This window comes from Ensifer sp. ZNC0028 (genome assembly GCF_000799055.1).
Lineage (GTDB): Bacteria > Pseudomonadota > Alphaproteobacteria > Rhizobiales > Rhizobiaceae > Ensifer.
Map to the genome: position 1 here is coordinate 1 of NZ_JTLA01000091.1, position 47,693 is coordinate 47,693.

Here is a 47,693-nt window from a genome sequence, read left to right on the forward strand (position 1 = left end):
TCGGCGATCTCCGTCACAGCACCGCTCTGCACACCCGAGGTGATGAGTGGTGCGTCGTTGGTGCCGGTGACCGTAATCGTCACCGTCGTCGACGATTTGTCACCGTCTCCATCGGTGATCTCGTAGGTGAACGTATCCGTCACCATCTGGCCAGCGGCAAGGCTCTGCACACCGGCGGTCGCGTTGTTGAGCGTGTAGGTGTAGCTGCCGTCGGCGTTGAGCACCAACGTGCCGTACTGACCCGCCGTCGAACCACCGACCAGGCCCGCCGTGCCGCCAAATGAAACGGAAGTCACCGATACGCCGTCGGCGCCCGCCACATCCTTGGCGCCGTCCGTGCCGTTCGTATCCGAACCACCCGAACCGGTCAGCACGTTGCCATCGGCCACAAGGGCGCCGTCTTCGGATACGCTGTCCGCATCCGCGACAGCGAGAGGCATGTCGTCCGAGACCGTGACGGTCACCGTGCCCTCAGCCCTGTCGCCGTCGGTATCGGTCGCAATCACCTTGACCTGGCCGAGGTTTGCAAGGTCATCGGGCGTGATGCCGGAATGGCTGGCGTAGTTGCTGTTCAACGTCGCCGTTACCGTCGCGCTATCGCCTGCGCGAACCAGGCCGAGCGTGACGACAGCCGTACCACCGGCCCGACCGACGATCTGGGTATCGGAAACACGGTCCCAAACCAGCACACCGGTCAGCCCGCTGATGTCACCGAACGCAATTGCCGCGATCGCATCCGAACCCGCGACAAAGCCGATCGTGCCACTGCTCGTCTCGGCACCACCGACCGGCGCCGAGCCGTTCACGAGGTTCTGCTCATCGAGCGTCAGCGCTGCGGCGGCGGCAAGCGGATCGACCGACGGACCGGCACCATCGATCACCTTGATCGTCTGGCTGTCGCTCGTCGTGTCGTTGTCGCCGTCCTTGGCCGACAGCGAGAACGTCACGTCGAGACCGCCGGCATTGTTGAGATTGCTTGCTGCCGTAAACGACCAGGTCTTATCCGCATTGACCGTCAGCGTGCCCTCGGCGAGCGCGAATTCGACCTTCTGGCCTGCGGTCAACGCCAGCGTCTGCGTGGTGTTGCCGACCGTCACGTCCACCGTGCTGACACCGTCGGCACCGGCCGTCAGCGTCCAGCCGCCATTCAGCGTCTGCCCCTCAGCAACCTGTGCGGTCTCCGGGTTCGTGATGCCGATCACGGGAATGTCGTCAACGACGTCGACGCGCAGCGTGGCGGTGCCGGTCGCGCCGTCACCATCGGTGACCGTCAGGGTGAAAGTATCGCGATCCTGTTCGACATTGGCGCCCGGGTCGACGCCCGAGCTGGTGACCGGGCTCGTCAATTCATAGGTATACTGAGCGACACCTGTCGCGGGATCATAGGCAGTGATGGTCAGCACGCCGAACTGGCCGGCAACCGATTGCCCGACGAGGCCGCCAATGGGAAAAGTCCGGCCGTTAATCGTCAGGCTGGCGATATCGCCGGCACCATCCGGATCGGATATGGTGAAGATGCCCTTGACCGACGCGCTCCCGTCACCGGCGCGCGAACCGCTGGCAAGGCCGGCTTCATCGACCTGTCGGTCGCTGACGAAGATGCCGCCGGGGCCGCTGCTGCCGTCGGGGATGATCGACGGCGCGTCGTTGGGGTCGAGCGTCGGCGCCAACAGCTCGGTCGTCTCGAGCGTCGGAAACTGCAGCGCTGTCGCCGCCAGCAAGTTGATGACCGGCCCGGCCTCGCCGATATCGACATTCGCCCCTGCGAAATCGCCGCCACTGCTCTGGTTCGAAACGACGCTGATGCTGCCGTCCGGGCCGGCCGCGACGTTGATGCCGTTTTCCCCAAGCACCGCCACGAGCGTTTCGCGCGGGATTTCGGCGTCCCCGATCAGGAAGGTCGGGACCTTCAAAGCCGCGTTGTGAATGGTGATCGTGGAACCGTCAGGCTGCTCCAAAACGATATCGCTGCCGACGACCTTGATCTTTTCGATCGACGCGCCCTCAGGCAAATGCACGACATTCGAAGCATCGGCGCTGACTTCCGCCGGCATGGGCGCTGTCTGAGGCGCCGTTTCGACGCCTTTCACGGGAGCGCCTGTCGCGGGGTCGATGAGTTCCGGCTCTCCTGCGGGAGAAGCCTGCGCAACCAGGCGGCCAGCCTTGCCGTCCGGCGCGTTGCGAAACTCGATCGCCTCTGCCGACAGAGCGGCGGCCTCGTTGGAAATTGCGGTGCCTTCGGTTGCCATGAAAATACCCCTCGACCTTTGCGGGGGACGAAAACATCAACCTTCCGGGAGCGCAATCGGCGCTGACGCCGCCGATCCAAAACGGCATACTATGTTATGCTAATACCCAAAATTGGTGACGTTAGTACAAATTTAGTATTTCTGGTCATCGCTTGGAAACCAACATCGCTTGCGGACCAGCGCCGCGATGCGGCAACCGTAAAATGCGCCTCATTTCAGCGAAGGGCACCACTGGATCTCCAGGCGACAGCGCAAGCCTTCATTAGAGATGAGCGGGTGTGTCCGGCGGCGGATGTCATCGGCAATGATCACCAGGCCCGCCATGTCTCTTCAAGAAAGAAGAGGCCTGACACGAAAGAATACACAAGTATAAAATTTGAATAAAATTTTAGATAAAACGTATTTTTTCGAAACACTCTAAATAATACATACGGCTTTACCGGCATTTTTCTTTTCATTCGTACAGTGCTCTCAAGAAACCGAGAGACACGGCGATGAACAGGACGCGTTTGAAGCACGGCGGGAAATACCTGAAGACTTCGGTCTTGGCGATCGGCCTTGCGTCGCTTTTCGCAACGACACCCGCGCAGGCTGGCCAGCCGGCCGTGCTCAGCCCCGGCCTGCTGCACCAGATGGTGAGCCTGGCAAGCCCGCTCGCTGCCGTTGCGGCCCAGACCATCGACAACTGGTCGAAGCGGGCTTCCGAAGCCCTTAAGCGTCAGAACGTGCAACAAGTGGCGCTGGCGACCCGCCCGGATCTGCGGCCCCAGTCGTCCGCACAGCCGGAGCCATCTGCCGTTTTCCACTCGGTTGCGTTCCGCGTTTCATCGATCCCGGTCGCCCGCAAATGGAAGACGGTCTACCCGGCGGTCGTGGCAGCGGACTTCAGCCATTGCGCACAACAGAGCGGTTGCGCCGCCCGTGACATTCTCGGCAAGGCGATCGAAAACGCTGATGGTCTCGCCTTTCGCCAGAAAATCAACGGCATCAACCGGACTGTGAACAGGATCGTTCGCTACCAGCCGGACGCGGAAAACTACGGGTCCAAGGACTATTGGGCGACGCCGGACGAAATTCTTGCCCGCGGCAAGGGTGACTGCGAAGACTATGCCATCCTGAAGATGGCTGCCCTGAAGGCGGCAGGACTGCCGTCGGAGGCGATGTCGATCGTCGTACTGCGCGACGTCAGGCGCAACCTCTATCACGCGGTTCTCGCGATCACGACGAGCCAGGGCCACTTCATCCTCGACAACCTCAGCGACGAGGTGAAGCTCGATAGCGCCTTGCCGAGCTATCAGCCGCTGTTTTCGGTCAGCGCCGATCGTTCGTGGATCCACGGCATCAAGACCACCGGCGACCAGGTCGCCGCCGCCGCACCGCTTGCCGACGTCATGCCCGGCGAAGGCATCGCCGTTCGCTGACCGTGCCCGCCAGGCTCGACCTGCCCGACGGCGCTGCCGTCAGCCGAGAATGAAGCCGATGATCACATCCTGGTCGACGAGCGGGGCGAGTGCGGCGCTGAGTTTGCCGCGCGTAACCTGCCCCTGCAGGCCGATGGTGAAGCCCGCCGGCTGCGGTTCACCCGGAGCCGCTTTCAAGCGCTGGACCAGATCGACGAACTGAACATCGAACGAAAGTCTCAGCCCACGCGCCGCCTGCGGCTGCTGCGAGCGCAGAACGCGCGTCTGGACGAAGGCGAGAAAGGCCGCGTTGTAGGCGACGATGTGCTTGCTGCCCGTGAGCGCGAAAGCTGGAGACGGGCTGGCGCGCACCTGGCTGGCGACGGCCGCCAGGCTGCCGCGTTTCCTCGCCGATTCAAGCTGATCGTGAAGGTGGCGGGTCGCGACATAGCGCAGACGTGCCGTCAGGTTGCCTTCGCCGTCGAGTTCTCTTTCGCAGGCCGCGACGATATCGGCAAGTCGGCAGCCTTGCCGGGTGGCAAGCTCGCCCAGGCTGTGCCAGTAGATTTCCTCGAGCTTGATGCCGCGGCGTTGACCGCCGACGGTAACGACGCGGAACCGCAGCGCGCTCATGTCCTCTTCATGTGCCAGAGGCGGCGTCTCGTTCATCGATCAGCGCTCCCGCAGCGCTTCCTCGCGGGCCTTGTTGATCGGCTTCATCAGATAGGCAAGAATCGTTTTCTTGCCGGTCATGATGTCGACCGATGCGATCATGCCCGGCATGATCGCATATTCGCGCCCATCCTTCACGAGGGCGGCCATGTCGGTTTTGACGCGCACGAGATAATAGGTCTCGCCGCTGTTCTGGTCGACGAGACTGTCGGCGCTGACGGTCTCAACAATTCCGCCGAGCCCCCCATAGATCGAGAAATCATAGGCCGAGATCTTGATCAGCGCCGGCTGTCCGGTGCGAACGAATGCGACGTCCCGTGGCGAAAGCCGCGCCTCGACGAGCAGCGTCTCCGACGTCGGCACGACGCCGCCGATCACCGCTCCGGGCGTCACATAGGCGCCGACCGTGTTGACATCGAGCGTATTGATGATGCCATCGACCGGCGAGCGAATGTCGGTATTGGCAACCCGGCTGGTGGCGCCGCGAATGGTCTCCTCGATCACTGAAAGCTGCGAAAGCGCCTCGGTTTTTTCCGCCAGGGCCTCCTGCTTCAGTTGCAGCGAGAGTTCAGTCACCTGCAGCGAAGCTTCCTTCAGCGCCGCCTCGAGCTTGCCGACCGATTCCTTCCAGAGCGCAAGCTGCCCCCTGGTGTCGGTCAGCTCCTTCTCGACCCGCAGCAGCTCCGTCTGCGCAACGAGCTTGCGCTTGGCCATCGGCTCGAGCAGTCCCTGCTCGCGCTCGGTGAGCTGCAGGCTTTCGCTCAGGCGGGTGATATTGGCCTGAGCCTCCGCCAGCTCCTTCTGACGCTGGCCCTCGCGGGCCTGCATGACCGACAGCTTGTTGTTGAAATTGCCGGCCTTGGCCTGAAGCAGTTGCTCCTCGTTGGCGCAGATGGCGGGCGCAACCTTGTTGACATCCTCCGGGCAGCTGTACGGGGTGTCGTAGGCCCCCGTCTCTTCCAGCGCCAGCCGTGCGATCTGTGCGCGCAGCGAGCGGGCCTTGGCTTCGAGTTCGCCGAGCGACGAGCCGCTTGCCGTATCGTCGAGCCGCAGGATCAGGTCACCACGGCGCACGACCTGGCCGGGCTGTACAGCGATCTCGCGCACGATACCGGGCTCGCTCGATTGAATGATCTGCGTTTTCGAGACGGGAATGACCTTGCCTTCGCCGCGGGCGATCTCGTCGACCTCGGCGATCGCCGCCCAGGCGACGAAGGAGCTGATCAACAGCCCGATCACCAATAGTCCGGCGCGCGCGGCCAGCGGCGGTTTCTCAGTCATCTCGGCGCCCTCCGAAACGCGGGGACCGGCATTGCTTCATCGTCATTTAGATAAGGGTGGATCATAGCCCCGCCCCTTCCGCCGGTCCGGCGGGACCGGGACGCCGCTGCAGCTGCTCGATGACCGCAGCCTTCGGCCCGTCGGCGACGATGCGCCCCCGGTCGAGTACCAGCAGCCGATCGACAAGGCTCAGCATGCTGTGGCGGTGCGTCGAGATCAAAAGGGTGACATCGCCGCTGAAGACGTTGGAAAGCTTGTTGATCAATTCGCGCTCGCTGGCGAGGTCCATCGCGCCGGACGGCTCGTCCAGAAACACCACCTTCGGCTTGCGCAACAGTAGCCGGGCGATGGCGACCGCCTGACGCTGTCCGCCGGACAACTGGGAGCCGCGTTCGCCGACCGGCATGTCGTAGCCCCGCGGATGATGCGAGACGAACTCATCGACGCCGGCCAGCCTTGCAGCCGCAACCACCTCTTCGTCGCTGGCGGTCGGGTTCGCCATCAGCAGGTTTTCCTTGATGGTGCCGGAAAACAGGTCGGAATTCTGCGAGACGAACGAGACGGCCGAACGGACGACGGAGGGGTGCAGCTGCCGGATATCCACGCCGTCGAGCAGGATGCGCCCGGCGCTCGGCGCATAGAGACCCGCCAAAAGTCGGCCGATCGTCGTCTTGCCCGAACCGATCCGGCCGATGATGCCGACACGCTCGCCGGCCTTGATGGTGACGTTCATGCCGCTGACCACCTTGTGGTCCGTTTGCGGGTAGGCGAAATCGAGATTTGTAAAGGTGATGCTGCCGTTGCGGATCTCGCGGTTGACGAAGCCGATCGTGTCCGGCCGGTCTTCCGGCTGCTCCATCACGGCATTGAGGATCCGCAGCGACAGAATGGCCTGCCGCAGCCGCGCCAGCGTCATGGCGATCTGGCCGAGCGGCGCGACGGCGCGGCCGGAAAGCATGCTTGCCGCAATAATCGCACCGGATGAAATCTTGCCCTCGGTAAATTGGTAAGCGCCAGCCACCACGATGCAGACCGTGACCAACTGCTGCACGAACTGCGTCGCATGCGAAGCCCAGGAGGAAATCTCCTTGATCTGCTCGGACGTGTTGGAGGAATGCTTGGCGAGCTCGTTCCAGCGGCGAAGCAGCTGTTTTTCCGAATGCAACGTCTTCACCGTCTCGATCGCGCTGATCGTTTCGACCAAAAGCGCCTGACGCTGGGCGGATTCATTCGACGCGGCGGCAACACGGTTGCCGATCTTGTACTGCGCGACATAGCCGATCAGGAGGCTGAAGATGAAGGCGACCGCCGGGATGATGGCGATCCATCCCGCCACCGCGTAGACGGCTGCGATGAAGACGAAGACGAAAAGACTGTCGATGATCGTGCTGAGCGTGTTCGACGTGAAGAACTCCCGAACGAATTCGTACTGCATCGCCCGGTTGGCATATTCGCCGGTCGAAGGCGGCCGCGACGCCATGGTCGCGTGCAGGATCTTCTCGAACAGCATATAGGAGAGCTTCAGGTCCGCCTTGCGGCCGGCATAGTCGATCAGCGCCGCGCGCACCGTCTTCAAAAGGAAATCGAAGAGAATGGCGGTGCTGATGCCGAGCGCCAGCACCCAGAGCGTTGCGATCGCCTTGTTCGGCAGGATGCGGTCGTAGACGTTCATCGTGAAGAGCGGGGCTGCGAGCGCCAGCACGTTGATGAAAAAAGCGGCGATGGCCACCTGCACATAGGCCTGCCAGAACGGCTTGACCGTGGCGGTCAGCCAGTGGCGGCGATCGATGTTGCGCGCCTCGCCGACGCCACGCCCAGACGCGGTATTGAGATAGGTAGCCGAGAAGGACAAGGCATAGGCAAGCCCGCCGACGTCGAGGTCGGACAGCCTTATCGGCATCTCGCTGGGCGCAGCCAGCCTGTTGGAAAGGCTCAAAGTACCGTCGGGCGCCTCTTCCAGAAGCGCCATGGCACGGCCATCCCGAAAGACGAGCAGCAACGGATAGACGAAATCCCGATTGCCGATCGCGCGCGCCGAAACGGGCTCCGTTTCCAGGCCGACCCGCTCGGCAATACGGGACACGTCCTCGGCGCTCGGCAACCGAGGGTCGAAGGGCACGTCTGAATAGAGCACGCTGTCTGACGAGGGGCGGTTCAAGAAGATGCAAATCTCCTTGAACGCCTCGGAAAAGCCGGTCAGAGACGGGCCAATCTGCACATGCCTGTCAATGCCTTGCATCACCACCGGTTGTGTCCACCCTGACGAGGACTATTCATTTCTGCCGGATCGGCGCCAAAAGGTCGAGCGGCAGATCGTTCGTCTGGCGCGACGGGACACGGCGATAGGTTTCTGTGGCCGGCGCATCCGGGACATTGAACTCATTGCGCGCATAGGCTTCCGCCTGCGCCGGCGCCTTGATCTTCATGGTCGGCAATAGCTGGCCTGTTGCCGCCAGCAGCCGGTACTCGGCAAACAGCGCTGCATACTGCGCGGTCTTCGCGAGAACGCTGACGTTGAAACGCGAATTCTGCGCACCGAGCACGTCGAGCAGCGAACGCTGACCGACCTTGAGCTGCTCGCGATAGGATTCGACGAGCTGCACGTTCATCTGCGCCTGCTGGTTCAGCGTGCGGGCGATGTCGTACTGGCTGCCGCGGCGCTCCCATGAGATGCGCACGGCTTCCTCGACCTCGCGATGCGCCTGGTGGAAGACCAGGCGCTGCTCGCTTGCGCGGCGCATCTGCTCCTGCTCGTTGGCGACATCGATGCCGCCACGATAGAGGTTCCACTTCGCGACGATCCGGCCCTGGGCGTCCCAGGTATTGCCGGTCGAACCGTCGATATCGTTGCCCGTGCGTACGCGACCCTCGGCGAAGACTTCAGGCAGCATGTTCGAACGCGCCGCCTTGACCTGCGAGTCCGCGACGTTGATGTCGGAATCGGCGGCCTTGATCCGCGGATTGTTGGTGCGGGCAATCCCGATCGCTGTCTCCAGCGTCTTCGGCAGCGCGCCGGCGACCGACTTCGGCATGGATGGATTGGTGAGCGGCTGTCCGACCAGGCGGTTGAAGCTGATCTTGACCGTATCGAAGGCTTCTTCCGCCTCCTGCAGGCGCGCCTTGGCCGCAAGCAACCGTTCGCTTGCCTGCTGGCGGTCCGCGTCGGTGAGGGCGCCGCCCGAAATCAGCGAGCTGATATCCGACAGGATCGACTGGTGCACACCGACGTTCTTGCGCGCTTCGGCAACGATCTGCTGCTGGAGAATATATTCGAAATACTCGCGCACGATCTGCAAACCGATCGTCTCGGAGCGCTCCAGCACGCGGAAGGAGGCGCTGTCGACGCGCGCTGCCTGACGCTCGAGTTCAGCCCGACGGCCACCGCCATCGAAGAGCTTCTGCGTGATGGTCAGCCCAACATCGGAAGGATAGAGCGGATCGTTCTCGATCGAACCAAGGCGACGGCTGCTGTCTTCGAGATGGCGCACGCCAGTCGAGGCTTCGACGTCGACACTTGGCAGATAGAGGCCACGTGCCTGCCGCAGTTCGAATTCGATCGCCTCACGGTTCTCGATCGACTGACCGATTTCCGGATTCGATTCCATCGCGATCTGAAGCGCTTCCCTCAGCGTCATCGCTTCCGCAGCACCACCCGCAAATACCGTCGACGCGAGCAGAATGGAAAGCAGCCCGCCCCCAATAAATTTCCCCACTTTCAAGTCTATCCCCCTCAGTACGCCATGCTGGTTAATCCAAGCCTACGCCGCAACTGCCTTATTTATCGACAGATAATACAGAGGTAATATAAAGCGGGGACCAATTTTGGGGTGGTCCCGAAAAGCCTCAAGCTTTCGCACGGCTATGTTGCAAAAATGGAACAACGGTGTTGCGCCGAAAGATTTCAGTAACCTATTGAAATGAAATAGGCCTCGCGACCGCACCGCTGATCACAGAAACCCCGTTGCAACAATGGGGTCAAGTGTACCACAACCCTAACGCGACCAAAAAGACCTAACCTCAGCCGCCGCGAGCGATCGTTGCCTATCATCCCGACGCAAGCAACGTCACGACCTGTCCTTCAGGCCGATGGCAAGCGTACGAAGTCAACACGCTGGGTCCCCTCGCCGGCGACCATCACCGTCTCGGAGGCTGCAGCCCGGCGCAGGCGTTCCAGATCGACTCCGCCATCGAACAAGGCACCGCCAACGCTGAGTTCGAGGTCGACCTTGCTGCCATCGGCAGAGAAATGGGCGGACGACAGCGCCTTCGTCAGGCGGTTGGAGACATGTTCCGCATCGGTCTCCGTTGCGCCCACGAGCAGCACGTCGAAACTGGCGGGACCGGTTCGGGCGACGATATCGTCGCGACGCACGGACGTGCTGATCGTCGAGGCGACGAATTGCAGCAGTTCTTCGCTCCAGGCCGGACCGAAAGCGTTTCCGACGTCATCGAGATTGTTGATGCGCAAATGGATGAGCGCGCCATGCAGTTCCTCGCCGGCATGCTGGCGGCGGCGTTCGAGGCCATTGACCTGCTGAACGAGCCCGCGACCGGTCACGCAGCCTGTCGTGGCGTCATGGGCGACGACGTGATTGATCTGGTTGCGCAGGCGTTGCGCCCGCCGAAACTGTGTCGCTGCCACAACGATCAGCGGCACGCCCATCAAAAGGGAGATCAGCGCGGCACCGACCACGGCGGCCGCATAGGGCTGGTCGACCAGGGCGACCAGGCTGAGATAGACCAGGAGCTGGGCAAGCACGGCAAATCCAACAATGCCACCGACGGCATATCGCGCGATCCGCCAATCTTTCTGCCCGTTGAACTGCACGTCTCTCTGCATGCCTCGCTCCCGATTCACGAATGACGATCGGTCTAGCGCGAGTTTATGGATTTTCCATTTCGATGGTACCTACAACTTTATGCAGTGCGCCGGTTCTGAACAAAAATGCATCAAAATGGGAATCGTTTTTCCGCCGCTGTGCCCGATGGGGCGCGCTCCGGCCGTCTGAGGCGAGGCACCTCACCCCGCATACAACACCGCGCCGGGGACGGAAAATAGTCCCCAGCGCGGCGCGACGTTGATTTGCTTATCGCGAATTGACGATCCAGAAGTCCTGCCAATCCTGCAGCTTGGCGAAATCGGCCTCCGAGGTCTCGGAATGCGGGACGTGCAGTTCATGCACGACGTCGATGACGCCGGAGGCTTCTTCCTTCGGAATTTTCGCTTCCTGGTTGGAGGAGATCTTGCCGTCGGCGAGCTGCGGCGCCATGCCCTCTTCGGTCATCATGAAGTGAACGAAGAGCTTGGCCGCGTTCGGATGCTTCGAGCCCGAGGCGATGACGGCCACGCGCGGGGTCAGCTGACCGACCCAGGGCTTCAGGCCGGCGCAGATGCCCATGCCGTAGCCATTCTTCTTCGCGTCACGGAAGATGGCGGAGCTCAGGAAGCCCATGAACGGCTTTTCCTGTCCGGCCGCACCGATGATCGGGCCGACATCGGTATCGCTGCGCGTCGCGCTCGGCTTGTTCTTGGCCAGACGCTTGACCCATTCGGCCGTTGCGCTTGCCTCTTCCGTTTCGAGCGGCTTGCCGAAGAAGGCCTCGTAGGCCTTGCGCATCGCCTCGTCGTCATGGGTTTCGATCTGGTTGAACCAGAACATGGTCTCGTTGCGCAGCAGCGGATCGGGAATGGCGACGCGGCCCTTCCAGTCTTCCGTCGTCAGCGCCCAGACGTTGTCGATCGGGCATTTGTCGCCATGCACGTCCGTGTTGTAGGCCCAGACCCAGGGGTTGAGGCTGGTGATCGCGGGCGTCTGGTACTGGACCGGCACGACCTCCTTCAGGTCCGGTGGCATCCAGCTGACGCCGGCGCCCTGTGCAATGATTTCCGTGGTGACCGAGGGAAGATTGCTCATGTTGAAGACGTCGGAGCGAACGCTGCCCGCAACCGCTTCACGCAGGATGACCTGCTGCTGGTCCTGGCCGCTGAGCTTCACGCCGGTCGCCTGAATGCCGTACTTCGCCGTGAAGTTCTCGGCCATGGAAACGATCTTGCCGGTCGCATCGACGACGGTGATCGGTCCTTCCTTCTTGGCCGCCTCGATCAGCGCTTCCAGCGTATAGTCAGCATCGGAAATCCCGAGCTCGGCTGCGTCCTGCGCTGCCGCGGGTGCGGCGAGCGCCACCAGCGACACGCCGGCCAGAATGGCGCGGCGAACGGACTTTGGCAGTCTACCTTCTTGTATTGACAGCATTTTATCCTCCTTACGGTCAATTGCTCTGTCGGTACGGGATTGCTTCGTCTCAGGCGGCGATGCGCCGGCCCTCGGTATCGAAGATGTGCAGGTGATGGGGTTCGGCGTGGAAGAACACGGTGTCGCCGCGGGCAGCCGCCGGCAGCTCGCCGGCGATCGCGAAGAACTGTTCGCCGTCGACCGAAAGCTCGACGATCCAGCTTCCGCCGGTTGGCACCACTTCGACGACCCTGGCCTCCTTTGCGCCTTCCACCTTGGTGCGCGCCAGTCGCACGGATTCCGGGCGGATGCCGACGGAGCCAGCCGGCTGCGGCAATGTCCTTGAAGCCAGTTGGCCCCGCATCCAGGCGACCAGGGCGCCGGATCGCTCGCTGCCAAGCTCGATGATGTTGATCGGCAGGTTGCCGACGAATTCGGCGACGAAGCGGTTGGCCGGGCGCTCATAGATGTCGTCGGGCGTGCCGAGCTGCTGCAGCTCGCCCTCGCTCATGACGGCAATGGTGGTCGCAAGCGTCATCGCCTCCCACTGGTCGTGGGTCACGAAGACGATGGTGGAACCGAGCTCCTGATGGATCCGCTTGAGCTCCGCCCGCATCTCCAGGCGCAGCTTGGCGTCGAGGTTCGACAGCGGTTCGTCGAGCAGGATGATGTCGGGCTTGAGTGCCAGCATGCGGGCGAGTGCCACGCGTTGCTGCTGGCCGCCGGAGAGCTGCGACGGCAGGCGCGTGCGGTAGCGGTCGATCGCGAGTTTTTCGAGGACCTCGGCGATGATCGCGTCGCGCTCGGGCTTGGCGACTTTGCGCAGCTTCAGCCCGAACTCGATGTTCTGTTCCACCGTCATGTGCGGCCAGAGCGCATAGTTCTGGAAGACCAGGCCGAGGCCGCGTTTTTCCGCCGGCACGTAGATGCCGTCTTCAACCGACACGATGGTGCGGTCACCCAGGTGAATCTGGCCGGCCGTCGGATGCTCGAGGCCGGCGATCATGCGCAGCGTCGTCGTCTTGCCGCAGCCGGACGGGCCGAGGAGGCAGAGGAAATCGGATTTCGGAATCTCGATGCTCAACCGCTCGACAGCCGCCTGCGCCGTGTTGCCGTAGCTCTTTCTGACATCGCGGATGCTGATGCTTGACATTACTTGCCTCCCAAACCGTCGGACAATTTGCTTTTTGTGAGTTTCTGGACGATCAGCGTGCCGCCGAAGGCGATGATGCAGATCATCAGCACCACGGCGTTGGCCGCCTGGCCGTAGCCGTAGTCGACCAGCCTGAGCGCATAGGTCGTCAGCACGTCGGTCCCGGGGACGGCGAGCACGACGACGAGGCTCAATCCCTTGATGCCGGAAATGAAGGGCAGCAGGATCCCGGTGACGAGCGCGCCCTTCTGGATCGGCACGACGACCGATGCCAGCCGCCGGAACCAGCCGGCGCCGGCAATCCGGGCCGCCTCTTCCGGATCACGCCCGAGCTGCATCATCGCCGAGATGCCGGCCCGCGAGGCAAAGGGCATCTGGTCGGCAAGGATCGCCAGCACCAGAATGATCGGCGTACCGTAGAGTGCGGGAACGGGTCCGCGCTGAACCGCGAACATCGAGAGATACGCGGCGGCAAAGGCTATTCCCGGCACCAGATACGGCAGGAACGTCACTTGCCGCAGGAACGTGGCAATCATCGTCGAGGACGTGCGGGTAACGGCATAGCCGACGAGGAGCCCGAGGAAGCCTGCGCCGGCAGCAGCCGACCCAACGATCCAGAGCGTATTCCACGTCGCCTGCCAGAATTCCGGCGTCAGGAGGATGCCCTGCTTGAGCGCCGTGGTGCCGAGATCGGAACCGATCCAGTAGGCGAGCGTGAAGTTGTCGAGCGCAAAGACGCCGGGGACCTTCATGACGGTGGTCATGGCGAGCGCCAGCAACGGAACGACGGCGCTGACCAGGAAGACCAGCGTGGCGAGCCCCGCTGCAGGCAGCCGGTAGCCCCGCAGCGACGTCGTGCGGTTCATCGACCCCTTCGAGCCGATGACCACGAAACGACGTGCTTCCTTCAGCAGGTACATGTCGAGCGTGATCGAGATGGTGCCGAGCACGACGATGGTCAACGCGAGGATCGCCCCCATGCCGGTCTGGCTGGTGGAGATGGCGCGAAACAGCGAGGTCGCCAATACGTCGTAGCCGACGGGAACGCCGAGGATATAGGCAACGCCGAAGTCACCGAGACATTTGGCGAAGATCAGCGTGCAGGCCGAAACCAGCGACGGCAGCATCAGCGGCAGGATGATCTTGCGGGCGATCACGCCGTTGCCGGCGCCGATGACACGGGCGGAATCCTCGAGCGTCGAATCGAACTGCCGCAACGCATTGCCGAACAGCAGGATGACGAAGGGCGTATAGTGCAAGGCCAGGATGAGCGTGATCGGCAAGGCGCCGTAGGCTAGCCAGTCAGGCGGGGCGAAGCCGAGCGCTTCCATCCAGCTCGGCTGTCCACCGGTGGTTCGGTTCTTGAAAAGCGTCTGCCACGCAAGAGCAAAGGTCCAGGACGGCAGCATGTAGGGGATGATCAGAACGGTGGCGAACCACTTCTTGCCGGGCACGTCGGTTCGGCTGATCAGCCAGGCCATCGGGATGCCGACCACCAGCGCGACCGCGATCGCACCGAGGGCGATGGTCCCGGTGTGGAAAAGCGGCTGCCAGAAGACGTCGGTGGCGATCTTCGACAGGAAGACGCGGTTGAAATAGTAAAGCGTCAGCTCGCCCATCGATTGCCCGGAGCGGGCCTGGTCGGCGAACTGCACGAAGAATGCGTCCGAAAGCAGAAGCAGGATGGGCGCGGCAATCAGATAGGCGAACAGCACGACCAGACCGACGCCCACCATCGTGGTGGGGTCCTGGTTGTGGACCCTGTAATTGTAAATGGCTTTGCCAAAGTTTCGCATAGCAATCCCGTGGGTTGGAAGCCGCACAGCAGCCTCGGGCGGGTTGGCCCGGCCTGTGGTGACGTTTGTGGTAGGCGCGCGACAGGGCCTGCGCACGCGGCGCATCGGTCTCCTGTCGGGCTGTTGGATGAGGTCAGAAAGTGGAAGCGCCGGCCTTGTCGATGACCTCGCGCACGCTTGCCCAATCCCGATCGTAGCGGATCGGCAGGAAGCGCTCGTCGCCGTGAAACTCGCTCTTCATTTCCGCGGTGAACTCGAAGTCGAAGAAACACCGCTTCATCGCCGCGACCAGCGGCGGGGCGAGATCATGCGCATAGGCAAAGGACGACGTCGGAAAGATGCCGCTGGTGAAGATGACGCGGAGGTCTTCGCGCTTGACCATTCGCCGCTCGATCAAACGTTCCAACACGTCGGACGCGACGGCCGCCATGTCGTAGTCACCCGAGATCACGCCGAGAATGGACTTGTCATGACCGCCGGACATGATCGGCGCATAGTCCTCCCCCGGACTCAGGCCTTCGCCCGGGAAAAGCGCGCGCGGCGCCAGGTGCCCCGAGTTCGAGAACGCGGACGCGTGCGCCACGCGCCGCCCCTTGAGATCGGAGAGGGTCTTGAACGGGGAGTCCGCGCGAACGATGGCAATCAGATTGTAGCCGCGCACCGCATTGCCGATGCCTTTTGCGGCAAAGGGAACGGCGCCGGCGCGGTTGACCGCCTCGACCGTCGGTCCGGTCGAAAAGCCGGCGAAGTGGAGCCGCCCGGAGCGCATGGCTTCGATCTCCGCCTTGCTCGACTGCACCGGGTAATAGACGATCTGGCGGCCGAGACAGGCGCCGAGATGGGTGGTGAAATCCTTGAACAGGCTGGCATAGATGGCCGGCTCCTCGATCGGAGCATAGGCCCAGACGAGCGTCTGCGGATCCCGCCATTTCGAAGGGTCTGTCGGCGCATCGGCAACGAAGTCCTTGTCGGCGTCGCAGTAGCGCTCGTCGAGATCGGGGCTTGCGCCGCAACCGGCTTTCGCCGTTGTCGACACGGGCAACAGCAGCACGCACGCCAATGCGAGGCCGGCCAAAAACAGCCTGTGCGCGTTCATGTCTACCCCTCCCCGAAGCTCCGCTCTCCCGGCGAAAGCTTCATAGTTCTCATCTGCTTTTGATCTGTGTATGGGAGTATCACTGTCACAATCCTGTCACCTGGAAACGCGATGCGCATTCTCCTGATCGAAGACACCCCCGACATCGCCTTTGCCATTTCCATGCGCCTGGAAAAGGAAGGCTACGAGGTCACGACCGCGTTCGACGGCGCGGAAGGAGAGCGGCTCGCCCTCAACGCCTCGCACGATCTGGTGATCCTCGACATCAACCTGCCGAAGCGGGACGGCTTCGCCATCCTGAGTGCCATGCGCCAGGGTGGGCTGACGCGTCCCGTCATCGTCATCACCGCCCGCAACCAGGTTGCCGACAAGGTCGACCTGCTCGAATTAGGCGCTGACGACTATCTGGTCAAACCCTTCGACCTGCACGAGCTTGTTGCGCGCATTCGGGCCGTCTCCCGCCGGCACCTGGGGGCGGCGCAATCGGTTCTGCGCTTGGGCTCGATCTCCATCGACCTTTCGGCCCGCGCGGTGATGCTCGAAGGCCGCCCGCTCGACCTCGGCCGCCGCGAATTCGACGTGCTGGAGGCCTTGGCGACCCGCGCCGGCACGACGGTCAACAAGGAGCAGCTGGTCGTAAAGCTCTTCGGCTATGAGGACACGGGCACGCCGAATGCCGTCGAGTTGCTGGTTTCCCGGGTGCGCCGGAAGCTCGAGGACTGCGACATCGAGATCGTCACGCATCGCGGCGTGGGCTACATGCTGCGCCAGCGCACCGGGAGCGGCGCAAGCGGTGCGGTCTGACTATTCGATCGAGCGCCGCATCCTGTTCAGCGGCGCTGCCCTGCTCATCATCATCGGGCTTTTCCTGTTCTGGATGGTGCGCTGGAATGCGCACAACGCAGCCGAAGAAGCCTTCGACCGCGTGCTCGGCGCGGCCGCACTTTCGATTGCCGACACGGTCTCGATCGAGGACGGCACCGCAAGCGTCGACCTGCCGCATTCCGCCTTCGCCATCCTCGGCACATCCCGGCTCAATCGCATCTTCTATCGGGTGGCAGCCCCCGACGGCACGATCATCACCGGCTCGCCGATCCTCGGTCTGGAGATCCCGCACGGGACGGGACCGCAGTTGCGGCTGGCCGACAGCACCTACAGGGGCGAGCGGATCCGCATCGCCGCCGTCGCTCGCTACAGCACCGACGCAGCCGGCGGCGGCTGGGTCGACGTTCTCGTCGGCGAGACCCGCGAGGCGCGCGATCAGCTCGGGCTGCACCTGACCTTCAATGCGGCCCTTCCCGCAATCGCCGTATCCGTGCTGGCATTCCTGCTGATCTGGCTGGCGGTCCGCCAGGCTTTCGCACCGCTGAGAACGGTCGAGGCCGATTTGCGCCACCGAGCTTCGTCTGATCTGAGCCCGGTCTCCGGCCCGGTACCAAGGGAGGTGAGCGCACTGATCTCGGCGCTGAACGACTTCATGGGCCGGCTTGATTCCGTGCTTGTCGGCCTGAAGAGCGTGACGGCCGACGCCGCCCATCAGTTGCGCACGCCGCTGACTGCCTTGCGCGCACTTGCAGAACTTTCGATCGACGAAGCGCCGTCGGGCAGATTGCGTGACATTCTCGGGCGCATCCACGCCAACTCGGTCAATGCCAGCGTTCTCGCAAACCAGCTTCTGTCGGATGCAAGCACGCTGCACGGCATTGAATCGCGTCTGCGCGAGACCCTCGACATGCGCCTCGTTGTGCGGGAGGCCATCCGTCGCCTGCAGGCCGAAGGTTCCTATCCCGCCCTCGACGACATGCTCACGCTTAACCTGCCCAGCAACGCCGTCGAGATCGAGGCAGAGGCCGTCAGTCTGCGCGAGATGATACGCAACATCATCGAAAACGCGCTGGTACACGCGCCGGGATCTATCGAGGTCACCGTGACGGAGGCGGATCGCCTGGTCCGTTTCGTTGTTTCCGATCGGGGGCCCGGAATTCCCATGGAGATGCGCAAGCAAATGTTCGAACGCTTTTCCCGGGCCGACAGCAGCAAACCGGGCTCGGGCCTTGGGCTTGCCATTGCCAGAACCGTCGCGGAAGCCATGGGCGGCAGCATCAGCCTCGACGATCGGGATGGAGGCGGGTTGTCGGTTGCGGTTTGCCTGCCCAAGGAAGGAACTCCGGCATGATCGTTCGCTTCACGTTCATGCTTCTTGTCGCACTCTTTGCCGCATCGGCGCCGGCACGGGCCGCTCCGGAACGGCTGACCATCGTCGGGGTCGATGCACAGCCGACGATGCAGCCGCTGCTCGACGCCCTTCGGGCCGACATGCCGCACACGAAGGGCCAGTACAGGCAGGCGCGGCCGAGCCAGATCATTTCACGGCTGCTGGCGGGCGTCGACGACGCCGACCCGATCGACGTGCTCGTGCTGCCGACGCCGGATCTTGCCGTTTACCTCGCCAACGAAGGCAGTGTCTCGCGGCATGGCGCTTCGGCGGTCAAGCACCGGCCGCAACAGCAGGCCCACTGGCGCAGCGAAGTCTTCAGCATCGGCTACGACCCGGCGGTCTTTGTCGTGCGCAAGGGCGCGCTGGCACCGTCCGACGTCCCGCGCACCCGAACCGAGCTCGCGCGTACGCTGGAGCAGAACCGCGCGCGCCTGCTGCGCCGGGTCGGGCTGGTCAACATCGGCATCGACGATGTCAGCTATGCCTTCGCCTCGCAGGAGGCGCTTCGATCGCCGCTCTTCTGGCGCATATCCCGCGCTGTCGGTGCATCGCAGGCCCGCATATTCGACAGCAACGAGGAACTGCTGCAGGCGATGGCGGAAGGCCGCATCGACATCGGCTACAACGTGCCCCTATCCGCCGTGCGCAAATGGAAGAGCAAGACCGCATCGATCGAGATGGTGATCCCTGAAGACTACGTGCTGGCGCTGCCCTGGACGGCATTGATCCCGGAGAAGGCGCGCAATCGCTCGACCGCCGGCGATGTCGTCGATTTCCTGCTTTCCGATCGCGCCGACCGCGCGCTCGAACAGGTCGGCCTGACCCGGTCGCGCGACCTCGACACGATGAAGAACGTGCAATTCATCGAATTGGGACCGGAGCTGCTCGTCTATCTCGACGCCGTCAAGCGCAGCCGATTCCTCGACACATGGTTCCAGCTCGTCATCCAGGACTGAATAGCGAGACGTTGGGGCGACGCTCGCACGGCCTATGACTTCGCCGCAGCCAGGAGGGCGCTCGCCAGCTTGCGGACCGCCCCCTCGATCTCGCCTGGAGTATAGGCAGCAAACCCCATGAGAAACCCGGGCTCGGGCTTGCCGCCGGCGTAAAGCGCCGACAGTCCCATGATCTCGATCCCCACACGTCGCGCGGCATCGACGGCCACGGCCTCCGAGATCGCGCCCGTCAGTGCGCACGGCATCTGCAGGCCGCCATCGGGCACCCGTGCCTCAAGGAACTGTGGCAGATGTTTTCCAACGAGCGTCGCCAGAAGGTCGAGCCGGTCGGCGTAGATCCCGCGCATGCTGCGCACATGGGCGCCGAAATGCCCGCCTTCCATGAACCGGGCAAGCGTCAGCTGCGCCATCGGCGCGGAGTGTCCGTCAAGCAGCGTGCGCGCGACGGTCATCGGCTTGACCAGCTCGGGCGGCAGAACGGCGTAGCCGATCCGGAGGCCGGGAAAGAGCGATTTGGTGAAAGTTCCGATGTAGATGGTCCGGTCGTGCGGATCGAGGCCCTGCAGGCAGGCCGTCGGTTTGCCGGCGTAGTGGAATTCGCTGTCGTAATCGTCTTCGATGATCCAGGCCTGATGGCGGCTGGCCCATTCGATCAGCGCCAGGCGGCGATCGAGCGCCAGCGTCGCCCCGGCCGGGAACTGGTGCGAGGGCGTCAGAAACACCGCCTTGACCTTGCGTGTCTCCGCCTTGATCTGGTCGACGGCGATGCCGTGGCGGTCCACGCGGATCGGCAGACATTCGAGCCCCGCCGCATCGAACGCCTTGCGTGCGCCGTAGTAGGCCGGATCCTCGATGAAGATAAGGTCGCCGGGATCGAGCAGCATGTTGGCGCACAAGGTCAGCGCCTGCTGCGAGCTGGTGAGGATCAGCACCCGTTCGGCCGTGGCACGGGCGCCGCGCTCAAGGTTCACATAGTCGGCAATGGCACGGCGCAGCTCTTCGATCCCTTGCGGGTCGCCGTGAAGCAGCGCCCGTCTGCCGGTTTCGCGCAGGATCTGCCGTCCGAGGCGCTCCCAGAGCGCGAGCGGAAAACTGCGCGTCTCCGGCACGCCATGGGCGAAGGGGCGCGGCAACAGCTGCTCGCTGACGCCGCCGCTGCCAAACATGGCATTGCCGCGCCTGCTCAAGGCCGGCGCCTGGTTGAGCGACTGCGTGCGTCTTGGAGACTGGCGCCTGCCGGGCGCAAACTCCGTCACCTCGGCCACGAAGCTGCCGCTGCCGACGCGCCGGTCGATAAAACCTTCGGCATGAAGCTGGCCATAGGCCGCTTCGATCGTATCGCGCGACACGCCGAGAGATTTGGCCAGCGCCCGCGAAGCCGGAAGCGGCTTTCCCGGCCCAAGCGCACCGTCGAGGATCAGCTGCCGAATCGCCCGCTGGATACGCCCATGAAGCGGCATGCCCGCCTGGGCGGGCTGGGCAATCCATGCCTTCACGGACTCGAGTTGGGAATGCTTGAACAAATGGTCTGGCCAGATTGAGGAAAATGGATGGGTATATCGGGCCAATGACTGGCTATTTGTCAACGCGGCTTACCAGTCCTCCCCGAAAATTCAGGAGCCCGATAGATCATGACCTCCCATGTCTCCCCGTCATCCCTTCGCTTCAACGATCTCGCTCATCCCATCGTCGCGGGCCTGATCTCCGTCATCGTCAATTATGGCGGCACCTTCATCCTGGTTTTTCAGGCTGCGAAGGTGGCTGGGCTCAGCCCCGCGGTGACGGCGTCCTGGGTCTGGTCGATATCCATCGGCGTCGGACTGACAGGGCTCTGGCTGAGCTGGCGCTACCGCGAGCCGATCATCACCGCCTGGTCGACGCCGGCCGCAGCCTTTCTCGTCACAGCGCTTGCGACCACCCCCTATGCCGAAGCCATCGGCGCCTACATGATCTCGGCCCTGGCCTTCGTCGCGCTCGGACTTTCGGGCTATTTCGAGAAGGTTATCCGGCTGATCCCGCCCGGCATCGCCGCTGGCCTGCTCGCCGGCATTTTGCTGCAGTTCGGCATCGGCGCATTCGGCGGCGCAAGCGTCGACCCGCTGCTCGTCGGCCTGCTGATCGTCGCCTATGTCGTCCTGAAGCGCTTCTCCGCCCGCTATGCCGTGGTGGGCATTCTCGTCCTCGGGCTCCTGTTCCTGCTCGCAGAGGGCCGGGTCGACCTGTCGGGCCTGAAGCTCAAGTTCGCGGCCCCCATTTTCACGATGCCGGAATTCTCATTGAACGCGCTGCTTTCGATCGCATTACCGCTGTTTCTGATCACGCTGACCGGCCAATACATGCCGGGAATGCTGGTGCTGCGGAATGACGGCTTCAAGACCAGCGCGAACCCGATTGTCACCGCGACGGGCCTCGGCTCGCTGATCATGGCGCCTTTCGGCTCGCACGCCTTCAACATCGCGGCAATCACGGCGGCTATCGCCACCGGCAAGGAGGCCCATGAGGATCCGTCCCGGCGCTGGATCGCGGGTATCGCTGCGGGCTTTTTCTACGTGCTCGTGGGCGTGTTCGGCGTCACGCTTGCGGCCGTGTTCATGGCGTTTCCGGCAACCTTCATCACCACGCTCGCGGGCCTTGCCCTGCTCGGCACGATCGGGGGCAGCCTTGCGGCAGCGACAGCCGACCCGGCCTCCCGCGAAGCGGCGCTCATCACGTTCCTGGCCTCCGCCGCCAACATCAAGCTGCTCGGCATCGGCGGGGCCTTCTGGGGTCTGGTGATAGGCCTCCTCGCCTACATCGTTCTGAACGGCCGCCTGCCGCAGCGCCGCGGGAACAAGCTGTCCTTGAGCGAGGGCGCAACGAAGTGACGGCACGACCGGACCCAGCCGCATTTTGGCGACCGCATCCGTGATGCGTGGCCCTATGGTGGGTCTGGGTCCGTCTCGCCCTTTCAGAAAGACCGGCAAACTCCACCACAATAAACCAAACGTTTCGGCGGATGGCGGCGAGACAGGCCGCCATTCGCCTTCCACAGGCGAAGTCGCTTTGGCGAGACCAAGCCTCACCACCCTTGACGTCAAGGTCACGGCAGAACTCTCGGCGAACCGCCTATGCCGTCCTCGCCGACTCCGATGCAAACGCCAGGTTGTTGCCGCTGGACAAGAGAAACGTAACGCTATAACACAACGAACGTTACGTTATTACATTATAGGAGATTTCATGTCCCGCTCCGGTTTGCCCGCGCTTTTTGCCACGACCATACTTGCGACCCTCGCCTTTCCGTTGACCTCCCATGCCGAGGAAGAACAGCAGCGCGAGACCTGGCGTTTGTTCATTGCCGACCACACCAAGCCCGTGGTCCGCGCCATCGATCTGGAAACGGACAAGGAAATCGGCCGTTTCGACCTTGAGGGCTACGCCGCCCTTTCGTTGAGCGATACCGGGCGCACGGTCTTTGCCGTCCAGGGCGAACAGAACCTGATCCATGCCATCGACACCGGCATCGCCCTTTCCGATCACGGCGAGCACCGAGACATCGAAGTCAAGGAGCCAAGGCTTCTCGAGACGACGATCCGCGGACAAAAGCCGGGCCACGTGGTTGCCCATGGTGACGATCTCGCCATCTTCTACGACCGCGGCGGCAAGTTCGATCTGCTTGGCGAAAGCGCGCTTCTGGACGGCAAGGCGGAACTCAAGGCTTACGACACGACCGCCGCACACCATGGCGTCGCGGTCTCGACCGGCAACCATCTTCTCGTTTCGGTCCCGAACCTCGAAGCCCCGGTCAAGGAAGGCGAGCTTCCCCCTCGCCTGGGTCTGCGCGTCCTCGACAAGGAAGGCAAGCAGGTCGGCGATGTCGCAACCTGCACGGGGCTCCACGGGGAAGCAACGTCCGCACGTCTGGTCGCCTTCGGTTGCGCCGAGGGCGTCCTGGTCGCGCGTCCGGGCGGGCTCGACGGCCCCAAGCTCGAGATGCTCGCCTATGGCGACAAGCTGCCGGAAGGCAAGGTCTCGACCCTGCTCGGCGGCACCTCGATGCAGTTCTTCCTCGGGAACTACGGAGAGGACAAGGTGGTGCTGATCGACGCCGACGCGAAAGAACCTTACCGCCTCGTCGAACTGCCGCTGCGGCGGGTCGACTTCATCCTCGATCCGGCAAAGTCACGCAACGCCTACATCCTGACGGAGGACGGCAAACTTCACCTGCTCGACGTCGTGGATGGCGTGATCACCAGATCGGAGACCGTCACGGAACCTTACAGCAAAGACGGTCACTGGCGCGACGCAAGGCCCCGCCTGGCCGTCGCCGGAAACCACCTAGCCATCACCGATCCGCGCCAGAGCCTGGTGCGCCTGATCGACACGGGTACCCTGAAGGAAACCCGCACGATCGCAGTCGAAGGACAACCCTTCGCGATCGTCGCAGCCGGCGGATCGGGTGCAACCCACTAGGAAACACAGGCAATAAAGTCTGGGCGCCGGCCGAAGGGCCGGTGCTCATCAGCAGGAGAGCCGACTGAATGCCCACGATCGCTCGGCCTTTGCTCTCGAAGGGCCGACACACTCTCTAACTGTCCGACCGAAGTGCACCGACCGGCCGCCCCGAAAGTGCTCGTCCGGCACAAGACAGACTTCGAACAAATGTCGATTTCCTAGAGCCACCAGTCGATCAAGGGCGACTGTTCGGCGTGGTCGATCGCCACACCCGACCGCAGTGCCACCGAACAGCAATCTCCCCACCCGCTCTCCCAGCAGCTTAAGAAGGGAGACCAATGCTCGGCGAGCATTCACGGGTGCCTGGCGCCACACCCCACTCGCACCGCCAGCTTCAGCGCGCCGACCACAGGTGGGTCACGCACGAGAAACACGATGAGGCCGTATCGCTCCCGGATGAGGCGGCTCACATGGCTGAAGAACCGGGCCTGGCTTTCCAATAGGCCGCCGCCGGCAAAAACCGGGCCGGGTGCGCCGCGTCGGTGAAGCCTGCCGACCATATCTGCAAGACTGGACGCCCCGTCCTCCAGAACGCGCCCGGCGATCCTGGAGCCACGTGCTGCAACCTCGAAGATCGCCGGCACGTGGCATGCCAGGGAAGCCGCGGAAGGTGCCTCCGCCAGCCGCTCGTTCGCGCGCAGAAGTCTTGGGATCGCCAAGCTCTCCATCAGCGCCTGCGAAAGCAGGCGATCCGGCATTCCAAGGTCCTCGGCGGCGAGCGCCTCCTGAAGGGCGCGCCGGACCAAGCCGGCCCCGCCGCCGTCATCGCCAATGAGCCATCCCCAGCCGCCGGCCGATATCAGCGTGCCGGCGCGGTCTCTCGCGACAGCAATGGACCCCGTTCCGGCAATGAGCGAAATGCCTCGCCCATGGCCTGCAGCCGCAAGCAGCTCTGCGTCGTTCACGACCCGGATGTTCCACCCCGTCACATCACAAAGCGCGGTCTCGCAACGGCGGAGTGCCTGTTCGTCGTTGCAGCCGTTCGCCCCCATGACAACCCTCGACGGCGTAACCCCGTCGAAGGTCGCCTCCACGAGGCGCTTCAACCGAAGGCAATCCTCGTCGGAGTAGCTGGCGTGCCTCCAGGCAACCGTCGGAACCTGATGATCGACCCGAAGGACCCCGTCGTGAGCGATCATCCAGCGCGTCTTGGTGCCGCCGACATCGATGCCGAGAGCGACTTCGGGCGCCCGCATCAGATGTGTTGCCCGAGGTTTGCACCATCGCCGACGGCAACGACACCCCCGATGATCACCGACTTCACGTTGAGATCACGGTCGAGCACCACGAAGTCCGCCAACTTGCCCGTCTCGATGCTTCCGATGTCGCCGGCAGCGCCAACCAGTTCCGCAGGCGTCAGCGACGCCATCCGAATGACCGAAGGCAGATCGCGTCCGACGGCATGCGCCATCGTTCGAACCATCCGGTCCATCCCGTGCATGGAACTTGCAAGGCTTCCATCGGCGCCTCTGACCGAATTGCCGTCGCTGAACACCCAGGTGCCGTCATCTTCCGAGCCGAACCTGTACTTGCCGGGAGGCGCATCCATGGCGCGGTTCGCGTCCGTAACCAGGCAGGTCCTTTGTGGGCCGATCATCTCGAAGGCGAAGCGCAGGAGATCGTCGGAGAGATGGATGCCATCAGCGATCACCTCGGTGCTCATCTCGTCGTTCATGAGAACGTATTGTTCCATGCCCGCCTGCATCGGCGTGCCAAAGCGCTGCCGCAACGACGACACGGAACTCATTGCGCACCAAAAGTGATCGACATGCCGCATGCCACGTGCAAACGCCGCCTCCAGCTCGCCCCATGCCGCATTCGAGTGGCCGCAGGTGATGAAGCAGCCTTGCTGGCGCGCAAACTCGAAAAACTCGAGCGCGCCTGGCAGCTCGGATGCGCATGTCGCGATCCGGACGATCTCCTTGGTCAGGAAGTATTCGTACTCTTCCCGAACGGGATCCCGGCGGCCTTCCTTAGAATGGACCCCAACCTTGTCCTCGGCGAAATAGGGACCGTAGAAGTGCACGCCGGCGATCCGGGCACCATCCGAGGGCAACCAATTCGATTGCACGTTTTCGCACGCTTGGATCATCGCATCGAGTTGCTCGAACGATCCGGTGGTCGTCGTCGGGAACACCGAGGTGGTGCCATGTCGCGCATGGGCACGATTGACCGTCCTTACCGCTTCATCCGTGCCATCCATGTAGTCTGCGCCCGCGGCCCCATGGATGTGGATATCGACAAAGCCCGGGCAAATAAAGTGATCGGACATGTCGAGTACGCTCGCGGTCTCGCCAGGTTCCCAATCGGCCGCAACATTCGCAATGCGGCCACCGCGACATTCGACCACCGCGTTTTCCAGAACCCTGTTCGGGAGGACGACATTTCCTTTGATAGCCAAAGCGCTCATCACATAATCCTTGTTGAGATCTTGTGATTCCTGTATATGCACGAATACGTACAATCGTGCAATCTGGATGGAGCAGGAAATTGGAATCGACCCCGGACGAGCGCCGAAAATTCATTCTTGCTGAACTGCAGTCAAAGGGCCGCCTTTCCACCGCTGATCTGGCAGAGCGCTTCTCGCTTTCGGAGGACACGGCGCGGCGCGATTTTCGGGAACTCGCAGCCGACGGCCTGATCAAGCGCGTTCACGGCGCTGCCCTCCCGGTGACGCCCGGTGAACAACCATTCCAGGGGCGATACAAGATTGCCAGGGACGTAAAGACGAAGCTTGCACGCATCGCCGCCGAGATCGTTTTGCCCGATCAGATCATCATGATCGATGGCGGAACCACCAATCTCGAGCTTGCCAAGCATCTGCCACTGGACTTGAGGGCAACAGTCATCACCAACAGCCCAACCATTGCGACGGCGACAGCCGAACACCGAAACCTCGAGGTCATCCTTCTCGGCGGGGTCTTCGACAAGCGGAGCCAGATGACCTTAGGCGCGCGTGTCCTCGAGCAGATCCACGCCCTGAGCGCAGACATCTGCTTTATCGGCGTTCATGGTCTCCATGAGGAATACGGCCTGACCACCGCCGGCTATGACGAAGCGGCGGTCAAAGCCGCGATGCTGCAGGTGTCCGCCGAGGTGGTCGCGATCGCGACACCTGACAAGATCGGAACCGCCGGCGCCTACAAATTTGCCCCGCTCTCGGCGGTCGATGTTCTGGTGACCGACCGCAGTGTCCGCGACAACCCGACGCTGGAGAAAGTCAGCGCCAAGGTCTTAACGGATTAGTTTGCGCGGCCTTTTCCCAACCTTATCCCCCCGATCCGTCATTTTAAGGCTGCCTTAAGGTTGCGGCTTGATCGCTCCGCCCTCGAATGAAGACGAGGACGCAAGTACGATGCGGAAAATATGTCTGCTCGCGCTGGTTTGGGTTTTGATTGCGGCGATCCAGCCGGCCCGGGCGCTCGAAGCGCCCCTGCCGATGGGCCAGGCCTTCGTGCCTGCAATCGCCAGGCAGGACGACGGCCGGCTGGCGATCACATGGACGATCGCCGACGGCTACTATCTCTACAGGGACTTCCTGGAAGCAAAAGATGAGGGCAATCAACCGATCGCCCTGCGGACCGATCCGGGCACCGTCAAGGACGACCCAGGCTTTGGCACGACCGAGGTCTATTATCGGAACGCTTCGGCCTGGATCGCCGATGCGCCTCAAACCGTTCGCCTCACCTATCAGGGCTGCCAGGATGGCGGGCTGTGCTATCCGCCGACAACGCGGACAATCGATACCGCCGCGATGACCATCAGCAAGCCGGCGGGTGGCTTTGCCTTTGCGCCTGCCAAGGACGCACGCCCCGTGGAAGCGACGGACGCAGGGTTTTCCATCGCAGCTGACGGCGGCGAGACGGCGGTCGACCGACTGATGACCGGGGGCGGGCTTGCGCTGCTTCTTGCCGGCTTCCTCGGCTTCGGACTGCTGCTCGCCTTCACGCCCTGCGTCTTCCCGATGTATCCGATCGTCGCGGCCATGCTCACGCGCGAGGGAAAGGGACTGACCGCGGGACGCGGTTTCGTGCTCGCATCCGCCTATGTGCTGGCTCTGGCATCCGCCTTCGGTCTCCTCGGCATCGCGGCCGCATGGTCGGGGCAGAACCTGCAGATCGTGCTGCAATCACCCGTCGCGATCGGCGTGGTCGCGGCACTGTTCGTGCTGCTGGCGCTCTCCAGCTTCGGGCTCTTCGAGGTCAAGCTGCCGGCAGCGATCGGTAACCGCCTGAGCGGTGGCCGGCAGAAGGGCGGTTCGGTCGGTGCTGCCGCCCTGCTCGGTCTTTCCTCCGCCTTCCTCATCGGCCCTTGCGTCACCGCGCCGCTTGCCGGCGCTCTCCTCTACATTGCCCGGACCGGTGACATTGCGGTCGGCGCACTCGCCCTTTTCGCCCTTGGACTTGGCAAGGGCATTCCGCTGATCATCATGGCGACGATCGGCGGCAAGGCGCTGCCGCGCGCCGGTGCGTGGATGGAACGTGTCCGGCACGTCCTCGGCTTTGCATTTCTGGGAACGGCGATCTGGCTTGCGACGCCACTGGTGCCGGAGCGCTTCCTCCTCCTGCCCTGGGCTGTGCTGGCCCTTGCTTTCGGCATCTACGCGGGCACTTTCGACGGGCTGCGCCCGACGCGCAGCTATGGCGTGCTGGCGCGCTTGACCGCTGTCGTCTCGCTCATTTGGGGCGGTCTCCTGCTGGTGGGCTTCGGCCTTGGAGCCAGCGATCCGCTCACCCCGCTCGGTCCGCTCAGGGGGGCAGCGAGCGTTGGGCAGACAGCCACCATCCAGAAGTCGGACTTTACCAAGGTCGGCTCGGCCGGTGCACTCTCCAGCCTTCTCGACACCGCAGCCACCAACAGGCAACCGACCCTCGTCTATGTCACCGCGGACTGGTGCGTCACCTGCCGCACGATCGAACGCTCCGTGCTGACGGCGCCTGATGTCGTTGCCGGCCTCAACGGGGTCCGCCTGGCAAGCCTCGACGTCAGCACCCTCGATGCGGAGAACGGCGCGCTGATGCGCTCACTTGCCGTCGTCGGCCCGCCGACCATGATCTTCTTCGACCGCAGCAAGGAGGAGGCACCCGGTACGCGCCTCGTCGGCGAAATCACGTCCGCCTCGCTTGCGGAAGCGGCGCGGATCGCCAAGGGTGGTTCGCAATGAACGCCGTCGCGATAGGCCCCTTCGCCTTTTCTGCCGATCGCTTTTCGGTGATCGTCGGCTTGGTCGTGTTCATGCTGATCGGCTCTCTCCTTGCTGCGCGCGTCGACAACCGGCTTGGCAGCTTTACGACGACGGCCACACTCTTGGGCGTTGTCGGCGCGCGGGCGGGGCATGTGCTCGCCCATGCCGAGAGCTTCCTGCAGGAGCCGTTGCGCGTTCTCGCCATCTGGCAGGGCGGTTTTTCCCCGACAGGCGGCCTCCTCGGCGTTCTCCTCGCCGCGGTGATCCTCTGGCGAAAAGCACCAAAAGCCGCACCTTGGGCGATCTTGCCGCTCGCTGCCGGCCTCTTCGTCTGGGTCGTCGTTACAACCCTCACCGATAGCGGCGCGGCACCCCGTGCGCCGGAAACGTCCTATGCCGTGCTCGCACGGGACGAGACCCTTGCCATCGCCGAGCGCAAGGGCCGGCCTGCGGTTCTCAATCTCTGGGCAAGCTGGTGTCCGCCCTGCCGGCGGGAAATGCCGATGATGGCGGGGATGGCCGAAGGCAATCCCGGGGTCGACTTTCTCTTCGCCAACCAGGGCGAAAGCCGCGCTGCGATAGAATCCTATCTGCGCCAAACCGGCGTCGACCTGGAAACCATCCTTATCGATCCTTTCTCGGACCTATCCCGGCACTACGGCGCGATCGGCCTTCCCGCCACACTTTTCATCAATCCGGACGGTACGCTCGCCGCGACCCATCTCGGCGAAATCTCGCGCGAGGCAATCGCCGAACGGCTCGCCGCCTTTTCATCTGAAGACAGGAAGCAGACAGAGTGATTGCTCCAGCCTTTCCGACTTCCGCCGTTTGCCTGCGCGGCATGGTCCTTGCCATCGCCACACGCGCCGTCGCTTTCGGCGTCACCCCATTCGCACAAGGAGAAATCTGATGCTCACCCGCAGAACCGTTCTTACCGCCACGGTCGCGACCGCCGCCGCCGTGCTTGTCGGAGGCCGACCATCCTTCGCCCAGCAATTGACCAAGGAGGAAGTGTTTTTCGACAAGGACGCACCTGTCCTCGGCAATCCGAAGGGCGATGTCACGATCGTCGAATTCTTCGACTATCAGTGCCCCTACTGCAAGAAAGTGCATCCGACGGTCGAGAAGGTGGTCAAGGCCGACGGCAACGTGCGGCTCGTGCTGAAGGATTGGCCGATCTTGGGCGAAACCTCCGTCTTCGCCGCGCAGGCGGTGCTTGGAGCTGCCCAGATCGGCAAGTACCAGCCGGCGATGGAGGCATTGATGAAAACCAAGGCGAGGCTGTCGCAGGACGATATCGAGAAAGCGCTGACCGGAGCGGGTCTTTCGATGAAGGAGCTGACCGCAGCCGTGAACACGCACAATGCCAAGATCTCCGGACTGCTCGACCGCAACTACAGTCAGGCCCTCGCCTTCAATTTCGCCGGCACGCCATCCTTCGTCATCGGTTCGGCGATCATTCCCGGCGTTCTGGATGAAAAAGGACTGAAGGACGCCATCGCCAAAGCGCGGGGCTGAAGCGCGAATTTGGTGCGCTTACCAGACGGTTACAAAATGCGGCCAGGGGCCGTTTGCGCGCGAGATGACCGATTGAAAGCGTCGCGCGCCGAGAGGTTCGGCCGGGATAGTTCGCCGACCGCTCCACATGGACCAGGAATGCCACCTCATGGGCCGCCTTGCCGCGGCCTATCTGAGTGAAGACATCCTTAAGCGGAGAATTTCACCGTTACGCCGCGCTGCCGAAAGTATGCCTGCATCAGCTTCCGTCCGGAACGGTTGTTTTGCACGAGCCTGGTCGGATCGAAGACGGCCTCTTTCAAACCAGCCCGCGTCAACGCTGCCTTGAGGGTCGCGATATGAAGATCGATGTCGGCATTGTCTGCCTGCAGCGATTCGTAAATGCGATCTGTTGCCTCTGCTACGGTCGGTTCGCTCACTCTACACTCCTGTTGCTGTCTGCCGGCGTTCGGCACGCCTCTCGGCTTGGCCCTATTTGCTGGCGCCGCCAACGTCAATCGCGAGACGGCAAAATGTGCTTCCGGAAGAGCGCAACAAGGCCGTGGAGCAGGTTATCGAAGGTGCCGGTTTGACGCCTCGACGAAGGCTTCGAAAACACGAGCGCCCGGATGGCTGTCCGCATCCAGCATTTCAGGGTGCCATTGCAGCCCCATGGCAAAGGTCTGCGTGGCGACCTCGATCGCTTCGACCACTCCATCGGGGGCTCGGGCAGTCACGGTCACGGCATCGGAGACCTCGACGATCGCCTCACGATGAAACGTGTTCACGGCGAATGTTTCGACGGCGAGGATGTCGGCCATTCTGGTGCCGGCTACGATGCTGACGTCATGCGAGAAATTGGCCTGGTCGTGATTGAGCGCGCCGGGCCACGACGAATGGACATCGGAAACCATCCTGCAACCGTTGAGGCAGCCGAGCATCTGCATGCCGTTGCAGATGCCGAGCACAGGCTTGTCGCGGGCAAGGAAGCTTTCCATCAATGCCATGTCGACGGCCAGTCGATCCGAGGGCGGATACTGGGATTGGTCTCCTTCGACATACCAGCTTTTCGGAAAGTTGATGCGGCCGCCGACGCTTAGGAACCCGTCAAACTCCTCGACGACCTGGTCGACGAGATCGGGAATATAGGGAATGCCGAAGGCAAAGGCACCGGCACGGCGCAGAGCGGAGAAGTAGTTTCTCGAGACGTCATAGCGTCCGCCGCCTGCACTGGTGTTTTCATCCATGATCACGGCGATCTTCGGCATGCGTTTCATTGGCTCATCCTAGATTTCAAAGATTCCACGCTCGGATGTCGAGCAACCTAGCCCATCTTTGCAGCAGGGCGGAACGGGGCTTCGCTCAACACATTCCATCGTTTAGGCCAAAGCCATCCGAACCCGATGGTTTCTGCCAATCTCGATCAGTTCGGACCGCACGGGGGCGGTAAAGACATCCGGCGCGGTGCTGCCATCGGAAACGAAGCTGCGGCCGGCAAGGTGCGGCACGGCGGCGTCGCGCGCCTGCCTGGCCGCCGGCTTCAACGCCGCATCAGGATCGGGAATGGCGGCAATCAGGCGGCGCGTATAGGGATGAGTGGGCGCTTCGAAAATCTCGCGCCAGCCGCCCTCTTCCACGACTTCGCCGAAATACATCACCAACACCCGGTCGCTCATATGCTCTACCACACTCAGATCGTGGCTGATCATCAGATAGGAGAGGCTGAGCTTTTCCTGAAGGTCGAGCAGGAGATTGATGATCTGCGCGCGGATCGACACATCGAGGGCGGAAACCGGCTCGTCGAGCACGACGATCTCAGGCTCGAGGATCAGCGCGCGGGCAATGCCGATACGCTGGCGCTGGCCGCCGGAGAACTCATGCGGATAGCGGCCGGCCTGTTCGGCCGTCAGGCCGACGTTCTTCAGCATCGCCTCGATGCGGCCCTCGATCTCCGAGGCGGCGGAAATGCCGTGCAGCCGCAGCGGTGCGGCGAGCGAGGTGCGCACGGACTGGCGCGGATTGAGCGAGGCGTAAGGGTCCTGGAACACCATCTGCACCGCCTTCGCCCGGTCCATTCGGTGCGGCGCGCCAGGCCCCGCCAGCGGCTGACCGCGATAGCGGATCATGCCCTCGGTCGGTTCCTGCAGGCCGAGGATGGAAAGCGCAGTCGTCGACTTGCCGCAGCCGGATTCGCCGACGATCGACAGGCATTCGCCCTTGGCGAGCTCGAAGCTGATGCCGTTGACGGCGTGGAGCGTACGTCGTCCTTTGCCGAGCAGGCCACCGCCGGAAATCGGGAAACGGACGTGGAGATCGTCCACCTCTAACAGCGGAGCGGTCATGGCTGGCTCCCCTCCAGTTCACGGGGCATGATAAAGCGGCTTTCCGTCAGCTTCGAGCGGTCGTCGATGATGCTGTCGATATCGACGAGCCGCTGCCGCCCATGCTCGCTGCGGCTGCCAAGGCGCGGCAGAGCACCGAGCAGGCCGCGGGTGTATTCGTGCTTCGGGCTTTCAAAGAGCGCCCGCGTTTCGTTCTCCTCGACGAGGCAGCCCGAATACATCACCCCGACGCGCTGGCAGATGCTGGCGATGACGCCGAGGTCGTGGCTGATGAAGAGAACGGCCGTGCCGCGTGCCGCACAGAGTTCCTTGATCAGGCGCAGCACCTCGGCCTGCACGGTCACGTCGAGGGCCGTCGTCGGCTCGTCGGCGATCAACAGGTCCGGACTGCAGGCAAGCGCCATCGCGATCATCACCCGCTGACGCAGTCCGCCGGACATCTGGTGCGGGTAGTTCCTGGCACGCCGATCAGGATTGGGCACGCGCACGTTCCCGAGCGCTTCAACGGCGAGCTTTTCGGCTTCCGCCCAGCTTTTTCCCTGATGCAGCACGAACATCTCGGCGATCTGTCGTCCGACCGTCGAAAGCGGGTTCAGCGCCGTCATCGGCTCCTGGAAGATCATGGCGATACGGTTGCCGCGCAGCCGCCGCATCTCACGCTTCGGCAGTGCCAGCAGGTTCTGCCCCTTGAACAGTATCTCGCCGCCGGTGACGGCGAGAGGCCGTTTCAAAAGGCCCATGACGGCAAGCGATGTTACCGATTTTCCGGAACCGGATTCGCCGACGAGGCCATAGGCCTCGCCGGGCATGATCTGGAAGGAGACGCCCTTGAGCAGCGGATGGTGGCTGGAACGGCCGAGCGAAACGCCAAGCTGGAGGTCCTTGATGTCGAGAAGCGGCGCGGTCATGGCTTGCGCGTCCTCATATGCGGGTCGAGGCTGTCGCGCAGTCCATCGCCGAGGAGGTTGAAGCCGAGCACCGAAAGAAAGATGGCAAGGCCGGGAAAGAGCGCCGCCCAGGGGGCGAGCTGGATAAGTTGGCGGGCATCGGTCAACATCGAGCCCCAGCTCGGGAATGGCGGCTGGATGCCGAGCCCGAGGAACGAGAGTGCAGCTTCAGACAGCACCGCCGAGCCCATGCCGAGCGTCGCCATGACGAGGATCGGCCCCATCATGTTGGGCAGGATTTGCGTGAACATGATGCGCAGGTCGCCATAGCCCAGCGTCTGGGCCGCCTGCACGTAGCCCTGCGATTTCAGCGAGAGCGTCGAAGACCGGGCGATGCGGCAGGTCCAGCTCCAGTTGGTGAGGCCGAGCGCGATCAAAAGCGACGGCAGCCCGGGGCCAAGCACAGCCATGACCGCGAGAGCGAAGATCAGTGAGGGGATCGCGAGCATGACGTTGGTCAGGCCGTTGACCAGGTCGTCCCACCAGCCGCCCCAGTAGCCTGCGGTCATGCCGAGCGTGACGCCGATGATCGAGTTGATCACCTGCGACACGATGCCGACGGTCAGCGAGATCTGCGCGCCGTAGAGAATGCGGGTATAGACGTCACGTCCCTGCGCGTCCGTGCCGAACCAGAAGGTGGCGTCGGGCGGCAGTTCGGAATTCATCAGGTCCGCATCGAGCACCGGGTCGAAGGGTGCGATCCAATGGGCAAGGAGACCGGCGAAGATAACCAGTGCCGTCAGCGTCGCACCGAGCCAGAAGTTGAAGCCGAGGCGCATGGGCGTCACTCCTGCTTGATGCGCGGATCGATCGCGGCATAGACCAGATCGACGGCGGTATTGATGATCAGGAACCACAGCACGATGACGAGGATCGTGCCCTGCACCACGGGAATGTCGCGGATCGCCACACTGTCGACTAGGAGCGAACCGATGCCGGGCCAGGCGAACAGCTTTTCGATGACGACGGCCTGGCCGATCAGCGAGCCGAACTGCAGGCCGACGGTGGTGACGATCAGCACCAGCGCATTGCGGGCCACATGCCAGCGCACGACCTTCGCCTCGCTCATGCCCTTGGAATGGGCGGTGCGGATGAAATCGGCGTTCAACACGTCGAGCACGCCCGCCCGCGTGGTGCGCGCAAGCAGCGCCAGCGGTGTGACGCCAAGGGTCACGGCCGGCAGGATGAGATTCCTAAATGAGCCGTCGCCATAACCGAAGCTGGGCAGCCAGTTCAGTTGCAGCGCGAAGAGGTACATCATCAAAAGGCCGAGCCAGAATTGCGGCATGGAGAGGCCCGAAACCGCGCCGATCATCGTCACGGTATCGAGGATCGAACCGGGCCTGAGTGCTGCAAGAAAGCCGAGCGGCACGCCGACGACGATGGCAAAGACCATGGCAGCAACGGCCAACTGAAGCGAGGCGCCCATGCGGTCACCGATGAGGTCGATGACCGGCTGGCGCGTGCGGAAACTGGTGCCGAGATCGAACTGCGCGAGATCCGTGACATAGGTCACGAAGCGCTCCATCAGCGGCTTGTTCAGACCGAACTCCTCGTTGAGGCGAGCGATCATTTGCGGATCGGCGGCGCGCTTGCCGTCAGCAAAGAGGCTGGCCGCGAAGGTACCGGGGACGACGGAGAAGATAACGAAGATCAGCAACGCCACCACGACGATCGTCGGGACGACCTGCAGAATGCGGCGCAGGGTAAAACGAAGCATGAGCGGTTCCATTTTGGCCACCCGGCTGGGTGGGACAACTGATGTGTGGGGCGGCCTAAGCCGCCCCGAACCTCTCAAGGGCTATTTGCGTGCGTCCGGAGCCGTGTCGTCGATCCAGATCTCGTCATAGGGCTGGACCGCCAGTTCCGTGGCGTTCGGGACAAGGCCGTGGATCCAGGGCTGGTAGGCCATGACCGCCTTGTTGTAGTTGAAGAACCAGACCGGCGCATCGTCCTGCACGATGTTGTTGGCCTGGCGAAGCAGATCGCCCTGCTTGGCCGGGTCGCGTTCCTGCTGGGCCGCCTCATAGAGCTTGTCGAAATCCGGGCTCGAGTAGCTCGCGTAGTTGCAGGCCGACTGCGCCGTCTTGGAATAGAAGCAACGCAGCGCATTGAGCGGGTCGGGACCGGACAGGTTCGACCAGATGAAAGCCTGGAAGTTGTTCGACGTCACGGCATCGCCAAGCGCAGAGCTTTCGACCGGTTTCGGCTTCACGGTGATACCGACCTTCTTCAGCATCGGCAGGATGGCTTCGACGATCGGCACGCCCCAGCTTTCGTTCGGGCTCGCCGTCACTTCGAATTCGAAGCCATCGGCATAGCCTGCTTCCGCCAGCAGAGCCTTGGCCTTCTCAGGATCGAAGGCGTAGGGCGCCTTGTCTTTGTCGAAGGCCGGCGAAGACAGCGGCAGCCAGCCGGAAGCCGGGTAGGCCTTGTTCTTGACGAGGCGTTCGATGATCAGCGGCGCGTTGATCGCATGGTTGATCGCCTGGCGGACCCGCTTGTCCTTGAAAGGTTCGAAGGCCGGGTTGAAGCCGATGTTGCGCGTATAGACCTCGGCAACTTCGAGCAGGTGGTCCTTGAGCGCGTCCTCACCCTGATAGGCCTGGTACTGGGTAGGCCCGAGGATGGAAACATCGATTTCCTTGTTGCGGAATGCGACGTCGCGCGCGGCGTCCTCGGCCATCAGCACGATGTTGATGCGGTCGAGATAGGGCTTGCCCTCCTCGTAGTACTTGTCGAACTTTTCGACGACGACCTGCGAACCCGGCACGTGTTCCTTGAAGACGAAGGCGCCGAGGCCGACGGGGGTCTTGGCGAAGCTCGATTCATCCTTGACGTCAGACGGATAGATCACCGTCGTGTTCTGCATCAGCGGGAATCCGGGGTTGATCGGTCCGGTATAGGTGATCTCCAGCGTGTGGTCATCGATCTTCTTCAGACCGGAAATCTCCTCGGCCTTGCCGGCGATGAACTCATCCGCACCCTTGATGACGGCAATATAGCTTGCACCCGGGAAGGCGTTCTTCGGGTTGGCGATGCGCTTGTAGCTGTAGATGATATCGTCGGCCGTCAGCGGCTTGCCGTTGTGGAAGACGGCATTGTCGCGCAGGCGATAGGTGTGCACCGTACCGTCCTCGGACACCTCTTCCGAGCTTGCGAGTTCCAGCACCGGCTTGTTCTGGATCGAATCCCAGCTGTAGAGGGCGCGATGGATCGCCTGGGTGATGAATTCTTCCTGCGTGTTCGGGCTCGCCTGAACGTCGAGCGTAGCGAAGCTCGAGCCATAGGGTGCGGTAAAGACGAGCGTTCCGCCGTGGCGTTCACCCGCAGCCAGCGCTCCGGTTGCCACCCCGAGGCTAAGCATTGCGGCCAATGTCAATTTTTTCAGCATGCTGTTTTCCCTCTCGTGCCGTTTTCGGCTTTGTGTTGGTCAGTCCGGCAGGCCGTCAGCGCGCGTCATGCACGACGCGGCCTGCAAGCAGGGTCATCAGGCAGCGCGTGCCTGAGAGGATGGTGTCCGCCGGTGCTTCCAGCAGGTCGTTGTCGAAGACGGCAATGTCGGCCCATTGGCCCGGCACCAGTTTGCCCTTCACGCCCTCGGCCTTCTGCGAATAGGCGCCGTACTCCGTGTAGGCCTGCAACGCTTCCTCGCGGCTCAGCTTCTCCGTCTCCACCATCACGGTGCCCTTGCCGGTCTTGCGCGTGATCATGGCGTGAAGGTTCGGGAAGGGGTCGGGCGAGCAGACCGGCGAGTCCGAGCCTGTCGAGGGCTTGAGGCCCATGCGCATCCAGGTGCCGATCTGGTAGGACGCCTTGCCGCGCTCATCGCCCAGCACCGAGATGTAGCTGTCGCCGAAGTCGTGGATGAAGGCCATCTGCGGCGCCGGCAGAATGCCGGCCGCCTTCATGCGCCGATCCTGCTCGGGGCTCGAGAAGCCGCAATGCTCGATGCGATGACGCCGATCCGGATCGGGATTGGCGGCCAGCGCCTTTTCATAGGCGGTGATCAACTGCTCGATCGCACCGTCGCCGATCGCGTGGCAGGCCATCTGATAGCCGCGGTCGTGGCAGGATTTGACGATCGCCTCGACGTCGGCATCCGGCAGCATCTGCACTCCGAGATTGTCGGGCTCGCCGAGATAGGGCTTCGTCATCCAGGCGGTGCGCCCGCCGGCCGAGCCGTCGAGGAAGATCTTCACGGCACCGACGCGCAACAGGTCGTCACCCGCGCCGGAAATGAGCCCCGCCCGCCAGGAATCCTCGACGATCGAGACGCCGGGATCGCCCAGCAGCGTCAACCAGACGCGCACCGGCAGGCGGCCGGAAAGCTTGGCCATCTCATAGGCCTGGATTTCGGCAAAGCCGGCGAGCTGGCCAACCGCCGCATCCATGCAGCTGGTGATACCGAGCGACAGAAGATAGCGCCCTGCCCGCTCGATGCCGTCGATCAACTCCTCCGTCGTGACCTCGGGAATGGCCGTCTTGATGAGGTTCTGCGCGTTTTCCGCCAGGAACCCGTTGAGGCGCCCGTCGGTGGTGCCGATCACGCCGCCGTCGGGCACCGGCGTCGCCTCGGTGACACCGGCCAGGCTCAGTGCCAGCGAATTCGCGATGGCCACATGGCCACAGGCGCGCGTCAAGAGCACAGGATGATCCGGCACGGCGCGGTCGAGCTCCTCGCGCGTCGGATGCCGGCCGACATCGAGCTTGACCTGATCATAGCCCCGCGCCCGCACCCAGGCGCCTTTCGGCGTGGCGGCAGCGCGTTCGGCGAGCTTTTCCATGAGGGCGGCAAGTGTCGGCGCGGCGGCAGGCGTCGCATCGACCCAGCCCATGGTGATGCCGGTGGAAATCAGGTGCAGGTGATTGTCGATGAGACCGGGGCTGGCAAAACGGCCTTCGAGATCGATCACCTCGGTATGCGGCCCCTTGAGGCTCGCCATCTCGGCATCGCTGCCGGTCGCCAGAACCTTGCCCTGCCAGATGGCAACGGCCTCGCTGATCCCCTCCTCCCTGCCCCGCCAGATACGGCCGTTGTGCAGAATAAGATCAGCGTGAAGCTGGAAGGCCATTAACAATCCCCCTTTTGTTATCAGCTTGATTTCGTGAGCCTCCTCGCTGCCTCGAAATCAGAACTGTTTGCCTTGGGTGCAACGTGGAAGGTTTGTCGGGGTTTGGCTAATTCGCTTTTAGCAAAGGCTGATGCAATATCGGCATAGCGATTTCTTTCCAACGACTTATGATCCCCTCAGCTGCAACGCAGGGGAGATCTGGGCATGGAGATCAAGTGGCTGGAGGACTTCGTGACGCTTGCCGACACATCGAGTTTTTCGCGCGCTGCCGAGTTGCGCAACGTGACTCAGCCTGCCTTCAGCCGTCGCATCAAACAGCTGGAGCGCTGGCTCGGCGCAACGCTGATCAACCGCGCAACCATGCCGGCGGAACTGACGTCGGCAGGTCGCAATTTCCTGCCCATAGCACAGGAGGCAATCCGAACCTTCTATGCAGCACGCGAGTCGCTGCGCCCGTCGCACGAAGAAGGCCTCATCCGCTTTGCCGCGCTCCATACGCTGACGGTAACGATCTTCCCGGGCTGGCTCAAACTGCTGGAAAATGCAGGTGGCGCCTTCAGCACCTCGCTGATGCCCGACCGCGGCGGCATCGAGGCCAATCTTGACGCCCTGATCGGTGACGAGGCGGATTTCTTCCTGACCTATGCGCATTCGGAGGTGCCGTTCCATCTCGACCGCGCACAATTCTCGTCGTTGGCGATCGCCCATGACCGGCTGATCCCGCTCGCCGCGGCAAAGGTCTCCATCCCCGATGGCACGCTACCGGGACTGCACATCCTCGACCGAGCCGTGGCGCAACCGCGCCTCTCCATTCCCTATCTGAGCTACGGGTTCAATTCGTTTTTCGGTGTCGCCCTTTCTCGTCTCATGCTGCGGCGCCCGCCCTTCCGGCGTCGCACCACGCATGAAAACACGATCAGCGCAGGGCTGATGAACATGGCCATGACGGGTGCCGGCGTTTGCTGGCTGCCCGAAAGCCTCGCCCGTGACGCGATTGATGCCGGGGCTCTCGTACCCGCTTCCGCGGATAAGGGCTGGAATCTCGACCTCGAAATTCGCCTCTACCGTCACGCCGCGACGCGCAGCCGCAGGGTCGAAGATCTTTGGCAGACGGCAAAGCTCCTGCTGGAACGCGAGCCCGCCTAGACGGGCTCGCGGAAAGACCAACACGCGCAATTCGCCGCGTTGCGGGAGATGGTCTAAATCTTGACCTTCAGCGCACGCGGATCGTAGGCCGGCGCCAAATGCACCGTCGCGGCATAGCGAACGCCGGCAAGATCGATCTCGAAGCGCTCCCCCTCGAGGAAGGTTTTGTCCACGCCTCCAGGGTTTTCGAGCAGTCCGAGCGCGACCGAGCGCCCAAGCGTGTGACCGTAGGCGGCAGAGCGGACCTCGCCGACCGGTTTTCCCGCACACAGGATCAGTTCACCGCCCCAAAGCATCGGCAAGGGGTCGTCGAGCGTAAACTGCACGATGCGGCGCGACGGCGTGCCTTTGGTCTTTGCAGCCACGAGCGCGTCGTGGCCGACGAAGCCGTCGGGTTTTCCCAGAGCAACAGCAAAGGCAAGACCGGCCTCGTAGGGGTTGATGTCGGGTGTCAGTTCGCGGCCCCAGGCGCGATAACCCTTCTCCAGCCGCAACGCCTCAAGCGCATAGTAGCCGCAATCCGTGAGGCCGAACGCGCGACCGGCCTCGTGCAGCGCCTCATAGACACCGACGGCGAATTCTGTCGGCACGATCAGTTCCCAGCCGAGTTCGCCGACATAGGTCATGCGGTTGGCAAAGGCCGTGGCGTAGCCGATATCGATCTCGCGAATGGTCGCGAAGGGAAAGCCCTCGTTCGAGATATCGGCCGAGGTGAGCTTCGCGAGAATGTCACGCGACTTTGGCCCCATCAGCGCCAGGACTGCATAGGACGACGTCACGTCGGTCAAAGTCACGTGGGCGTCCGCGGCAAGGTTCTTGCGGATCCAGTCCGCATCATGCACCGCTTGGGCCGAACCTGTGACCAGCAAGAAACGATCGGCGGCAAGTCGCATGACGGTCAGGTCGCTCTCGTAGCCGCCCCGGGCGTTCAAGAGGCCGGTATAGACGGAACGGCCGATCTCGCCGTCGATGTCGGCAGCGCAGATGCGATTGAGCGCCGCTGCCGCATCCCGCCCTTGAACAAGCAGCTTGGCGAAGGAGGTCTGGTCGAAAATGCCGGCAGCCTCGCGCGTCGCCTTCATCTCGCGCCTGACCGCTTCATGCCAGTTCTGCCGACCGAAGGAATACTCGGTCACCGGGCGCTCGCCTTGCGCGGCAAACCAGTTGGCCCGTTCCCATCCCATTTTCGACCCGAAGCAGGCACCCTTGGCGGCAAGGCGATCGTAGAGAGGCGAGCGGCGGAAGGGGCGCGCCGTATCGAGCTCCCGATTTGGCCAGGGCATCGCATAGTGCAGACCGAGCGTTTCCTTGACGCGATCGTGCAGCCAACGCGGATTGTTGTTGAAGCCGGCGAAGCGACGGATATCGACCGGCCAAAGATCCATGGTCGGCGCGCGGTTGACGATCCACTCAGCAAGCGCCCGTCCGGCCCCGCCGGCGCTGGCAATGCCCATGGAGTTGAAGCCTGCGCCGACGAAAAAGTTCTTCAGTTCCGGCGCCTCGCCGAGAATGAAGTTGTTGTCCGCAGTAAAACTCTCCGGGCCATTGTAGAACTTCTTCACCTCTGACGTCGCAAGCTGCGGCACGCGCTGCAGCGCATTGTGCATCAGGATTTCGAACTGGTCCCAATCGTCAGGCAGAAGCGCGAACTCGAAATCATCGGGAATGCCGGCCATGCCCCAGGGCTTGGCTTCCGGCTCGAAGCCGCCCATGACGAGCCCGCCGACTTCCTCCTTGAAATAGATGTATCCATCAGGATCGCGCATGACCGGCAGATCCGGATGCACGCCCTCGATGCGACCGGTGACGATGTACATGTGCTCGGCCGAGTGCAGCGGCACGGTGACGCCACACATCTGGCCGACCTTGCGCGCCCACTGCCCGGCGCAGTTGACGACGATCTCCGCGGCAATGGCGCCCCGATCGGTTTCGACGCCGGTGACGGCGCCGTTCTTGGTCGAAATACCGGTGACCCGGACGCGCTCGATCACCCGCGCGCCGCGATTGCGTGCGCCCTTGGCGAGCGACTGAGTAAGATCGGTCGGATTGGCCTTGCCGTCACCCGGCAGCCAGACGGCGCCGACGAGATCGTCGATGGCCATGACCGGCCAGAGATCCTGGGCCTCTTTCGGCGAGATCACCTCGATCTCGACCCCTTGCGCACGGGCGGATGCTGCCGTGCGCTTCAAGACGGTCATGCGGTCCTCGGTGCGCGCAACCGAGACCGAACCGCAATTCTTCCAGCCGGTCGCAAGGCCTGTCTCGGCCTCCAGCTCGCTATAGAGCTTGGTCGAGTACTTGATCAGGCTGGTCATGTTGGCATGGCTGCGCAATTGGCCGACGAGCCCGGCTGCGTGCCAGGTGGTGCCGCCGCTCAGCTGCCCCTGCTCCAAAAGGACGACGTCGGTCCAGCCGAGCTTGGTCAGATGATAGGCGACCGAACACCCGATGATACCGCCGCCGACGATGACGACCTGTGCCTGCGTTGGAAATTCCTGCGCCATGAAACGACCTCCCGAAACCATGGAAGGCCACACGGTAACAAAACGCCGACAAAGAACAAGACAAAAAGTTACAAAATATTACATTTATGAATCAGCAACGATCAGTGCCGGCCCTTTGCGCTCGAGCGCCTCGCGGATCGCCTCCGGCGGATGCCGGTCGACGATCACACCGGCTGCAGCTTCGAAGCGCGGAATGCGCAGCGGCGTCAGCCGTCCGAACTTGGAGCTGTCGAGCACGAAATAGGCCTTGGCTGCCGTTACCACCATGCGCGAGCGCTGCTCGGCGCCGCTGCGGGTAAAGTCGGTCACCTCTCCGTCCGGCGACAGCCCGCCGCCACCGAGAAAGGCGACGTCGACGCGGAAATGATTGATCGCCTCGAGTGCGTCGATCCCCACGGCCGCTTCCTCGTCCGGATCAATCTCGCCGCCGAGCATATGGACTCGCACCAGCGGCTGCCGGCACATCAAAAGTGCGATCGACAGCGAAGTCGTACAGATCGTTAGATTTTTCCGCCCTGACAATGCATGGGCAACCGCCAAGGTCGTGGTGCCGGAATCCAGGAAGATCACCATGCCGTCGCGCACGAGATCCGCCGCAGCACGGCCGATCGCCGCTTTCGGCCCGGCGTTTTCCTCGCGCCGCTCGTCAAAGGCCGCCTCGGTCGGCTCGAACAGGGTGGCGCCGCCATGGACAAGATCGAGCTGGCCGCGATCGGCAAGAAGTTTCAGGTCGCGCCTGATGGTCTGGCGCGAAACATCGAAGAAGTCCGCAAGCTCGCTAATACCGACGGTACCATCGGCTGCAAGACGCCTGAGGATTTCGCCGTGACGACGGGGAGCAAGAGCGCGAGCGTTTTGTTGTTCTGACATGTGACTATCTGTGTTCATTTTTGTCCATTTGACAAGCTGCGGCGCCTGTCCATGCCGCGACGCACGTCGCAAAACTACTTCACCTCCCCGGATTCAAGCGAATTTCATCGGATCCTCGTTCAAACGGGGATTGGCACAACGCGAAATGTTGCATAATGTAACTATTGTTCCCCACTCGTACCACGTTGACGCCTTTTGTGATCAGGAAGAGACAATGCAACAGGCATGTGCGCAGGCCCGCCACTTCACCTTCTACCTTCTCGATGGGTTCGCCCTGCATGGCTTCTCCGCAGCGATCGAAGCGCTACGCCTCGCCAATGACGTTGCCGGCCGCCCGGTATACGGCTGGCACATGGTAACAGCAGATGGCGAACCTGCCATCTCATCCTGCGGCACAGGCATCCCGGTAGCGGGGCCGCTCTCGGCCGAACGCACCCGGTTTGGCCGTGGTAGCGACACGGGCTTCATCGTCGTCTGCGGCGGCCGCACGAAACCGCCGGCCGACAGGGCCCTGGAAGCCTGGCTGCGATCGAGCGCACGCAGCAATGCGCGCCTCGCCGGGCTTGGCGGCGGCGTCTACTGCCTGGCGCGGGCGGGGCTGCTTGATGAGCGTCGCTGCGCCGTCCACTGGGAGCACTTTCCCGATTTCTCCGAAAGGTTCTTCGTCGCAAACCCGCGCCAGACCGCCTTCGAGATCGACGACGGGATCTACACCTGCGCCGGCGGCAACGCGCCCTTCGACATGTTCCTGCACATCATCGAAGCGGACCTTGGTCGGGACGTGGCCACCCGTATCTGCGAGGCAGCGCTCTGTGAGCGGCTGCGCGAGACCGGCGAGCGCCAGCGCCTGCCGCTGCAGGCGCGCCTCGGCATCGACAACCCGCTATTGATCCGTGTCATCGAAAAGATGGAGGCAAGTCTCGCCGAGCCGTTGAAGCTCGCCGACATGTCACCATCGACCGGATTGTCCCGACGCCAGATCGAGCGCCTGTTTCGAAGGGAAATGGGTCGCACGCCGGCGCGCTACTATCTCGACCTGCGGCTGGAGCGCGCCCACCTGCTGCTCATCACCTCGTCCCTTCAGGTCATCGAGATTGCAGTCGCCTGCGGCTTTTCCACCGCCTCGCACTTTTCCCGCACCTACCGCGAACGCTACGGCCTTACGCCGCAGCGTTCGCGTCTCAACGAGATGGAGCGCCTGCGCGCCGGAAACGGCCGCAAGGCGGTGATGGCGGAACTCCGGGTGGCTTAGGGAGGGGCGCAGAAGAAGCGCCGCCCCCTTCAGAGCGAAGGGAGGCGGCGCTTTGCAAAGGCCTGGAAGCGAGTTAGCGCCAGGCCTGGGTGCGCGCGAGCAAGCCGCGGGAGATCAGCGCGTGGACAAGTTTGGCGGCAACATTTGTGTAGAAGATCATCATGCCCATGGCGGCCGCTGGCGCGATGTCGCCGGCGTCATCCATGTTGAGCACGGCAACCGACGCGAGTTTCGTATCGGTCGAGTAGAGAAACACCACCGCCGAAACGGTCGTCATCGCATTGACGAAGAGATAGATCGCGATGTTGAGGATCGCCGGCAGGCAGACCGGCACCGTGACCCGGAAGAACAGCCGGTGGAAGGGCTGCTTCAGCGAGGCGGCGACGGATTCGAATTCCGGGTCCATCTGCTTCAGCGCCGTCAACGCGGTCAGGTGCGCGACCGTGTAGAAGTGCGTCACGGTCGAAACGACCAGGATCGTCATCGTGCCGTAGATCGGGTGCAGTGGATTGGCCGGGTTGTTGAAGAAGAAGATATAGGCAAGGCCGAGCACCATGCCGGGCACCGCCATCGGCATCATTGCGAGGAAATGAAACAGGCCACGGCCGAAGCGGAAGCCATCGGCCTTCTCGACCATGTAGGCGCCGGCAAAGACGACGACCGAACCGAAGAGCGCCGTCAGCAGGGCAAGCCGGATCGAGTTGCCATAGGCAGCCCAACCGCCACCATCCATCAGGTCGAAAGCGAAGTTCTTCGCTGTCAGCGTCAGGTCATAGGGCCAGAACTTCACGACCGCTGCGATCTGGCACATGGCGATCATGCCGAGAATGAACAGGCTGACCAAACAGGCGAAGGCAAAGCAGAGCGTATCCGTGCGAGCATTGCGTTTCGGCGTGTAGGGCACGGCGCGCGCCGACAGGAGCGCCACCTGCCGCTTCTGCATGCGTTGGTCGACATAGAAGGCAAGCACCGCCGGCACGAGCAGGATGACGGAGACGACGGCTCCCATCTCGAAGTTCTGCTGGCCGATCACCTGCTTGTAGATATCGACCGCGAGCATGCCGTATTGCCCGCCGATCACCTTGGGCAAGCCGAAATCGGTGATGACAAGCGTGAAGACGACGAAGGCCGCCGAGACGATCCCGTAGCGCGCGCCGGGCACCGTGACCGTCGTAAACGTGCGCCATTTGCTGGCCTTCAACGAAGCCGCTGCCTCGTAATGCCGGGCGTCAGCCACGGAAAGGGCGGTCAGGATGATCAGAAAGGCGTGCGGCAGGGTGAAGAAGATCGAGCCTATGACGATGCCGATCGGTCCATAGATGGAATAGCCAAGCAGCCAGTCCTTGAAGACCCCCTGATTGCCGAAGAGATAGACGAGCGCGATGCCCGGCAGCAGCGAGGGGACGAGGATCGGGATCGTCAGGATGCCGCGAAAGAGCCCTTTCAACGGCATGCAGCTTCGTGTCAGCCCGAAAGCGAGCGCAAAGGCGATCGCGACCGTGAACACGGTGCTGATGACCGCCATCAGCACGGAATTGTAGATCGACTGCGCAAGGGCTGGCGTCGAGAAATACGTGCTGAAATTCTCGAAGCCGAGGCTGCGGGCGGGCCGGAGCACAACACGCCGGAACGTGCCGGAATCGTATTCGCGCCACTCCGTGCCCTTCTCCAGGGTGGAGCCCACCAGGAAGGCCGCATCGTCAGTCGTGCCGCGAATGCGGTAGTGGACGGGACTGCGGAATTTGAACTCCGGGAAGAACTTCGTGGCCGCAAGCCGCCCGTCGGAACTCACCGAAAGCTCGGCTTCCGTCACGGCAGCGAGTGTACGGTTCAGGTCTTCGGCGCTAGCGATTGGACCCCAGTTCGCACCGGTCTCGTCGCTCACTTGGAACTCGAAGGCTGAAAGCTCGAACCTATAGGTCGAAAGCGACTTCGACAGCATCACGAAGAGCGGCGCGCCGAGTGCCACCACCAGATAGAGCCCGATGACCGCCATGAAGCCGAGCTTGATGCGATCGTCTTTGGAGGACTCCTGGCGCAGCCGCTTGCCGATCAGGGGAAGGTGGGGTGCTTCCAGAACCATGTTCATCGTCCGGCACCCCTCGGATAGAGCAGCAGGCGCTCGCGCGGTATCTCCACCTGGATGGCGCCGCCGGTTTCGATCCGCAGGCGTCTGACCGCGTTGACCGAGAAATCGGCAACCAGCGTGCGTTCGCCGAGACGGGGTGCCGTCAGGCGCGTACGCCAGAACATGCCGAGGAACTCCATCTCGCGAACCTCGGCGTCAATCAGGTTCTGCGGTGTGGCCGGCCGGTCGCTGGCGTTGACGGCATGGGCATCGGCTCCGTGGGGAATGATGTCGACCGGGCGGACGACCGCCGTTGCCGCATGGCCGGCGGAAAAATCCTCCGTCGAACAGCAGAAGGCGGAGTGGCCGATCTCGACTTCGCCATCTCCAAGCACCCGCGCTTCGAACTGATTGGTCTCGCCGATGAAGTCGGCGACGAACAGCGTCTCGGGATGACGATAGATTTCGGTCGGCGAGCCGACCTGCTCGATGACGCCGTGGTTCATGACGACGATCCGGTCGGCCATGGCGAGCGCCTCCTCCTGGTCGTGCGTCACCATGACGGTGGTGACGCCGAGCTTTCGCTGCAGCGCCTTGATCTCATGGCGAAGATGCACGCGGACCTTGGCGTCGAGTGCCGACAGCGGCTCGTCGAGCAACAAGAGCCCCGGCGAGATGGCGATGGCGCGCGCAAGCGCGATGCGCTGCTGCTGGCCGCCGGAAAGTTGAGCCGGATACTTCTTGCCGTGGGCCGAAAGGCCGACCATTTCCAGGAGTTCGGCAACCCTCGACGCGACGCCTGCCTTCGACCGGCCGGTATTTTCCAGGCCGAAGGCGATGTTCTGTTCGATCGTGAGGTTGGGAAAGAGCGCATAGGACTGGAAGACGATGCCATAGTCGCGGCTAGAAGCCGGCAGCGTCGAGATGTTGCGCCCATCCTGCAGGATGGTGCCCTTGGTCTGAAGATCGAGACCGGCAATCGCCCGAAGCAGCGTAGTCTTGCCGCAGCCGGAGGGGCCGAGGAAACAGATGAACTCGCCCCTGGCAATGGAGAGCGAAATATCGCGCAGCGCGACGAAATCGCCATAGGTCTTCCACAGGTCCGAAATCTGCAGATAGGGGGCGGTGTCCGTAGCCGCGTAATCGGCAGTCAGCGAACGGCTGGTTGGTGTCGGTTCGATCGACAGGGCATGCCTCATCTGCAAGCTCCGCTGGCTTGAGGAATCTCAGGAGAATGCGAGCGGGCGCAGCGCAATCGCGCT

The 47,693-nt window shown here is 63.0% G+C and carries 37 protein-coding genes; 12 read left to right on the forward strand and 25 right to left on the reverse strand.

Features of this window, described 5'->3' with window-relative positions; all coding sequences use genetic code 11:
* A partial coding sequence (locus tag L981_RS21020; protein ID WP_043620568.1) for a VCBS domain-containing protein occupies positions 1-2,249 on the reverse strand: 2,249 nt, incomplete at its 3' end.
* A gap of 494 nt (positions 2,250-2,743) precedes the next feature.
* Here L981_RS21020 and L981_RS21025 point away from each other — a divergent pair.
* Positions 2,744-3,670, forward strand: a complete 927-nt coding sequence (locus L981_RS21025) for a transglutaminase-like cysteine peptidase (RefSeq protein WP_245281682.1) — start codon at positions 2,744-2,746, stop codon at positions 3,668-3,670.
* Positions 3,671-3,709: 39 nt separating this feature from the next.
* Here the strand turns inward: L981_RS21025 and L981_RS21030 are convergent, their stop codons facing one another.
* From L981_RS21030 to phnD, 9 genes are all read right to left on the reverse strand, one after another.
* Positions 3,710-4,318 carry a ribbon-helix-helix domain-containing protein gene (locus L981_RS21030; protein WP_043620572.1) on the reverse strand — a complete coding sequence of 203 codons (609 nt, stop codon included), beginning with the start codon at positions 4,316-4,318 and terminating at the stop codon, positions 3,710-3,712.
* A 3-nt stretch (positions 4,319-4,321) separates the two neighbouring features.
* Complete coding sequence (locus L981_RS21035; RefSeq protein ID WP_043620575.1) at positions 4,322-5,602, reverse strand: HlyD family type I secretion periplasmic adaptor subunit; 1,281 nt, start codon at positions 5,600-5,602, stop codon at positions 4,322-4,324.
* Between the two features lie 61 nt (positions 5,603-5,663).
* Entirely contained in the window at positions 5,664-7,841 is a 2,178-nt protein-coding gene (locus L981_RS21040; protein ID WP_052201921.1) for a type I secretion system permease/ATPase, read from the reverse strand.
* Positions 7,842-7,875: 34 nt separating this feature from the next.
* Entirely contained in the window at positions 7,876-9,237 is a 1,362-nt protein-coding gene (locus tag L981_RS21045; protein WP_082006105.1) for a TolC family outer membrane protein, read from the reverse strand.
* A 443-nt stretch (positions 9,238-9,680) separates the two neighbouring features.
* Positions 9,681-10,442, reverse strand: a complete 762-nt coding sequence (locus L981_RS21050; RefSeq protein WP_043620580.1) for a diguanylate cyclase domain-containing protein — start codon at positions 10,440-10,442, stop codon at positions 9,681-9,683.
* 247 nt (positions 10,443-10,689) lie between these two features.
* A complete protein-coding gene (locus L981_RS21055; protein ID WP_043620583.1) occupies positions 10,690-11,856 on the reverse strand; it encodes an ABC transporter substrate-binding protein in 1,167 nt (388 codons plus the stop codon).
* Between the two features lie 49 nt (positions 11,857-11,905).
* On the reverse strand, positions 11,906-12,988 hold the full coding sequence (locus L981_RS21060) for an ABC transporter ATP-binding protein (RefSeq protein ID WP_043620586.1): 1,083 nt from the start codon (positions 12,986-12,988) through the stop codon (positions 11,906-11,908).
* Entirely contained in the window at positions 12,988-14,784 is a 1,797-nt protein-coding gene (locus L981_RS21065) for an iron ABC transporter permease (protein ID WP_043620589.1), read from the reverse strand. The genes L981_RS21060 and L981_RS21065 overlap by 1 nt, the downstream gene beginning before the upstream one ends.
* A 133-nt stretch (positions 14,785-14,917) precedes the next feature.
* Positions 14,918-15,880, reverse strand: coding sequence for a phosphate/phosphite/phosphonate ABC transporter substrate-binding protein (gene phnD / locus L981_RS21070; protein ID WP_082006106.1), 963 nt, complete (start codon positions 15,878-15,880; stop codon positions 14,918-14,920).
* Between the two features lie 111 nt (positions 15,881-15,991).
* Here phnD and L981_RS21075 point away from each other — a divergent pair, with 111 nt between their 5' ends.
* Genes L981_RS21075 through L981_RS21085 form a run of 3 tightly spaced genes read left to right on the forward strand, consistent with a single transcriptional unit; the run spans position 15,992 to position 19,054 of the window.
* Complete coding sequence (locus L981_RS21075) at positions 15,992-16,684, forward strand: response regulator transcription factor (RefSeq protein WP_043620592.1); 693 nt, start codon at positions 15,992-15,994, stop codon at positions 16,682-16,684.
* Positions 16,674-18,056: a sensor histidine kinase gene (locus L981_RS21080; RefSeq protein WP_043620595.1), complete on the forward strand. Its 1,383-nt coding sequence runs from the start codon at positions 16,674-16,676 to the stop codon at positions 18,054-18,056. The genes L981_RS21075 and L981_RS21080 overlap by 11 nt, the downstream gene beginning before the upstream one ends.
* Positions 18,053-19,054: an ABC transporter substrate-binding protein gene (locus L981_RS21085; RefSeq protein WP_043620598.1), complete on the forward strand. Its 1,002-nt coding sequence runs from the start codon at positions 18,053-18,055 to the stop codon at positions 19,052-19,054. The genes L981_RS21080 and L981_RS21085 overlap by 4 nt, the downstream gene beginning before the upstream one ends.
* Before the next feature lie 32 nt (positions 19,055-19,086).
* Here the strand turns inward: L981_RS21085 and L981_RS21090 are convergent, their stop codons facing one another.
* Positions 19,087-20,577 (reverse strand): PLP-dependent aminotransferase family protein, encoded by a 1,491-nt coding sequence (locus L981_RS21090; RefSeq protein ID WP_043620601.1) that lies wholly within the window; start codon positions 20,575-20,577, stop codon positions 19,087-19,089.
* Between the two features lie 108 nt (positions 20,578-20,685).
* Here L981_RS21090 and L981_RS21095 point away from each other — a divergent pair, with 108 nt between their 5' ends.
* Positions 20,686-21,918, forward strand: a complete 1,233-nt coding sequence (locus L981_RS21095) for a benzoate/H(+) symporter BenE family transporter (RefSeq protein ID WP_043620603.1) — start codon at positions 20,686-20,688, stop codon at positions 21,916-21,918.
* Positions 21,919-22,270: 352 nt separating this feature from the next.
* Positions 22,271-23,503, forward strand: a complete 1,233-nt coding sequence (gene aztD / locus L981_RS21100) for a zinc metallochaperone AztD (protein ID WP_043620606.1) — start codon at positions 22,271-22,273, stop codon at positions 23,501-23,503.
* Positions 23,504-23,838: 335 nt separating this feature from the next.
* On the opposite strand, the gene L981_RS21105 is transcribed toward aztD, so the two are convergent.
* On the reverse strand, positions 23,839-24,741 hold the full coding sequence (locus L981_RS21105; RefSeq protein WP_052201922.1) for an N-acetylglucosamine kinase: 903 nt from the start codon (positions 24,739-24,741) through the stop codon (positions 23,839-23,841).
* A complete protein-coding gene (locus L981_RS21110) occupies positions 24,741-25,955 on the reverse strand; it encodes an N-acetylglucosamine-6-phosphate deacetylase (protein ID WP_052201923.1) in 1,215 nt (404 codons plus the stop codon). The genes L981_RS21105 and L981_RS21110 overlap by 1 nt, the downstream gene beginning before the upstream one ends.
* A gap of 23 nt (positions 25,956-25,978) precedes the next feature.
* On the opposite strand from L981_RS21110, the gene L981_RS21115 reads away from it, so the two are divergent.
* The 4 genes from L981_RS21115 to L981_RS21130 all read left to right on the forward strand — a co-directional run bounded on the left by L981_RS21115 (position 25,979) and on the right by L981_RS21130 (position 30,248).
* A complete protein-coding gene (locus L981_RS21115) occupies positions 25,979-26,791 on the forward strand; it encodes a DeoR/GlpR family DNA-binding transcription regulator (protein WP_082006108.1) in 813 nt (270 codons plus the stop codon).
* A 109-nt stretch (positions 26,792-26,900) separates the two neighbouring features.
* Complete coding sequence (gene dsbD / locus L981_RS21120) at positions 26,901-28,709, forward strand: protein-disulfide reductase DsbD (RefSeq protein WP_043620611.1); 1,809 nt, start codon at positions 26,901-26,903, stop codon at positions 28,707-28,709.
* On the forward strand, positions 28,706-29,530 hold the full coding sequence (locus L981_RS21125; RefSeq protein ID WP_043620614.1) for a TlpA disulfide reductase family protein: 825 nt from the start codon (positions 28,706-28,708) through the stop codon (positions 29,528-29,530). The genes dsbD and L981_RS21125 overlap by 4 nt, the downstream gene beginning before the upstream one ends.
* 109 nt (positions 29,531-29,639) lie before the next feature.
* Positions 29,640-30,248: a DsbA family protein gene (locus L981_RS21130; protein ID WP_043620617.1), complete on the forward strand. Its 609-nt coding sequence runs from the start codon at positions 29,640-29,642 to the stop codon at positions 30,246-30,248.
* 188 nt (positions 30,249-30,436) lie between these two features.
* On the opposite strand, the gene L981_RS21135 is transcribed toward L981_RS21130, so the two are convergent.
* From L981_RS21135 to L981_RS21170, 8 genes are all read right to left on the reverse strand, one after another.
* The gene (locus tag L981_RS21135; RefSeq protein ID WP_043620620.1) at positions 30,437-30,667 is read right to left on the reverse strand and encodes a hypothetical protein; all 231 of its coding nucleotides are present in this window, start codon (positions 30,665-30,667) and stop codon (positions 30,437-30,439) included.
* 132 nt (positions 30,668-30,799) lie between these two features.
* Positions 30,800-31,504, reverse strand: coding sequence for a gamma-glutamyl-gamma-aminobutyrate hydrolase family protein (locus tag L981_RS21140; RefSeq protein ID WP_043620622.1), 705 nt, complete (start codon positions 31,502-31,504; stop codon positions 30,800-30,802).
* Between the two features lie 102 nt (positions 31,505-31,606).
* The gene (locus tag L981_RS21145; protein ID WP_043620625.1) at positions 31,607-32,569 is read right to left on the reverse strand and encodes an ATP-binding cassette domain-containing protein; all 963 of its coding nucleotides are present in this window, start codon (positions 32,567-32,569) and stop codon (positions 31,607-31,609) included.
* A complete protein-coding gene (locus tag L981_RS21150) occupies positions 32,566-33,477 on the reverse strand; it encodes an ABC transporter ATP-binding protein (RefSeq protein ID WP_043620628.1) in 912 nt (303 codons plus the stop codon). The genes L981_RS21145 and L981_RS21150 overlap by 4 nt, the downstream gene beginning before the upstream one ends.
* Complete coding sequence (locus L981_RS21155) at positions 33,474-34,295, reverse strand: ABC transporter permease (RefSeq protein WP_043620630.1); 822 nt, start codon at positions 34,293-34,295, stop codon at positions 33,474-33,476. Before L981_RS21155 ends, L981_RS21150 begins: the two co-directional genes overlap by 4 nt.
* A 5-nt stretch (positions 34,296-34,300) precedes the next feature.
* Complete coding sequence (locus L981_RS21160; protein ID WP_043620668.1) at positions 34,301-35,236, reverse strand: ABC transporter permease; 936 nt, start codon at positions 35,234-35,236, stop codon at positions 34,301-34,303.
* Between the two features lie 81 nt (positions 35,237-35,317).
* Positions 35,318-36,910, reverse strand: coding sequence for an ABC transporter substrate-binding protein (locus tag L981_RS21165; protein WP_043620632.1), 1,593 nt, complete (start codon positions 36,908-36,910; stop codon positions 35,318-35,320).
* Between the two features lie 55 nt (positions 36,911-36,965).
* On the reverse strand, positions 36,966-38,591 hold the full coding sequence (locus L981_RS21170; RefSeq protein WP_043620635.1) for an amidohydrolase: 1,626 nt from the start codon (positions 38,589-38,591) through the stop codon (positions 36,966-36,968).
* Between the two features lie 204 nt (positions 38,592-38,795).
* Between L981_RS21170 and L981_RS21175 the strand changes: the two genes are divergently transcribed.
* Positions 38,796-39,737 carry a LysR family transcriptional regulator gene (locus L981_RS21175; RefSeq protein WP_043620638.1) on the forward strand — a complete coding sequence of 314 codons (942 nt, stop codon included), beginning with the start codon at positions 38,796-38,798 and terminating at the stop codon, positions 39,735-39,737.
* A 53-nt stretch (positions 39,738-39,790) separates the two neighbouring features.
* On the opposite strand, the gene L981_RS21180 is transcribed toward L981_RS21175, so the two are convergent.
* Both L981_RS21180 and L981_RS21185 read right to left on the reverse strand, forming a co-directional pair.
* On the reverse strand, positions 39,791-42,241 hold the full coding sequence (locus L981_RS21180; RefSeq protein ID WP_043620641.1) for an FAD-dependent oxidoreductase: 2,451 nt from the start codon (positions 42,239-42,241) through the stop codon (positions 39,791-39,793).
* An 84-nt stretch (positions 42,242-42,325) separates the two neighbouring features.
* Complete coding sequence (locus L981_RS21185; RefSeq protein ID WP_043620644.1) at positions 42,326-43,111, reverse strand: DeoR/GlpR family DNA-binding transcription regulator; 786 nt, start codon at positions 43,109-43,111, stop codon at positions 42,326-42,328.
* Positions 43,112-43,325: 214 nt separating this feature from the next.
* Here L981_RS21185 and L981_RS21190 point away from each other — a divergent pair, with 214 nt between their 5' ends.
* Positions 43,326-44,363 carry a GlxA family transcriptional regulator gene (locus tag L981_RS21190; protein WP_082006109.1) on the forward strand — a complete coding sequence of 346 codons (1,038 nt, stop codon included), beginning with the start codon at positions 43,326-43,328 and terminating at the stop codon, positions 44,361-44,363.
* 73 nt (positions 44,364-44,436) lie between these two features.
* Here the strand turns inward: L981_RS21190 and L981_RS21195 are convergent, their stop codons facing one another.
* Entirely contained in the window at positions 44,437-46,446 is a 2,010-nt protein-coding gene (locus L981_RS21195; protein ID WP_043620646.1) for a putative 2-aminoethylphosphonate ABC transporter permease subunit, read from the reverse strand.
* Between the two features lie 2 nt (positions 46,447-46,448).
* On the reverse strand, positions 46,449-47,630 hold the full coding sequence (locus L981_RS21200; protein WP_043620649.1) for a putative 2-aminoethylphosphonate ABC transporter ATP-binding protein: 1,182 nt from the start codon (positions 47,628-47,630) through the stop codon (positions 46,449-46,451).
* Between the last annotated feature and the right edge of the window lie 63 nt (positions 47,631-47,693).

What these genes read in the sequence shown, in the direction of transcription:
- L981_RS21110 (WP_052201923.1), bottom strand. Translation starts at nt 25,955, where the DNA reads ATGAGCGCTTTGGCTATCAAAGGAAATGTCGTCCTCCCGAACAGGGTT.
- L981_RS21060 (WP_043620586.1), bottom strand. Translation starts at nt 12,988, where the DNA reads ATGTCAAGCATCAGCATCCGCGATGTCAGAAAGAGCTACGGCAACACG.
- L981_RS21065 (WP_043620589.1), bottom strand. Translation starts at nt 14,784, where the DNA reads ATGCGAAACTTTGGCAAAGCCATTTACAATTACAGGGTCCACAACCAG.
- L981_RS21170 (WP_043620635.1), bottom strand. Translation starts at nt 38,591, where the DNA reads ATGGCCTTCCAGCTTCACGCTGATCTTATTCTGCACAACGGCCGTATC.
- L981_RS21200 (WP_043620649.1), bottom strand. Translation starts at nt 47,630, where the DNA reads ATGAGGCATGCCCTGTCGATCGAACCGACACCAACCAGCCGTTCGCTG.
- L981_RS21150 (WP_043620628.1), bottom strand. Translation starts at nt 33,477, where the DNA reads ATGACCGCGCCGCTTCTCGACATCAAGGACCTCCAGCTTGGCGTTTCG.
- L981_RS21035 (WP_043620575.1), bottom strand. Translation starts at nt 5,602, where the DNA reads ATGACTGAGAAACCGCCGCTGGCCGCGCGCGCCGGACTATTGGTGATC.
- L981_RS21050 (WP_043620580.1), bottom strand. Translation starts at nt 10,442, where the DNA reads ATGCAGAGAGACGTGCAGTTCAACGGGCAGAAAGATTGGCGGATCGCG.
- L981_RS21040 (WP_052201921.1), bottom strand. Translation starts at nt 7,841, where the DNA reads ATGCAAGGCATTGACAGGCATGTGCAGATTGGCCCGTCTCTGACCGGC.
- dsbD (WP_043620611.1), top strand. Translation starts at nt 26,901, where the DNA reads ATGCGGAAAATATGTCTGCTCGCGCTGGTTTGGGTTTTGATTGCGGCG.
- L981_RS21145 (WP_043620625.1), bottom strand. Translation starts at nt 32,569, where the DNA reads ATGACCGCTCCGCTGTTAGAGGTGGACGATCTCCACGTCCGTTTCCCG.
- L981_RS21055 (WP_043620583.1), bottom strand. Translation starts at nt 11,856, where the DNA reads ATGCTGTCAATACAAGAAGGTAGACTGCCAAAGTCCGTTCGCCGCGCC.
- L981_RS21075 (WP_043620592.1), top strand. Translation starts at nt 15,992, where the DNA reads ATGCGCATTCTCCTGATCGAAGACACCCCCGACATCGCCTTTGCCATT.
- L981_RS21085 (WP_043620598.1), top strand. Translation starts at nt 18,053, where the DNA reads ATGATCGTTCGCTTCACGTTCATGCTTCTTGTCGCACTCTTTGCCGCA.
- L981_RS21105 (WP_052201922.1), bottom strand. Translation starts at nt 24,741, where the DNA reads ATGCGGGCGCCCGAAGTCGCTCTCGGCATCGATGTCGGCGGCACCAAG.
- phnD (WP_082006106.1), bottom strand. Translation starts at nt 15,880, where the DNA reads ATGAACGCGCACAGGCTGTTTTTGGCCGGCCTCGCATTGGCGTGCGTG.
- L981_RS21045 (WP_082006105.1), bottom strand. Translation starts at nt 9,237, where the DNA reads ATGACGCTGAGGGAAGCGCTTCAGATCGCGATGGAATCGAATCCGGAA.
- L981_RS21155 (WP_043620630.1), bottom strand. Translation starts at nt 34,295, where the DNA reads ATGCGCCTCGGCTTCAACTTCTGGCTCGGTGCGACGCTGACGGCACTG.
- L981_RS21025 (WP_245281682.1), top strand. Translation starts at nt 2,744, where the DNA reads ATGAACAGGACGCGTTTGAAGCACGGCGGGAAATACCTGAAGACTTCG.
- L981_RS21130 (WP_043620617.1), top strand. Translation starts at nt 29,640, where the DNA reads ATGCTCACCCGCAGAACCGTTCTTACCGCCACGGTCGCGACCGCCGCC.
- L981_RS21095 (WP_043620603.1), top strand. Translation starts at nt 20,686, where the DNA reads ATGACCTCCCATGTCTCCCCGTCATCCCTTCGCTTCAACGATCTCGCT.
- L981_RS21190 (WP_082006109.1), top strand. Translation starts at nt 43,326, where the DNA reads ATGCAACAGGCATGTGCGCAGGCCCGCCACTTCACCTTCTACCTTCTC.
- L981_RS21195 (WP_043620646.1), bottom strand. Translation starts at nt 46,446, where the DNA reads ATGGTTCTGGAAGCACCCCACCTTCCCCTGATCGGCAAGCGGCTGCGC.
- L981_RS21180 (WP_043620641.1), bottom strand. Translation starts at nt 42,241, where the DNA reads ATGGCGCAGGAATTTCCAACGCAGGCACAGGTCGTCATCGTCGGCGGC.
- L981_RS21140 (WP_043620622.1), bottom strand. Translation starts at nt 31,504, where the DNA reads ATGAAACGCATGCCGAAGATCGCCGTGATCATGGATGAAAACACCAGT.
- L981_RS21165 (WP_043620632.1), bottom strand. Translation starts at nt 36,910, where the DNA reads ATGCTGAAAAAATTGACATTGGCCGCAATGCTTAGCCTCGGGGTGGCA.
- L981_RS21160 (WP_043620668.1), bottom strand. Translation starts at nt 35,236, where the DNA reads ATGCTTCGTTTTACCCTGCGCCGCATTCTGCAGGTCGTCCCGACGATC.
- L981_RS21175 (WP_043620638.1), top strand. Translation starts at nt 38,796, where the DNA reads ATGGAGATCAAGTGGCTGGAGGACTTCGTGACGCTTGCCGACACATCG.
- L981_RS21185 (WP_043620644.1), bottom strand. Translation starts at nt 43,111, where the DNA reads ATGTCAGAACAACAAAACGCTCGCGCTCTTGCTCCCCGTCGTCACGGC.
- L981_RS21030 (WP_043620572.1), bottom strand. Translation starts at nt 4,318, where the DNA reads ATGAACGAGACGCCGCCTCTGGCACATGAAGAGGACATGAGCGCGCTG.
- L981_RS21125 (WP_043620614.1), top strand. Translation starts at nt 28,706, where the DNA reads ATGAACGCCGTCGCGATAGGCCCCTTCGCCTTTTCTGCCGATCGCTTT.
- aztD (WP_043620606.1), top strand. Translation starts at nt 22,271, where the DNA reads ATGTCCCGCTCCGGTTTGCCCGCGCTTTTTGCCACGACCATACTTGCG.